General features: G+C 65.4%; 52 protein-coding genes and 1 tRNA gene (1 of these 53 running past the window's edge). 21 read left to right on the top strand and 32 right to left on the bottom strand.

Annotated elements, in window-relative coordinates; all coding sequences use genetic code 11:
• The 6 genes from HDC29_RS18860 to HDC29_RS18835 all read left to right on the top strand — a co-directional run.
• Positions 1–867: the 3' portion of a Mur ligase family protein gene (locus HDC29_RS18860; protein ID WP_179499842.1), read on the top strand. 513 nt of this gene lie to the left of the window's left edge; only the last 867 of its 1,380 coding nucleotides appear in the window; the start codon falls outside the window, past its left edge; its stop codon occupies positions 865–867.
• 199 nt (positions 868–1,066) lie between these two features.
• Positions 1,067–1,435 carry a 30S ribosomal protein S6 gene (rpsF, locus tag HDC29_RS18855; RefSeq protein ID WP_179499841.1) on the top strand — a complete coding sequence of 123 codons (369 nt, stop codon included), beginning with the start codon at positions 1,067–1,069 and terminating at the stop codon, positions 1,433–1,435.
• 11 nt (positions 1,436–1,446) lie between these two features.
• A complete protein-coding gene (rpsR, locus tag HDC29_RS18850) occupies positions 1,447–1,671 on the top strand; it encodes a 30S ribosomal protein S18 (RefSeq protein ID WP_037517582.1) in 225 nt (74 codons plus the stop codon).
• A 13-nt stretch (positions 1,672–1,684) separates the two neighbouring features.
• Positions 1,685–2,314 (top strand): 50S ribosomal protein L9, encoded by a 630-nt coding sequence (rplI, locus tag HDC29_RS18845; protein ID WP_179499840.1) that lies wholly within the window; start codon positions 1,685–1,687, stop codon positions 2,312–2,314.
• 157 nt (positions 2,315–2,471) lie between these two features.
• Positions 2,472–3,542 (top strand): hypothetical protein, encoded by a 1,071-nt coding sequence (locus HDC29_RS18840; protein WP_179499839.1) that lies wholly within the window; start codon positions 2,472–2,474, stop codon positions 3,540–3,542.
• Positions 3,530–4,186, top strand: coding sequence for a Fe2+-dependent dioxygenase (locus tag HDC29_RS18835; RefSeq protein WP_179499838.1), 657 nt, complete (start codon positions 3,530–3,532; stop codon positions 4,184–4,186). The genes HDC29_RS18840 and HDC29_RS18835 overlap by 13 nt, the downstream gene beginning before the upstream one ends.
• Before the next feature lies 1 nt (position 4,187).
• Here HDC29_RS18835 and folE read toward each other — a convergent pair whose 3' ends face one another.
• The gene (gene folE / locus HDC29_RS18830; RefSeq protein ID WP_179499837.1) at positions 4,188–4,790 is read right to left on the bottom strand and encodes a GTP cyclohydrolase I FolE; all 603 of its coding nucleotides are present in this window, start codon (positions 4,788–4,790) and stop codon (positions 4,188–4,190) included.
• A gap of 435 nt (positions 4,791–5,225) precedes the next feature.
• Between folE and HDC29_RS18825 the strand changes: the two genes are divergently transcribed.
• Complete coding sequence (locus HDC29_RS18825) at positions 5,226–8,261, top strand: TonB-dependent receptor (protein WP_179499836.1); 3,036 nt, start codon at positions 5,226–5,228, stop codon at positions 8,259–8,261.
• Positions 8,262–8,373: 112 nt separating this feature from the next.
• Here the strand turns inward: HDC29_RS18825 and HDC29_RS18820 are convergent, their stop codons facing one another.
• From HDC29_RS18820 to HDC29_RS18725, 20 genes are all read right to left on the bottom strand, one after another.
• Positions 8,374–10,992 (bottom strand): TonB-dependent receptor, encoded by a 2,619-nt coding sequence (locus HDC29_RS18820; RefSeq protein ID WP_257018403.1) that lies wholly within the window; start codon positions 10,990–10,992, stop codon positions 8,374–8,376.
• A 217-nt stretch (positions 10,993–11,209) separates the two neighbouring features.
• Positions 11,210–11,285: transfer RNA gene (locus HDC29_RS18815), tRNA-Phe, on the bottom strand.
• An 85-nt stretch (positions 11,286–11,370) separates the two neighbouring features.
• A complete protein-coding gene (locus HDC29_RS18810) occupies positions 11,371–11,553 on the bottom strand; it encodes a DNA gyrase inhibitor YacG (RefSeq protein WP_179499835.1) in 183 nt (60 codons plus the stop codon).
• Positions 11,543–12,535 carry a ribonuclease gene (locus tag HDC29_RS18805; protein ID WP_179499834.1) on the bottom strand — a complete coding sequence of 331 codons (993 nt, stop codon included), beginning with the start codon at positions 12,533–12,535 and terminating at the stop codon, positions 11,543–11,545. The genes HDC29_RS18810 and HDC29_RS18805 overlap by 11 nt, the downstream gene beginning before the upstream one ends.
• Positions 12,528–13,118: a Maf family protein gene (locus HDC29_RS18800; RefSeq protein WP_326914443.1), complete on the bottom strand. Its 591-nt coding sequence runs from the start codon at positions 13,116–13,118 to the stop codon at positions 12,528–12,530. Before HDC29_RS18800 ends, HDC29_RS18805 begins: the two co-directional genes overlap by 8 nt.
• Positions 13,115–13,333 carry a translation initiation factor IF-1 gene (gene infA / locus HDC29_RS18795; RefSeq protein ID WP_010162480.1) on the bottom strand — a complete coding sequence of 73 codons (219 nt, stop codon included), beginning with the start codon at positions 13,331–13,333 and terminating at the stop codon, positions 13,115–13,117. The genes HDC29_RS18800 and infA overlap by 4 nt, the downstream gene beginning before the upstream one ends.
• 81 nt (positions 13,334–13,414) lie before the next feature.
• Entirely contained in the window at positions 13,415–14,281 is an 867-nt protein-coding gene (locus HDC29_RS18790) for a cupin-like domain-containing protein (RefSeq protein ID WP_179499833.1), read from the bottom strand.
• The gene (locus tag HDC29_RS18785) at positions 14,278–15,462 is read right to left on the bottom strand and encodes a GNAT family N-acetyltransferase (protein WP_179499832.1); all 1,185 of its coding nucleotides are present in this window, start codon (positions 15,460–15,462) and stop codon (positions 14,278–14,280) included. Before HDC29_RS18785 ends, HDC29_RS18790 begins: the two co-directional genes overlap by 4 nt.
• A gap of 519 nt (positions 15,463–15,981) precedes the next feature.
• Positions 15,982–17,877 (bottom strand): XrtA/PEP-CTERM system amidotransferase, encoded by a 1,896-nt coding sequence (locus tag HDC29_RS18780; RefSeq protein WP_179499831.1) that lies wholly within the window; start codon positions 17,875–17,877, stop codon positions 15,982–15,984.
• 11 nt (positions 17,878–17,888) lie between these two features.
• Positions 17,889–19,367, bottom strand: coding sequence for an exosortase A (xrtA, locus tag HDC29_RS18775; protein WP_179499830.1), 1,479 nt, complete (start codon positions 19,365–19,367; stop codon positions 17,889–17,891).
• A complete protein-coding gene (locus HDC29_RS18770) occupies positions 19,364–20,569 on the bottom strand; it encodes a TIGR03087 family PEP-CTERM/XrtA system glycosyltransferase (protein WP_179499829.1) in 1,206 nt (401 codons plus the stop codon). The genes xrtA and HDC29_RS18770 overlap by 4 nt, the downstream gene beginning before the upstream one ends.
• Positions 20,569–21,636, bottom strand: coding sequence for a FemAB family XrtA/PEP-CTERM system-associated protein (locus HDC29_RS18765; RefSeq protein WP_373562842.1), 1,068 nt, complete (start codon positions 21,634–21,636; stop codon positions 20,569–20,571). The genes HDC29_RS18770 and HDC29_RS18765 overlap by 1 nt, the downstream gene beginning before the upstream one ends.
• Positions 21,633–22,493 (bottom strand): XrtA system polysaccharide deacetylase, encoded by an 861-nt coding sequence (locus HDC29_RS18760; RefSeq protein WP_179499827.1) that lies wholly within the window; start codon positions 22,491–22,493, stop codon positions 21,633–21,635. The genes HDC29_RS18765 and HDC29_RS18760 overlap by 4 nt, the downstream gene beginning before the upstream one ends.
• A gap of 45 nt (positions 22,494–22,538) precedes the next feature.
• Positions 22,539–23,810, bottom strand: coding sequence for an XrtA/PEP-CTERM system-associated ATPase (locus tag HDC29_RS18755; RefSeq protein WP_179499826.1), 1,272 nt, complete (start codon positions 23,808–23,810; stop codon positions 22,539–22,541).
• Between the two features lie 22 nt (positions 23,811–23,832).
• The gene (locus tag HDC29_RS18750) at positions 23,833–25,545 is read right to left on the bottom strand and encodes a hypothetical protein (RefSeq protein ID WP_179499825.1); all 1,713 of its coding nucleotides are present in this window, start codon (positions 25,543–25,545) and stop codon (positions 23,833–23,835) included.
• Positions 25,545–26,567, bottom strand: coding sequence for a P-loop NTPase (locus tag HDC29_RS18745; RefSeq protein WP_179499824.1), 1,023 nt, complete (start codon positions 26,565–26,567; stop codon positions 25,545–25,547). Before HDC29_RS18745 ends, HDC29_RS18750 begins: the two co-directional genes overlap by 1 nt.
• A gap of 14 nt (positions 26,568–26,581) precedes the next feature.
• Entirely contained in the window at positions 26,582–28,111 is a 1,530-nt protein-coding gene (locus HDC29_RS18740; protein WP_179499823.1) for an XrtA system polysaccharide chain length determinant, read from the bottom strand.
• Between the two features lie 48 nt (positions 28,112–28,159).
• Positions 28,160–28,813, bottom strand: a complete 654-nt coding sequence (locus tag HDC29_RS18735) for an XrtA/PEP-CTERM system exopolysaccharide export protein (RefSeq protein ID WP_179499822.1) — start codon at positions 28,811–28,813, stop codon at positions 28,160–28,162.
• Positions 28,814–28,985: 172 nt separating this feature from the next.
• Complete coding sequence (locus tag HDC29_RS18730) at positions 28,986–30,215, bottom strand: pyridoxal-dependent decarboxylase, exosortase A system-associated (protein WP_179499821.1); 1,230 nt, start codon at positions 30,213–30,215, stop codon at positions 28,986–28,988.
• Complete coding sequence (locus tag HDC29_RS18725) at positions 30,212–31,744, bottom strand: acyl-CoA ligase (AMP-forming), exosortase A system-associated (protein ID WP_179499820.1); 1,533 nt, start codon at positions 31,742–31,744, stop codon at positions 30,212–30,214. Before HDC29_RS18725 ends, HDC29_RS18730 begins: the two co-directional genes overlap by 4 nt.
• A gap of 35 nt (positions 31,745–31,779) precedes the next feature.
• Here HDC29_RS18725 and HDC29_RS18720 point away from each other — a divergent pair, with 35 nt between their 5' ends.
• Genes HDC29_RS18720 through HDC29_RS18705 form a run of 4 tightly spaced genes read left to right on the top strand, consistent with a single transcriptional unit; the run spans position 31,780 to position 34,499 of the window.
• On the top strand, positions 31,780–32,769 hold the full coding sequence (locus HDC29_RS18720; protein WP_179499819.1) for a GNAT family N-acetyltransferase: 990 nt from the start codon (positions 31,780–31,782) through the stop codon (positions 32,767–32,769).
• The gene (locus HDC29_RS18715) at positions 32,766–33,032 is read left to right on the top strand and encodes an acyl carrier protein (protein ID WP_257018401.1); all 267 of its coding nucleotides are present in this window, start codon (positions 32,766–32,768) and stop codon (positions 33,030–33,032) included. Before HDC29_RS18720 ends, HDC29_RS18715 begins: the two co-directional genes overlap by 4 nt.
• A gap of 16 nt (positions 33,033–33,048) precedes the next feature.
• Positions 33,049–33,717, top strand: a complete 669-nt coding sequence (locus tag HDC29_RS18710) for a hypothetical protein (RefSeq protein ID WP_179499817.1) — start codon at positions 33,049–33,051, stop codon at positions 33,715–33,717.
• Complete coding sequence (locus HDC29_RS18705; RefSeq protein WP_179499816.1) at positions 33,702–34,499, top strand: hydrolase 1, exosortase A system-associated; 798 nt, start codon at positions 33,702–33,704, stop codon at positions 34,497–34,499. Before HDC29_RS18710 ends, HDC29_RS18705 begins: the two co-directional genes overlap by 16 nt.
• Positions 34,500–34,687: 188 nt before the next feature.
• Here HDC29_RS18705 and trxB read toward each other — a convergent pair whose 3' ends face one another.
• Complete coding sequence (gene trxB, locus HDC29_RS18700) at positions 34,688–35,653, bottom strand: thioredoxin-disulfide reductase (RefSeq protein WP_179499815.1); 966 nt, start codon at positions 35,651–35,653, stop codon at positions 34,688–34,690.
• Between the two features lie 92 nt (positions 35,654–35,745).
• Here trxB and HDC29_RS18695 point away from each other — a divergent pair, with 92 nt between their 5' ends.
• Complete coding sequence (locus tag HDC29_RS18695) at positions 35,746–36,372, top strand: class I SAM-dependent methyltransferase (protein ID WP_179499814.1); 627 nt, start codon at positions 35,746–35,748, stop codon at positions 36,370–36,372.
• 185 nt (positions 36,373–36,557) lie between these two features.
• Here HDC29_RS18695 and HDC29_RS18690 read toward each other — a convergent pair whose 3' ends face one another.
• The 7 genes from HDC29_RS18690 to HDC29_RS18660 all read right to left on the bottom strand — a co-directional run bounded on the left by HDC29_RS18690 (position 36,558) and on the right by HDC29_RS18660 (position 42,908).
• Positions 36,558–37,286 (bottom strand): rhodanese-related sulfurtransferase, encoded by a 729-nt coding sequence (locus tag HDC29_RS18690; protein ID WP_179499813.1) that lies wholly within the window; start codon positions 37,284–37,286, stop codon positions 36,558–36,560.
• A 119-nt stretch (positions 37,287–37,405) separates the two neighbouring features.
• On the bottom strand, positions 37,406–39,421 hold the full coding sequence (locus HDC29_RS18685; RefSeq protein ID WP_179499812.1) for a GMC family oxidoreductase N-terminal domain-containing protein: 2,016 nt from the start codon (positions 39,419–39,421) through the stop codon (positions 37,406–37,408).
• 80 nt (positions 39,422–39,501) lie between these two features.
• On the bottom strand, positions 39,502–40,125 hold the full coding sequence (locus HDC29_RS18680; RefSeq protein WP_179499811.1) for a DJ-1/PfpI family protein: 624 nt from the start codon (positions 40,123–40,125) through the stop codon (positions 39,502–39,504).
• A gap of 134 nt (positions 40,126–40,259) precedes the next feature.
• Positions 40,260–41,171, bottom strand: coding sequence for a CDF family Co(II)/Ni(II) efflux transporter DmeF (gene dmeF / locus HDC29_RS18675; protein WP_179499810.1), 912 nt, complete (start codon positions 41,169–41,171; stop codon positions 40,260–40,262).
• A 203-nt stretch (positions 41,172–41,374) separates the two neighbouring features.
• Complete coding sequence (locus HDC29_RS18670) at positions 41,375–42,259, bottom strand: pirin family protein (RefSeq protein WP_179499809.1); 885 nt, start codon at positions 42,257–42,259, stop codon at positions 41,375–41,377.
• Positions 42,259–42,627 (bottom strand): cupin domain-containing protein, encoded by a 369-nt coding sequence (locus tag HDC29_RS18665; protein WP_257018400.1) that lies wholly within the window; start codon positions 42,625–42,627, stop codon positions 42,259–42,261. Before HDC29_RS18665 ends, HDC29_RS18670 begins: the two co-directional genes overlap by 1 nt.
• Positions 42,628–42,629: 2 nt before the next feature.
• The gene (locus HDC29_RS18660) at positions 42,630–42,908 is read right to left on the bottom strand and encodes a BolA family transcriptional regulator (RefSeq protein ID WP_257018398.1); all 279 of its coding nucleotides are present in this window, start codon (positions 42,906–42,908) and stop codon (positions 42,630–42,632) included.
• Between the two features lie 81 nt (positions 42,909–42,989).
• Between HDC29_RS18660 and HDC29_RS18655 the strand changes: the two genes are divergently transcribed.
• From HDC29_RS18655 to HDC29_RS18640, 4 genes are all read left to right on the top strand, one after another.
• Positions 42,990–43,583 (top strand): J domain-containing protein, encoded by a 594-nt coding sequence (locus tag HDC29_RS18655; RefSeq protein WP_179499806.1) that lies wholly within the window; start codon positions 42,990–42,992, stop codon positions 43,581–43,583.
• A gap of 10 nt (positions 43,584–43,593) precedes the next feature.
• Complete coding sequence (locus tag HDC29_RS18650) at positions 43,594–44,031, top strand: ester cyclase (protein WP_179499805.1); 438 nt, start codon at positions 43,594–43,596, stop codon at positions 44,029–44,031.
• Between the two features lie 91 nt (positions 44,032–44,122).
• A complete protein-coding gene (gene cobS / locus HDC29_RS18645; protein WP_179499804.1) occupies positions 44,123–45,112 on the top strand; it encodes a cobaltochelatase subunit CobS in 990 nt (329 codons plus the stop codon).
• The gene (locus tag HDC29_RS18640; protein WP_179499803.1) at positions 45,109–46,308 is read left to right on the top strand and encodes an alpha/beta hydrolase; all 1,200 of its coding nucleotides are present in this window, start codon (positions 45,109–45,111) and stop codon (positions 46,306–46,308) included. The genes cobS and HDC29_RS18640 overlap by 4 nt, the downstream gene beginning before the upstream one ends.
• Positions 46,309–46,312: 4 nt before the next feature.
• Here the strand turns inward: HDC29_RS18640 and HDC29_RS19360 are convergent, their stop codons facing one another.
• Positions 46,313–46,444: a hypothetical protein gene (locus HDC29_RS19360; protein ID WP_257018396.1), complete on the bottom strand. Its 132-nt coding sequence runs from the start codon at positions 46,442–46,444 to the stop codon at positions 46,313–46,315.
• Positions 46,441–47,637: an MFS transporter gene (locus HDC29_RS18635; RefSeq protein WP_218844789.1), complete on the bottom strand. Its 1,197-nt coding sequence runs from the start codon at positions 47,635–47,637 to the stop codon at positions 46,441–46,443. Before HDC29_RS18635 ends, HDC29_RS19360 begins: the two co-directional genes overlap by 4 nt.
• 218 nt (positions 47,638–47,855) lie before the next feature.
• Here HDC29_RS18635 and cobT point away from each other — a divergent pair, with 218 nt between their 5' ends.
• On the top strand, positions 47,856–49,679 hold the full coding sequence (gene cobT / locus HDC29_RS18630) for a cobaltochelatase subunit CobT (protein ID WP_179499801.1): 1,824 nt from the start codon (positions 47,856–47,858) through the stop codon (positions 49,677–49,679).
• A 49-nt stretch (positions 49,680–49,728) separates the two neighbouring features.
• Here the strand turns inward: cobT and HDC29_RS18625 are convergent, their stop codons facing one another.
• Entirely contained in the window at positions 49,729–50,301 is a 573-nt protein-coding gene (locus HDC29_RS18625; RefSeq protein ID WP_179499800.1) for a hypothetical protein, read from the bottom strand.
• Positions 50,302–50,576: 275 nt separating this feature from the next.
• On the opposite strand from HDC29_RS18625, the gene HDC29_RS18620 reads away from it, so the two are divergent.
• From HDC29_RS18620 to HDC29_RS18605, 4 genes are all read left to right on the top strand, one after another.
• On the top strand, positions 50,577–52,223 hold the full coding sequence (locus tag HDC29_RS18620) for an acetolactate synthase large subunit (RefSeq protein ID WP_179499799.1): 1,647 nt from the start codon (positions 50,577–50,579) through the stop codon (positions 52,221–52,223).
• Positions 52,224–52,348: 125 nt separating this feature from the next.
• Positions 52,349–53,788: an aldehyde dehydrogenase family protein gene (locus HDC29_RS18615; RefSeq protein WP_179499798.1), complete on the top strand. Its 1,440-nt coding sequence runs from the start codon at positions 52,349–52,351 to the stop codon at positions 53,786–53,788.
• Positions 53,789–54,017: 229 nt separating this feature from the next.
• Positions 54,018–54,890, top strand: a complete 873-nt coding sequence (locus HDC29_RS18610; RefSeq protein WP_179499797.1) for a UDP-2,3-diacylglucosamine diphosphatase — start codon at positions 54,018–54,020, stop codon at positions 54,888–54,890.
• A complete protein-coding gene (locus HDC29_RS18605; protein ID WP_179499796.1) occupies positions 54,887–55,936 on the top strand; it encodes a glycosyltransferase family 1 protein in 1,050 nt (349 codons plus the stop codon). The genes HDC29_RS18610 and HDC29_RS18605 overlap by 4 nt, the downstream gene beginning before the upstream one ends.
• Positions 55,937–56,054 lie beyond the last annotated feature (118 nt).

The raw sequence follows: 56,054 nt of genomic DNA, 5'->3' as shown, positions 1-56,054 counted from the left end.
GACGAAAGCGACGGGTCGATCGCGCTATATGCGCCCGATGTCGCGGTGGTCACCAACATCAGCCTCGACCACAAGAGCCTCGCCGAACTTCACCAGCTGTTCGGCGATTTCGTCGAGAAAGCGCGCGTTGCGGTGATCAATGCCGACGACAGCGAGTCCGCGCCGCTCTTGTCGGGGCACAATGTCGTCACCTTCGGCTTCGCCGACACGGCGACGGTGCGCGGCAGCGATTTCGAGGCGCTGCCCGATGGGTGCCGCTTCGCGGTCCATTCGGGCGGCACCGCCTATCGGGTGAAGCTGCGGATGCCCGGCCGCCACAATGCCGCCAACGCGCTCGCCGCGATCGCGGCGGCAGAGGCGGCGGGCGTGACCATCGCGCAGGCGGTCGAGGCGCTGGCGGATTTCGCGGGCCTTGCGCGCCGCTACGAAGTGCTCGGCCAGGCTGGCGACGTCACCGTGATCGACGATTTCGCGCACAATCCCGACAAGGTCGCCGCGACGCTCGGCGCCGTGGCCGAACTGCCGGGACGCGCCCTGCTCTTCTTCCAGCCCCACGGCTATGGCCCGCTGCGCCAGATGGGCAAGGAGCTCGCGGCCAGCTTTGCCGCGGGCATGCGGCCCGAAGATAAACTCTTCGTATGCGACCCCGTCTATTTCGGCGGCACCGTCGACCGTAGTATCGGCAGCGAAGCGCTGGTCGCCGACATCGTCGCGGGGGGGGCCGACGCCGTCCATCTGACGACGCGCGCCAACTGCGGCGCAGCGATCCTCGATGAAGCGAAGCCCGGCGATCGCATCCTGATCCTCGGCGCGCGCGACGACACGCTCACCGAATTCGGGCGCGAATTGCTGGAGAAGCTACCCTGATCCCTTCTCCCCTTGCGGGAGAAGGACGAAGAAACCTTGCGTTCTCGCCGCGAATCTGTATAGGCGCGCTCATTCGGGGCGAGGCCTTGTGCCGTTCGCCCCGTTTGCTTTGCACCAATTTCGCAAAGCCGGACGACAGCCGGAGGGGTTTCGCGATTGGCGCGAAACCAGCGATCGGCCAAATCGAAGGAAGCGCACCATGCCGTTTTACGAGCATGTCTTTATCGCGCGTCAGGACCTGAGCCAGGCTCAGGTCGACGCGCTGGCGGAAACCGTCACCAACGTCATCGGCGAATTCAAGGGCACGGTCCACAAGACCGAGACCTGGGGCCTGAAGCAGCTCGCCTACAAGATCCAGAAGAACCGCAAGGGTCATTATGTGATGCTGTCGGCCGAAGTGTCGGGCGAAGCGATTGCAGAGATCGAGCGTCAGGCTGCGATCAACGAAGATATCATCCGCTGGCTCACCATCAAGGTCGACGAACTCGAAAAGGGTCCGTCGGTGATGATGCGCAAGCAGGAACGTCGTGGTGGCCGTGGTGGCCGTGACCGCGACGGCGAAGAATAAGGATAACGACCATGGCACGACCCTTTTTCCGCCGCCGCAAGACCTGCCCCTTCAGCCAGAAGGACGCACCGGTCATCGATTACAAGGACGTCCGCCTGCTCCAGGGTTACCTGTCGGAGCGTGGCAAGATCGTCCCGTCGCGGATCACCGCGGTGTCCACCAAGAAGCAGCGCGAGCTGGCGAAAGCGATCAAGCGCTCGCGCCACATCGGCCTGCTCCCCTACATTGTGAAGTAAGGAGGGCGGACCGATGGAAATCATCCTGCTCGAACGTATCGAGAAACTGGGCGGTATCGGCGACGTCGTCACCGTCAAGAACGGCTTTGCCCGTAACTATCTGCTCCCGAACAACAAGGCGCTCCGTGCGAACGACGCCAACCGCAAGCTGTTCGAAGCCAACCGCGCGAAGATCGAGGCCGACAACGCCGAGCGTCGCACCGACGCCGAAGGCCGCGCCAAGGACATCGACGGCAAACAGATCGTCCTGATCCGCCAGGCGTCGAACACCGGCCAGCTTTACGGCTCGGTCGCGGTTCGCGACATCGTCGAAGCGCTTGTCGAAGACGGCGTCCAGGGCGTCACCAAGGCGATGGTCGAGCTCGAGCGCCCGATCAAGTCGCTCGGTCTCGTCGACGTCAAGGTCAAGCTGCACCCCGAGGTCGTGGTGACCGTCGGCGTCAACGTCGCGCGTTCGCCCGACGAAGCCGAAATGCAGAAGCAGGGCATCGACGTCATCGCCGCGATGTTCGAGGAAGAACAGGCCGAAGCCGCCGCCGCGGCGCTGGAACCCGACAGCGAAGACGAGTTCGAAGACGCGACGCCGCCTTCGGAAGTCGCTGCCGAGGATGCTCCGGCCGCGGACGAGGCCGAAGAAGCCTGAGCTTTTTCAGCGAAAGCCTATTGAAAGGGCCGCGTTTCCGGGAGGAAGCGCGGCCCTTTTCATTTGCGCGATCCGCGAAGGGCGGCGATCGGCCAGCAGCCCGTCGCCGGCTCTTCCATCTGGCCAACCCGCGCCGCCCCTCCTATGGCGGCAGGCGATGGCCGACGATCCTTTCCAGTCCCGTTTCGCCGCTGATGCGAGCCTGTTGCCGCATATGGCGGACCTGGCGAACGACCGGGTGCTGGTCGCGCTGCTGGCAGAGGCCGATTATCGCGCCGCGAGTTTTCTCGACCAGCGCCTGCTGACCGATCGCGTCGGGCGTGAGTGGATGGCGTGGGACGCCTTGCCCGACCTCGGCGCTGCGGCGGCGGGTCCGCATTTCATCTTTCATATCGGCCACGTCGGATCGACGCTCGTATCGCGCCTGCTCGCCGAGGTTGGCGATGTGCTGCCGCTGCGCGAGCCGATGCTGCTGCGCACGCTCGCGCAGGTCGCTGAGCGGATCGAGCGGCCCGAGTCGGTCTGGTCACCCGAGCTTTACCGCACGCGCCTCGCGCAAACCCTCGGCTGGCTCGGCCGCGGCTTCGCCCCCGGTCAGCGCGCGATGGTGAAGGCGTCGAGCGTGATCACCGCCGTCGCCGACGATCTGACGGGCTCCGACGGCCGTGCGCTGTTCCTCCATGTCCCGCTTCCCCGCTATCTCGAGACGATCCTGGCCGGCGAAGCGTCGATGGCCGAGACGCTGGCGCAGGCGCCCGCGCGCATGGCGCGGCTCGCGGCCCTGCTTCCCGATTTTCCCCATGCGCTGTGGCAGTTGCCGCCCGTCACGCGCGTCGCGATGAGCTGGCTTTGCGAAATGGCGACCGCGCAGCGCAGGCTGCCGCCCGACGATCCGCGCCGCCTGTGGGTCGATTTCGAGGCGATGCTGGCCGATCCCGCCGCCGCGCTGATGGCGCAAGCAACGCATTTCGGACTGCCGATCGATCCGGCGCGCATCGAAGCAGCGCTCGCTGGCCCCATCATGCGGCAATATTCGAAGGCGCCCGAGCATGGCTATACTCCCGACCTGCGCCGCGAATTGCAGGCGCAGGCGGCGGCGGACCATGCCCCGGCCATCGCCGAAGCGATCGCATGGGTTGAAGCACTCGCCGCGCGCTATACAAACCTTGCCGACCTGCCGATCCTCGGCGATCAGAGCGTGATCCAGGAAGTCCGATGTTCAAGCTAGTCCAGTTGCTCGATGACAATGCGGTGCGCGCGCTGCGCGAAATTGCCGCGAGCGGCAAGTTCGTCGACGGCAAGATCAGCAACCCTCATTCGACGGTAAAGAACAACCTGCAGTTGCACGACGCGGGCGCCTATGAACGCTCGTCGAAGATTTTGCTCGATGCGATGGTGCAGAATCCCGACTTCATGGAATTCTCCTTTCCGGCGCGCATCGCCCCGCCGCTGCTGACGCGTTACACGCCGGGCATGAATTACGGACTGCATCCCGACGCGGCCTATATCCCGCTGCCCGACGGCCAGCTGCGCACCGACGTCAGCTGCACGGTGTTCCTGAACGACCCCGCCGATTATGACGGCGGCGCGCTGCATGTGCAGTTGGGGAATGCCGATTTGCGCTTCAAGGAGGCGCCTGGGGTCGCTGTCGTCTATCCCTCGCACACGCTGCACGAAGTCGAACCGGTGACGCGCGGCGAGCGCCTTGTCGCGATCACCTTCATCCAGAGCCTGATCCCCGACGTCCAGCACCGGAACCTGATGTACGAACTCAACGAGGTGGCCGCGCTGGAGGGTGGCAAGATGGAGCCCGCGAACTTCACGCGGCTGCAGGCGGTCCAGTACCAGCTCTTGCGGATGTGGCGCCGCTGATTCAGTAGCCCATCAGGCTCAGCACTTCCTTGCGGCTGCGCTCGTCGTCGAGGAAGCAGCCGAGCAGACGGCTCGTCACCATGCCGACGCCGGGGGTGCGCACGCCGCGCCCCGTCATGCAGCCGTGCTGCGCGTCGATCACCACCGCGACGCCATGCGGGTGGAGATTGTCCCAGATGCAACGCGCGACTTCGGCGGTCAGCCGTTCCTGAACCTGCAGCCGCCGCGCATAGCCGTTGAGCACGCGCGCGAGTTTGGAGATGCCGACGACGCGGTCGCGCGGCAGATAAGCGATCGACGCCTTGCCAGTGATCGGCGCCATATGATGTTCGCAATGCGACTGGAACGGGATGTCGCGCAGGAGGACGATTTCGTCATAGCCGCCGACCTCCTCGAAGGTGCGCGAGAGATGGACCGACGGGTCGTCGGCATAGCCCGAGCAATATTCCTTCCAGGCGCGCGCGACGCGGCGCGGCGTATCGAGCAGGCCCTCGCGCGCCGGATCGTCGCCCGCCCACTCGATCAGCGTGCGGACGGCGTCGGCGACGTGGTCGGGCACGATCACCTTGCCATCGGGTCCCAATTCACTCTTGTCGTCGCTCATCGCCCCGCCTTCACTGTTGCCATCATGTCGCACATTTCGACGTGCCTGAGCCGATAAGCAAGGCCCGGACAACAAGAATTTATGCCAGCCCGCCAAGTTTACGTTGCGGAATCTTCGCTTTTTATGCGTTCGAAGAGGCGCGGTTTCGCGTCCTTTTTTGGGCTCAACAAGTTACTTGACGCTTTCGTCAACTCGGCGCACCTTCCTTGCCATACAGAACTCGCTCAAGCGGGTCGTATTCCGGAGAGGCCGGCGTTTTCCCCGACGCCGGTGGGAGAGGACGATGACCAGCGCAGCTGGCAGGTGGGATTCACGAGGGCACATGGCCGTTTCGGCCGGGTGCCCTTTGCCATGTCTGGTCGTTTCCCCTCCCCTTACCACAATTTGATGTTGGGCGGCCCCGCACCTTGCGGGATCGAAAAAGGGAGGCTGTAGATGAAGTTCAAGGCACTGATCGGAACGTCGATCCTTGCGATGACGGTGGCGACACCGGCCTATGCGCAGGATGCGGCGGATGAAGTGGAACGCGATGCTTTCGGCGGCGAAATCGTCGTCACGGCGCAGCGCCAGTCGGAACGCCTGCAGGACGTGCCGATCGCGGTCAGCGCCTTCTCGACCGAGGCGCTCGAAGCGCAACAGATCAAGACGCCGTCCGATCTTCAGCTGACCCTGCCCAACGTCACCTTCACCAAGACCAATTTCACGGGCGCCAGCTTCACGATCCGCGGCATCGGCGACCTTTGCGTCGGCACGACCTGCGACAGCGCGACCGCGATCCACCTGAATGGCGACCCGCTGTTTTCGACGCGCCTGTTCGAAACCGAATTCTTCGACCTCGAACGCATCGAAGTGCTGCGCGGGCCGCAGGGCACCTTGTTTGGCCGCAACGCGACCTCGGGCGTGGTCAACGTGATCACCGCCAAGCCCAAGCTCGGCGTCTTCGAAGCCGCCGCCGAAGCCGAATATGGCAATTATGATTCGATGAAGGCCAAGGCGATGGTCAACATCCCCCTTGGCGATACGGCGGGCATCCGCGTCGCCGGCATCTACCTCAACCGCGACGGCTATACGAAGAACGAGTTCCTCGACACGCGCATCGACGACCGCGACCTCTATTCGGTCCGCGGCTCGTTCCGTTGGGAACCGACCCCCGACACGACGGTCGACCTGCTCGCTTCCTATTTTCGCGAAAAGGACCAGCGCACGCGCATCCAGAAACAGCTGTGCCAGCGCGACCCGACCGGCATTCTCGGTTGTCTGAACAGCCGCCTCGACAATTCGCCGTTCAACGGCAACGCGACCTTCACCGCGGCGCTGACCTCGCGCGAGTTCCTCGCCATTCGCGGTATCCCGGAATCATTCGCGCTCGGCAGCCTTTATGGCCCCGACGTCTATGCCAATACGACGATCCCGTCGGATCCGCGAACGGTGAACACCGCTTATACGCCGAGCTATTTCACCAGCGAACTGACGCTGCAGGGCCAGATCGAGCATAATTTCGGGCCAGTGTCGTTGCAGGTTTCGGGCCAGTATCAGAAGGTCAAGCTCGACGCATCGCAGGACTATAACAGCAATGTCGGAGACCGCTCCCTCTATGCGACCGCTCTCAACACGCTTGCCTTCTTCGCCGCGAATCCCATCCCGCTGGGGGTGGACGCCGGCGGCAATCCGATCCTGTCGAACGCCTATTTCGGCCCTGTGGCCGCCGCGATCATTCCGGACGGGCCGAACGGCCAGCTCTGCACATCGCTGGCCGAGGAAAGTGGCTATGGCAGCTTCGGCGGCAACAAGATCTGTAGCGATCAGTCGCTCCAGTTCGACCGGTCGAACCAGTATAACAGCAGCTGGTCGGTCGAGGGCATTTTGTCGAGCGACCTCGACGGGCCGTTCAACTTCCTGGTCGGCGGTATCTATGCCGATTACCATCTGACCGAGAACAGCTATTATGTGAACGCCTTTCCCATCGACTATCTGACCGGCGTTCTGGGGGCCTTTACCGCGGCGACCAACCGCGTGCCCGACCCGGACAATCCGGGGCAGACGATCGCCGCGCCCTTGCCGCCATCGTTCCTCGCGACGCCTTTCTTCCGCAACAACACCGACGATTTGAAGATCACGTCGTACGGCTTGTTCGGCGAAGCCTATTTCGAGTTCAGCGACCGCCTCAAACTGACCGCCGGGCTTCGCTACAACAATGACAAGAAGAGCGTCAGGGCGCGTTCCACTCTGGCGAGCTTCCTTGCTCCGCACGGAGGGACGGGCAGCGTGTTCGACTCGCCGTTCGTCGGCTCGTTCGACGCCGACCCCGGGACGCCAGGCAACCAGATTATTCAAGAACGCACGGTAAAGTTCAACAAACTGACCGGCCGCGCGGTGCTGGACTTCAAGGTCACCGACGACAACCTGCTCTATGCTTCCTATTCGCGCGGTTATAAATCGGGCGGCATCAATCCGCCGCTGCAGCCGATCTTCGAAGTGCCCGAAAGCTTCCGGCCCGAACAGGTCGATGCGTTCGAAATCGGGTCGAAAAACACCTTCGGCAACGGGGCGCTCCAGCTGAACCTCACCGCCTTCTATTATAAGTACAAGGATTTGCAGCTCAGCAAGATCGTCGCCCGCACCGCGGTCAACGACAATGTCAGCGCCGACATCTATGGTTTCGAGGCCGAAGCGATCGTCCGGCCCGACCCCGATGTCGTCGTCAACCTGGGCTTCAGCTACCTGCACAGCAAAGTCACCGACGACAAGTTCACGAGCAACCCCCGCGACTTCGGCGGCGGCCGGAGCGACGCGGTGATCATCAAGGACATCACCAATGCCGCGAACTGCGCGATCGCGTCGACCTCGGGCAACGCCGCAGGGGTCAACGCCTTCGTGAACGGCGTCCAGCAGGTGATCAACGGAGGCTTCGTCCCCGGTGTAGCCGCTGGCGCCAATCTGCAACCGACTACGACGTTTCCGGCGGACGGCGGCATCGCTTCGACGGGCGCCTTCAGCATCTGTTCGGTCATGGATGCCGCAGCGGCCGGCGCTTTCGCAGCGGCGGGGCTAGATCCGGCAGCCTTCGGCGGGATCGAATATTTCTCCGCCGGCATCCCCGTCAACATCAAGGGCAACCAGTTGCCGCAGGCGCCGAACTACAAGTTCAGCGCGGGCGTGCAATATACCGCGCGACTGGGCGACGGCGACATGACGCTCGTCCCGCGTGTCGACCTCGCCTATACCGGCGAAAGCTATGGCAGCATCTTCAACGGTAACGTCAACCGGATCAAGGGCTATGCCCAGGTCAATGCCCAGCTGCAGCTGAACGGCCCCGACGACAAATGGTATGTGAAGGGGTTCATCCAGAACGTCTTCGACGCCAACAGCGTCACCGGCCTGTACATCACCGACCAGTCGTCGGGGAATTACACCAATATCTTCACGCTCGAACCGCGCCGCTATGGCATCGCGGCGGGTGTGCGATTCTGATAGCCTAGGCGGCAACGCCAAAAAAGAAACCCCGGCCTCTCCATCGAGAGGCCGGGGTTTCTTTTGTCCGTCGCCGGGAGGGCCGGGCGCATTGCCGCCCGGCCGCCCTCGATCAGAATTTGAAGCGGACGGTGCCGCCATAGGTGCGCGGCTGGCTGGGATAGCCCGAGACGCTGCCCGCCTGCGCGACGGCGTTGAAGATCGTCGTCAGATATTGCGCGTTGGTCAGGTTGCGGCCCCACACACCGACTTCGAGCCCGTTGGTCAGCGCCAGCGTGAACGACGCGTTGAGCTGGTTCACCTCGCGCTTCAGATTCTGCGCGACGCTTTCAGGAAAGCCGTTCAGGCCGTCGACGATCTGCGTCGGGCTTTCATACTGATAATCGACATGCGCGATCGCGCGCGTGCCGCCGGCGAATTCGTGGGTATAGGTGCCGCCCATCGAAACCGACAGGTCGGGAATGCCCGCGGGCTTGCGCCCCGAAAGGTCGCCGAACGCCGAGCCGACGAAGCTGTCGTATTTGGCGTCGAGATAAGTGACCGCGAGGTTGAGGTTGAGCCCGGCGACCGGACGCACCGACCCGTCGAATTCGACGCCGAAGGTCGACTGCTTGCCGGCGTTGGCAAGCGCGAAGCCCGTGCCGGTGAAGACGTTCGACTGGAAGCCCTTGATCGACTGTTTGAACACCGCGAGGTTCAGCGCCGCGACCGACCAGTTCGCCTTGAGGCCGAATTCATAGACTTCGGATTCTTCGGGCGCCGCAAAGCGAGAGCCCGAGGCGAGGTTCGGCGTCGTCAGCCCCGCCGCTTCGATCGCCGCAAGGTCGCTGGCGAGCGGGCGGCTGTCGCGCGACAGGTTGACCGAGCTGGCCTTGAACCCCGTCGCATAGGTCGCATAGACGTTGACCGTGTCGGTTAGCTCATAGGCGGCGCGGACGCTCCACGCGAGATCGCTGTCGTTGGTCTTGCCCGATTCGACCGCGTTCGGCAGGTTCAGGAATGGCGGCAGGAACTGGAACGCCTTCAGCCCGTTGAGCGGGTTCGCCGCCGGGTTGTTGTCGTTGGCATCGGCGAAGGCGACAAACTGCTGGAAGATCGGCGCCGTCGCGGGATTCGTCGCGAAAGCGGCCACGGCGGCCGGGTCGTTCGGATTGACGCCCGCCTGTTGCAGCGCGCCGCCGAGCAGCAGCTGGTTGCGGAACGGCGCATAGGCACCGGCGTCGAGGTCGATCGCCGAGAAGGTGTCGGTGCTGACCACGTCGGTCGAGAAACGCTTCTTGTCCTTGGTATAGTTGGCGCCGGCGGTCAGCGTCAGCCGGTCGGTGACGTCGAAATCGACGGTGCCGAAGATCGAGAACGCCTCGTTCTTCAGGCGATAGGCTTCGTCGAAACCGTCGCCGGCGCGGAAGAAAGTGCCGAGATATTTCGTCGGATCGCCTTCATAGGCGCCGAGCGCACCCTCGAGCGTCCCGACGCTGAGCGCGCCGCCGCTCGCCTGCTGGATCAACGCATCGCCGTAGGGGCGGAAATCGTCGCCGAACAGCAGGCCATTCTTCTGGTCGATCTTTTCGTTGAAATAATAGCCGCCGAGCAGGAAGTTGACCGGCCCGTCGAAGTCGGAGGTCAAGCGGACTTCCTGGGTGAAGGTGTCGATGCCAAGATCCTGGCTGTTCTCACCGATCAGGTCGGCGGCGGTGAAGTCCGAATCCTGGTTCGTCAGCGCGCGCACCTGACGATAGGCGGTGATCGAGGTCAGCGCCATCGTGCCGAGGTCATAGTCGATCTGCGCCGAGCCGCCGTAATTCTCGATCTCGTTCGACGACAGGAAATTATTGTAGACGTCATAGGAGAAGGGATTTTCGCGATCGACGCTGGTGCCGCCGGCGAGCGCATCGGTGATCGCGATGGTCGGACCGGCGATGACATTGCCCGCGATGCAGCAATTTTCGTCGATCTTGTCGTAATCGCCGATCAGGCGGATGCTGAGCGCGTCGGTCGGTTCAAACAGGAGCTGGCCGCGCACGCCCCAGCGGTTGCGGTCGTTGACGTCGGTGTCGAGCGCGAGATCCTGCGCATAGCCGTCGCGACGGTTGAAATTGCCGCCGATCGAGAATGCGACGGTGTCGCTGATCGGGCCGGTGATGTCGCCCTTGACGGTGATTGCGTCGAAATTACCGTAGGTCGCCTCGATCGAGCCGCCGAATTCATATTGCGGCTTGCGCGTGACGATGCTGATGACGCCCGCCGACGCATTCTTGCCGAACAGCGTCGACTGCGGCCCGCGCAACACCTCGACGCGCTCGACATTGGGAAGGTCGCCGATCTGCGCGGCCGAACGCGAGCGATAGACGCCGTCGATGAAGACGCCGACCGACGGTTCGATACCGGCATTGTTCGCGCCGTTGCCGAAGCCGCGGATGATGAAGTTCGTATTGGCGCTCGACTGGAGCTGCGACACGCGGAGGCTGGGAACCGCCGACTGGAGGTCGATGAGGTCGCGGATCTGCGCATTTTCAAGGTCGGCGCCGGAGGTCACCGAAACGGCGACGGGCGTGTCTTGCAACGTCTGCGACCGCTTCGTCGCGGTGACGATGATCTCGTTGCCATAGTCGGTGGTATCGGCGGGCGCCGCCGTGTCCTCGGCCGGCGCGGCATCCTGGGCGAAGGCGTGGGCCGGGATAGTGGCGGCGCACAGCATAGTGCCGCCCAACAAAATGTTGCGCAAAATCATGACAGGTCCTCTCTCCAAAACCGCCGTGGCGCAGCCAAAGGCTTATCGGGAGATGCCCGGCAGTGAAGCGCCGGTCTAACGCCCCGCCGGGCCGCGTCAACGCGCGCGCGCGAGAACACAGGGCTTTTCTGTCGATTAGTGGCACAAAAGCAACAGTTTACGCTACGGAAGGCGCAACCTGACTGTCACAAAAAGGGTAGAATAATATATGAGGTGGTGGTGCCTGGGGACGGGATCGAACCGCCGACACTGCGATTTTCAGTCGCATGCTCTACCAACTGAGCTACCCAGGCGAAGCGCTTGCGGCTGGTCGGCCGCGCTGGCGAGCGGCGGCTATAGGCAGGGCTTTGCATCCTGTCCAGCACCTTTCTTGGCTATTTATTCCTCGTCGAAACGATCGTCGTCAGCGGTGCCGTCGGGTGCCTGGACGGCGGGCACGCGATAGTCCTCGCCGAACCAGTTCAACAGGTCGCGGTCGCGGCAACCGCGGCTGCAAAAGGGCTTATATTCGGGATCGCGCGGCTTGCCGCAGAGCGGGCAGCGCGGGGATTTACTGGGCATGGCCCGCTCCTTTGACAGCCGGATCCGTGACGAGGCGGACGGCGCGGCCGGTACGATTCTGCAATGTTTCGGTCCAATGCGCGTGCGCGGCGATATGGTCGATCACCCGTGCGCGCGCCGTCAACGTCAACACCCCCGTCCCGACCGCCCGTTCCGCCCGGCGCAGCAGCAATGCGGCGTCGGTCGCGACGGGATCGAGCCCGACCTGTTCGATCAGCGAAGGGCGGTCCCGGCGTCGGACGATCTGCATGAAGCCGAAGCCGTTGACCGCGGTTCGCTCGAACGGCTGCGGCAGCGCGTCGTCCACCGCGGCGTCGATCGCCTGCCGTCCCGCACGATCGGGCACGGAGGGAAAGTCGATCCCGATCGACCCGCCGACGTCGCAGCGACGGATGACGGCTGCCGCCTGCCGCGCGCCCTCCGTCGCCAGCGCCAGCGCATCGCCCTCGCCGTCGATGTCGATCAGCAGCATCGCGGGGGTCGCATCGACCCACAGCGCGCCGCGCGCAAAGGGCCAATGGCCGGTGCGGACATGGTCGATCAGTTCGGACCAGCCCGCCTGTTCGAGACGGTCGGGACCGGCCGGATGCAGATCGATGACGGCGATGCCCGTTGCGGTGATGCGCGCGCGCAGGTCGGGACCTTCGCCGATCGCAGCGTCAACCTCCGCCATTCGCGCGCGCGCGGGTTTGTCGCGGCCGCGTTCGCGCAGCGCCATGCGGGTGATTTCGACGATCAGCCGCGCCCCGGTCGAGGTCGACGGCGGCAGGTCGGCGAGCGTCGCCTGCGGCGCGCCCGGCCAGTCGAGCGCGACGAGCGCGCCCTTGCCGCCTTTGCCCGCCTCAACCAGCTTCGCTTCGAGGATCGCGCCGACGCGCGGGCCGTCCCCGTCGCGTTCGATCCGCGCTTCGACGATTTCGCCATTCTCGACGAGCGCCGCGCGCGCTTCGCCGATCCCGGCTTCGTAGAGCCACTCAGCCAAGCGGGATTCCCGCGCTGCTCAAAAGTGCGCGCGCTTCGAAAAGCGGCAGGCCGACGACGTTCGAATGGCTGCCCGACAGGAAGCGGACGAAGGTTTCGGCGCGGCCCTGGATCGCGTATCCGCCCGCTTTGCCCATCCCTTCGCCGCATTCGACATAGGCGTCGATCTCCGCGGCGCTCAGCGCCTTGAAGGCTACGATCGTATCGACGACGCGGACGCGTGGCCGGTCACCGGTACCAACGACGCAGATGCCCGACCAGACATGATGGCGGCGGCCGGACAGCAGGCCGAGCATCCGGCGGAGGTCAGCCTCGTCGGCCGGCTTTTCGAGGATGCGGCGCCCTACGGCCACCGTCGTGTCGCCGGCGAGGACGACCTCGGCCGGGGCGCGCTCGACCGCGAGCGCCTTGGCCCGCGCGAGGCGGGCGACATAGTCGCGCGGCAGCTCGCCCTTCAGCGGCGTCTCGTCGATTTCGGGCGCGGCGATGCGCGTCGGCTCAAGACCGATCCGCGCCAGCAATTCGCGCCGACGCGGCGAGCTCGAAGCAAGCACCAGCGCGGGAATGGTCGCCGCGCCGCTCACTTGAAGCGATAGGTGATCCGACCCTTGGTCAGGTCATAGGGGGTGAGTTCGACGAGCACCTCGTCGCCCACGAGAACGCGGATGCGGTTCTTGCGCATCTTGCCGGCCGTGTGACCCAGAATCTCGTGATCATTTTCCAGTTTGACGCGAAACATCGCGTTGGGCAGCAGTTCGACCACCTGGCCGCGCATTTCCAGAAGTTCTTCTTTCGCCATCTATCCTCTATGGGCTCGAAATATCAGGATGCGGGCCCATAACCGCAATTCGCAGCAATTGGAAGCAATCTGTCACAGTCGTCATTCGACGAGGCGCAGCTTGCGCGCGGCACGCCAGCCGACGGTCTTCATCCACGCATAGCTCGGCCAGCGCGGGGGCATGACGGGGTCGAGCCCCATGCGGCGCAGCGCGGCGTTGGCAGCGTGCGCCTCGGATTCGCGATAGCTCCATTCGCTGCGCCATGTGATCGACAGCGAGATCGACGGCGCATCGCCATTGGCGACAAAATGCGGCGCCATCACGGGCATCAGCACCGCGTCGCCGGGGCCGAGCGGCACCTGCTGCGCCTCTTCCCGATACCCTTCCGCCCATGGCAGGTTGCGGTGGCCGCCGGTGTGATAGCGTTCATGCTCGCGGCGATGCGCGAAGCGCTCGTCGCCCGCAGGCCAGACGTTCATCACCTTGCGCCCCTTGAGCTGGAGCAGAATGTTGTGCTCGGGGTCGAAATGGAACGGGGTGATCGACCTCGGCGACGAGATGAAGATGAAGCCTTGCGGCGTCAGCATCGCCCCCGTGCGTGGGCTCACGACGGGTTCGAGCTCGCCGAGCAGGTCCATCAGCAGCGCGCGATAGGCATCCACATTCTCGATATTCTTGAGCACCGCCCAGCTGCCATTCGTATCGATCGTGCGGATCGTCTCGCCGATCGACAGGCCGTTCGACGGGACATCCTCCGGCCGGATGCCGATCGGCACATTGCCGGGATTATATTCTACCTCACTCGCGGGCAGGCCTTCGCCCAGTCTGGCGAGCGCTTCAAGCGACAGGAGCGGATGGTCGGGAAGATGATGCTGCAGCAATCCCGCCCGCTGCGGATAAAGCTCCGCCATCCGCTCTAGCGTTTCGGCGGGGAATACGGCACGGTCGATCGGCTGGTGCGCGGTCATGTCGGGCTTTCTAGCTCATTTGCGGGCATGGCGGCACCCTTCCAGCGCCGCCACAGGCGCTCGGCCTTGCCCAGCATCGCAAAACGCAGCCGGTCGGCGGGCGCCGACAGCGGCACATTGACCCAGACCAGCGAACGGCGTTCGCGCCAGACGCTGTCGATCATCGGGTGGCCGGGCGCGGCGCAACTGTCGACCCACGCGATCTTCGGGTCTTCGAGCAGGTCGAGGTTCGCCTGTTGCAGCAACACCCCCGGCGAGAAGCGGGCATAATCCTCGTCGAACGCGGTCTTGAACGAAAAGCCGCCGGGCGGGCAGAGGAAATTGACCAGCATCGCGAGCGGGCGGCCGCCGAGGTCGAGCGCGCGCATGTCGAGCTTGCCCGCGTCCGCCGCGCCGGTCACGATCGCGCGGAACCACGCCTCGGTATCGCCGTGGCTGGCGAGCGCCGATCCGGCGCGCCCCTTCCAGCCGCGCGCTTCGAGATCGAGGAAGGCGTCGATCCACGGACTGGGCGCGTCGCCCGCCTGCCAGCGGCGAAAGCCTACCGCGCCCTCTTCGGCGAGCCGGTTCGCCTGACGGCGCAATTCCTTGCGTTTCTTGGCGCGTACCGCGGCATCCCAATAGTCGCCGGGCGACAGCGGGCTTTCGAGAAGCGCGCGTTCTTCGCGATGCACCACCATCGCCTCGCCGCCGCGCGCCCGCGCGACCTCGACCAGCGCGCGCTGAAGCGGGCCGTCCTCGGTCAGGCGCGGCACATGCAACAGCGTCTGCGCCCAGGGCGACGCATCGCACCAACCGAGCAGGATCGACCAGAAGAGACTTTCGAAACCGGCGCGCACCAGCGGAGCCCCGTGAAAATGATTGGGGTGCGCCCAGCCGGTGACGTGTCGCATCGGCAGGCGGCCATAGTGAAGCGCGGGCGCGACCGGCATGACCCCGATTACCGGCCCGTCGCGGCCGCCCTGTACGAGCACGAGCCGCGCTTGGCGTTCGGGATCGAGCAGATGGAGCGCCGATTGCAGGCACCAGCGTTCGGCGAAAGGATTGGGTTCGCTCGCCTCATCGCCGAGCCGGTCCCATGCGGTCGCGAGGTCGTCCGAGAGCGACAGCGGATCGACGATACGCACGGCCAGCGGCGCGGCTTCATCGGCGCTCGTCGGAAAGGCGGGATGGACCGTCATCGGCGAGAGATTAGCAGCGAAGCGTTAAGATGGCGTGGCGATTCGTTCGGGGTTTTCGTCAAGCGACACCGGGTCGGGATAGCGGGTTTCGACCGCTTGCCGGCATCGATTGTTCGCTGAACTAGTACAGGATATAGACCTGCCATGGTCCCGCTTATCGCAATCCCACCTGTGCTAATCATTCTATCCAGCTTGTTGCTCGGCAGAGCATTCCAGGCGCGTTTTCCAACGCGCTGGTGGCTTCTCCGCCTAGGCCTCGCCCCCCCGATTTTTCTCAGTTTTGCGTGCTACGTCATGGCCACTCCGACGCCAATGCCTTATGATTATGACCCCGACGTACATGGAGACCCGGGGCGGATGGATTTTCTCGCCATCATGGCGTGGGGGCTTGTTCTGCCGATCATATACATCGCCGTCGCATTTCCCGTTTCGATTGCATATGCGCTTTGGAAGCGGCGAATTGAATTGCGGCCAGACTAGCCCGGCGTCCGCTTCCCAGCCCAAACCGGACGCCATAGTTCAAATCCCGAACAGCTTCGCCAGCGATTTTTCGAGCATGAAGAATTGCCAGATCAACCGGCCGTGATCACGGCGTCCCGACTGGTGCGCGGCGACGATCCGTTCGATTTCGGCCATGTCGAACCAGCCCGAACGCGCGAGCGTCGACGAGGTGGCAAGCCCCTTCGCCTGTTCGACCAGCGGGCCGCGAAACCACGCCGAAACCGGCGTCACGAACCCCATCTTGGGGCGGTAAAGGACATCATGCGGCAAATAGCGTTCCATCGCCTGCTTCATGATCGCCTTGCCCGTTCCGCGCTTGACGCGCATCGATGCGGGGAGGCTCGCGGCAAATTCGATCAAGCGGTAATCGAGCAGGGGCTCGCGCGCCTCAAGGCTGACCGCCATGCTCATCCGGTCGGTCTTGGTCAGGATATCGCCCGGAAGCCATATCTGCATATCGGCATATTGTGCGCGGTCGAGCGGCTCGCGCGCGGGGGCGTCCTTCATCGCCTTCCAGTAGCGCGCCTCGGCGACATGGTCGCCGAGCGCGCGGTGCGCGGCATCGTTGAACAGACGCGCGCGCTGCGCCTGCCCCGTTACGCCGACCGCCTCGGCATAACCCTCCGCCCCGTTTTTGGAGAGACTGGCGAGCGTCGCGCGGGCCCGCAGCGGGCGTGGCGCCCAATCCATCTGCGGCCAGACATGCGACAGCGGCCCGAGCACGCCGCGGCGCAGGACGCCGGGAATGAGGCTCCGGAGCTTTTCCTCCTGATGCTGGAACACCAGACGGCGGTATCCCGCGAAGGCCTCGTCGGCGCCGTCGCCCGAGAGGGCGACCGTCACCTCTTCGCGCGCGAGTTCGCAAACGCGGTAGGTGGGGAGCGCGCTGGCGTCGGCGAAAGGTTCGTCGAACATGTCTGCGATCCGGTCGACGAGCGCGAAATCGCCCGAAGAGACGGTGCGCGTGCGGTGGTCGGTGGCAAAGCGTTCGGCGATCTGCTGAGCGTAGGCCGTTTCGTCGAGCGCGGCCTGATCGAAGCCGATGGTGCAGGTCTTGACCGCCTTCGTGCTCGCCTCCGCCATCAGCGCGACGACCGCGCTGCTGTCGACCCCGCCCGACAGGAACGCGCCGAGCGGCACATCGGCGACCATGCGGTCGGTCACCGCGGCGCGCATCAGGTGAACCAGATGCTCGGCCGCCTCGCCTTCCGACGCGCGGATGCGTTTCGAGAAATCGGGCGCCCACCAGCGCGTTGGCGCCGGTACCCGCTTGCCGCGTTCGAGCATCAGATAATGGCCGGCGTGCAGCTTCTCCACGCCTGCGACAATGCAATTATCATCGGGGACATAGCCGAAGGCGAGGAAATCCTCGATCGCGGTCAGGTTCGCTTCCTGCCGGAGCAGCGGATTGCGGAGCAGCCCCTTCAGTTCCGATGCGAAGGCCACCGACCCGTCGGACAGGCGAACATAATGGAGCGGCTTTACCCCCAGCCGGTCGCGCGCGAGGAACAGGCAGCCGCGCTGGTGATCGTGGATCGCAAAGGCGAACATGCCGTTGAGCCGCGACAGGCAGTCGGGGCCCCATTGGCGCCACGCGGCGATGATGACCTCGGTATCGCCGCTGGTGCGGAAACGGTGGCCACGATCCTCGAGTTCGGCGCGCAGTTCGCGGAAATTGTAGATTTCGCCATTGTAGGTGAGCGTGACGGTCTCGTCGTCGCTCGCCATCGGCTGCGGGCTGCCCGCGATGTCGATGATCGAGAGGCGGAGATGGCCGAGGCCGACACCCGGCGCCGTCCACTCGCCCGATCCATCGGGGCCGCGATGCTGCATCGGCTGAAGCATCGCGCGCAGGCGGGCCGGGTCGACCGGTTTCGCCGTTTCGAGATGATAGATGCCCGCGATCCCACACATATGTGGCTGGCCTAGCGGGTTTTGAGCGCGCGGTCAGCCATCGCTTTGGCTCCACCCGACGCGGAAACGAAATCGGTGATCGCATCCAGACCGCCCTGGCGCTCCTCGCTCGATATGATCAGCGAAAGCGCGCGCGGGTCGCCGCCGAGCAGCCGCGCCTGAAGGCCGGCGAGCTTGGCGCGGCGTGGATTGCCTGTCACCGTGCCGCCGACGACGTACCAGGTGGCGGCGTCGCGCAGCACCGGGCCGGGATGGAGCAGCCGCTCGGTCCTTGCCCCGTCGACCGCTGGCAAGGCGGCGCTCCACGCCCATTTGCTTTCAAGGTCGACCGCCCCCTGTCCGAAGGCGACGACTTCGCGCCCTTCGGCCTGGCGTTCGTAACCGCCGATCGCCACGGTCACCACCTGCCCCTTCTCGTTCGCGAACTGGCGGCGCAGCCGCTGGTCGGCGCCGTCGAAGCGCGGTGCCCAGGCAATGCCGCCCGCGCGCGTATCGCGCCAGCCCGGCGGCGCTTCGATGGCCATGGTCGCGGGGAGCGGCGCGCTGCGCCCGCCGATGAACAGCCCCCATGCGGCAAAGAGCAGCGGAACCGCAAGCGTCGCCGGCAGCACCATTTTCGCCGCGCCCGTAAAGCGCGGCACGCCGCCGAGCCGGCGCACATCGACCGCGGTATCGTTCGCGGGCCGGTCGAACCAGCGGAGTGCGACGAGCATGACGAGCAGGATGACGAGGCCGAAGAATATCCAGCCGTAGAAAATATGGTCGATCCCGCCCGCGGCTTCGATGCCCCAGATTTCGGCGGCGACCATCGTGCCGTAGGCGCGCAACGCGTTGGCGAGGATCGTCGTGGCGAGCGCCGCCGCGACAAAGACGAACCGCCGCGTCCAGCTCTTGAAACAGAGATGCGCCGCGAACACCGAATAAGCGAGCATCGCGATCAGGAAATTGACCCCCGAACATTCTTCGGCGACCTCGAAAAATCCCGCTTTCGTGGTGACGAACACGCCCTGCATCTCGGCCGCGATGCCCGAGAGATGGAGCAGGACGACGCTGATATGCGCGGTGAAGGTCTGGAGCAGCGGGACCAGTTCCTCGCCGAATGGCACGAGCAACAGCGCGTATCCGAGCGGGAAAAGCAGCCCGCGCACCAGCTTTTCGCCAAGCGTCGCGCCGACCGCGCCCTGCAGCATCAGCACAAGCCCGAGTTGCCGGAACAGGCCGACGCCCGCCGCCTCGCCGACGAGCCATGTCAGCCCCGCCCCCCCCATCCACAAGAGCGCGGGCCACCAGAATACCGGCGTCAACGGGCGCAGCAGCGCCACGCGCTGCGCCACGAGCCAACCGATCATCGGCACCATCAGCAGGCAATGGGTAAAGGTCGAACTGTGCCACCAGATGCCCGCCATATCGGCGGCATCGCGCCAGAAAAGCGCAAGGATGACCGCCGAAAGCAGACCCAGCGCGGCGAGATGGCGCTGCCAGAGCGTCATCCGGGCAATCCCAGCAGCTCGCCGAGCGGCGCCATGCGCGCGTCCCAGCCGTAACGCGCGATCATTCGCGCCCGGGCGGCACGCCCCATGGCCGCTGCGGCGGCGCGGTCGTCGAAAAGCTGGCAGACGGCTTCGGCCATTGCGTCCGTTCCATCGGCGACGAGCAGATGTTCGCCCGGCACCGCGTCGATCCCCGTCGCGGCGGCGGCGCTCGCGGCGACCGGTCGCGCCATTGCCATCGCCTCGAGCAACTTGTTCTGCACCCCGCGCGCGAGGAGCAGCGGCGCAACCACCGCGTCGGCGGCGCCGAGCCAGGGGCGTACGTCGGGGACCTCGCCGGTCACCGTGACACCGGGCAACGCCGCCAGCGCATCGACCTCGGCCGTCGGCGCGCGCCCGACGATCGCGAAGCGGGCCGACGGATGACGCGTGCGGATCAGCGGCAGGATATCGGCCGCAAACCAGCGCACGGCGTCGATATTGGGGCGATAATCCATCTGCCCGGTGAAGACCGCGAGCGGCCCGTCGCCTGTACCGACCACTTCCAGCGCGGTGGCCGGATCGAACCGGTCGGTGTCGATCCCGTTTTCGACCGCGCGCACCCGATCGGCGCCCAGCCCGCTGCGGCTGCGAAACAAGGCGGCCTCGGCTTCGCTGACGAACAGGCTGGCGTCGACGCGGCGCGCGACTTCGGCTTCATAGGCGCCGAGCGTCCGGGCTTCGCGCCTATGCACCCAGTTCAGCGGCTGGCGCTTGTCCTGTTCGGCATAGGTCCCGAATTTGGCCGAATCGACATCGACAAAATCCATGAGCACCGGCCCGTCGAAACGGGCGGGCATATACTGGGCCATCTGACCCGAAAATGCTACGATATGGGTGATGCCGCCTTGACCGATCAGCGCATCGACATGGCGCTTCAGAGCGGCGTTCCGGAACAGGCGGTTCGATACGGGTTCGCCGTTCAGCACCGCCTGTGCCAGCGCCAGCGGGCGCGATTCCTTGCGCACTTCGATCGCCAAACTCTTGCAAAGCGGCGTCATCTTCGCACGGGCAAGCGCGGCGTCTGCCTCGCCGTCGGCGAGCGCCGCGACATGCACCGGGGCCAGCTTCGCCAGCGCCTCGAACATGTGCCAGCTGCGGATCCGGTCGCCGCGGTCGGGGGGCCAGGGCGCGCGGTGAACGAGGAACAATATCTCGGCCATTAGCCAAGCCCGCGCGCGATCAGCGGCCCGATCCTGTTCGCCGCCCAGAGCGGCAGCTTTTTCCAGAGATCGACTTGCAGGCGATAGCGCGCGCTGTTGGGATTGGTGTCGCGCGGCGCCTCCCCCGGCGCGAGCCAGCGGGCGTAGCGGAGCGGCTGCGGTTCGAAGCCCCAATTCTTCTTATAGGCAAAGGGGCCGGTGCCGAGTTTCGAGCGGCCGAAATCGAAGCGCGTACAGCCCTTTATGCGCGCGTGGCGCATCAGCGCGAAATACATGAGCTCGTTGGCGCGCAGCCGCCGCGCTTCGGCGGTGCCGCCGCCCCAATAAGGCATGACGGTGCCGCGCCAATAGAGGCTGAGCACGCTCGCGACCGGACGCCCCTCGTGGCGCACGGTCAGGATGTCGGCCGCGTCGCAGAAGGCGTCGAGCACGGCGTCGAAAAGCGCCTTAGGAAAAACCGGTGTGCCGAGGTTGCGGACGCTGGTGGCATAGATGCGATAATGGTCGCGGCGCTCGGCGGCGCCGTGCCCCGTCGTCACCGTCAGCCCGCTTTCGAGCGCCTTGCGAACCTCGGCGCGCTGTTTGCGCGGGATGGCGAGAAGTTCGGCATCGTCATCGGCGGCGAGGTTACGCGCAAAGCCGGCATAAACGCCTTCCTCGCAAGACCACCCCTCGCCTTCGGGCAAGGAGCCACCGCGCAGTTCGACCGATGGCACGCCGAGCGATTTCGCCATCGCCGCCGCCCCCTCGGCAAGCGTCGCGGCGACCGCGGGGCCGTCTGCGATTATGCCGCCACCGACAGCAAAGCCGCTGCTGACGAGCGCCTGCCCGAACAGCGGCGAACGAATATGGTGGAGCGGCAATATGCCGGTCAGCCCGCCGTTCGGATCGCGCCCGGTGACGAGGTGGCAGCGATGGCCGGTCGCCTTCGTAATCGCCTCGCACCATGCGCGGCTGTGGAATGGCGTCGCGTCCGGATGCGCGGCGACATAAGCGTCCCATTCGCCCGCGTCGGAGAGCGGCGCACCGGAAAACCCGTCCTTCACGGCAAGCGTCGGCGCATTCACGCCGCGGCGCGCCACGGCTGGGCGCGCTGCTGCTGCGCGGGGAGCAACGCGTCGGCGCGCGTCCATTCGAAATCCGCGAGCAGTTTCTTCAGCTTGCCAGCCATCGCCGACAAGCCGCTGTAATGGCGGATCTTCGATTTGATCGGCGCGCCCGCGACGCGCGGTTGGCCTGGGTCGATTTCCCACGGATGGAAATAGAGGATCGCCGGATGTCCCTCTTCATTCATCCGCGCGATCGCCCAGCGCGTGAAGCCATAGGGAAGCAGGCGCATGAAACCGCCGCCGCCTGCCGCCAAGGTTCGTCCCGCAAAGCGCGCGGTCGTGACGGGCCATTCGACGAGGTCGCTGCCCGCGACCGGCCGCCACGCGTGGCGCGGGCTGGCGGGCCAGCCATAATGGTCGTGGACCACCGGCGCGACGCTGCTCGAATAGGCATAGCCTTGTTCGGCGAGCACCATATGCGCCCAGGGCGTGCGCGTATCGACCGAGAAGCTCGGCGCACGATAGCCGCGCACGGCCACGCCACCGAGGTCCTCCAGGATCGCGCGCGTCTTCCTGAGATCGGCGGCGAATTCGTCAGCGGTCATGGTGAAGACGCGCTTGTGATCATAACCGTGGCTGGCGAGTTCGTGCCCCGCCGCGACGATACGCTTGATCAGCGCGGGATAGCGTTCTGCTACCCAACCGAGGGTGAAGAAGGTGCCTGTCGCGCCCGCATCGGCGAAAATCCGCAGCACCGCGTCGCAATTCGCCTCGACGCGGCATTCGAGCGTCGGCCAGTCGGCGCGGTCGATCGTGCGCTCAAAGGCGCCGACCTGGAACCAGTCCTCGACATCGACCGACAGGCCGTTCTGCATTTTCCCTCACCTTCATCAGCGGGATAGCCGATTTCGGCCGGATTGTCAGGCCGCCCAGGTCCGCGACGTCGCCGGGTTGGGAGCGTTTTCGGGATCGCGTTCGACCCATTCGATCAGCAGGTCGAGCACGCGGCGCAGCGCCGCGTCCTGTTCGACAAGCCGTTCCTCGAGCGATGCGACGTGCGCTTCGAGCGCCGCGAGATGTTCGGGGTCGATCGCCGGCGCGGCGGGCGGCGGCGCCTCGGTCGCGGCGGGCGTCGGGTCGGGCGCATCCGCTGCGGCGGCAGGCGGGGTCAGGGTGATGACCTGCGCCGGTTCGACCGGGGCCGCGAAAGGAGCCGGACCATTGTTGTCGGGTTCCGCAGCGCGTGCCGGCCATTCGGACGGCGTCTCGTTCGCAGCGGCCGGCGCGGCGAAGGGCGCGGGGGTCGGCGCGACAGCCGTCGCTGCGGCCGCGACGACGTCTTCGACCGGCAGCGGCGCCAGCGTCGAAGCGTCGATGCCGCGATCAGCCTCGATCTCGGCGACGACCGAGCGCACATTCTGCGCGGTGATGCGGTTCATCTGCTCGACCGCGCCGTACAGCAGCAGGCGGCTGACCAGCACGTTCAATTTGCGCGGCACGCCTTCGCTGTAGTCGAAGATTTCCTCGAACGCGTCGGGGCTGAAGCTGGGGTTGCCCGTCCACCCGACCTTGCCGAGGCGGTGGAGGATGTAAGGTTCGACTTCCTCGGGCTCCATCGGGTCGAGGTGGTGCGTCGCGATCACGCGCTGGCGCAGCTGTTCGAGCGTCGGCGAGTGAAAAAGCGTCTGGCGGAATTCGGGCTGGCCGAGCAGGAAGATCTGGAGCAGCGAGTGGCCGCCGAGCTGGAAGTTCGACAGCATCCGCAGCTCTTCGAGCGCCGAGATCGCAAGATTCTGCCCCTCGTCGACGATCAGCAACGTGCGTTTCCCCGCGCGTGCCTGTTCGCGCAGATATTGTTCCATCGAACGCAGGAGTTCGGCCTTGCTCTGCCCTTCCCACTCGATGCCGAACTGTTCGGCGACGAGGCGGAGGAGGTCGTCGCCCTCGACCTGCGTCGACACCAGCTTGACCGCCGTCAGGCGATTGGGGTCGATCGTGTTCATGAGGTGACCAACGAGCGTCGTCTTGCCGGCGCCGACATCGCCGGTGATCACGATGAAGCCTTCACCCTGCGCGAGGCCATAGCCGAGGTAGGACATCGCCTTGCGGTGCGTGCCGCTTTCGAAATAGAAATGCGGGTCTGGCGTCAGCTGGAACGGACGTCCGGTGAAACCGTAGAATTGATCGTACATCGCAAAAATTCCCGTTGCCTGGTCAGAAGTTGTAACGCAGTCCCACCAAAGCTGAACCGATTAGCTGGCTGTTGAAGCCTTCCTGATCGAAGGCGTTGAGGCTTGCCGCCGCCGTCCCGGTCAGGCCGCGCCAGAAGCGCCGCGAATAGGCGGCCGAGAGCCCGGCCGACTGGACGTCGCTCGCACCCGGCGCGCCATTGTCGAAATAATTGACATAGCCCGACAGGCTGAGGTCGGAGTCGGCGTCAAGCTGGCGCCCCGCCGAGACGAACAGATACCAGCTTTCGTCCTTGATCCCGTCGAGGCTGGCGATCGGCGACAGCTGCGGCGCGAGCAGCTTGCGCTGGTCGTAACCGACGCCGACGCCATAGGCCCAGCCCGAGAAGCGCGACGACAGCGTCGCCTGGACGCCGCGGCTGCGATATTGCGCCGATGTCGCGTTGCCGAGCTGGTTGTTGAGGCAACCGCCGCCCTGCCCGCCGAACACGCACGGGTTGATATTGCCGCCGATCGGGTTGCGCGTCGGGTCGAACTGCGTCGGCAGCGCGGCAAGCCCGCCCGACAGGCCGCGGCCGAGGCTGGACAGCCCGTCATAGACGCCGACCTGGATCGTCGTCGCATGGTCGGCGCGATAGGCGAAACTGCCGGTATAGATGGTATCGCCATAGCGGCGGCCGACGCGGGCGGTCAGTGAGGTGCGGCGGCTCGGCCGCCACATCACGCCCGCATCCCAGATCAGCCCGTCGGTGTCGAACGACAGGCGGTGCGGGGTCGATTTGTCGGTGACGAAGCGGCCGCTCTCATCGCGCACCGGCACGCCATTCGCGTCGAGCACGGGGTCGCGCTGACCGATCTCGATATCCTCGTAACCGACGCCGCCGAGTAGCGCGACGGTCGGCCCGACGGGCACCGTGATGTCGGCGCGGGCATATTTGCCCTCGTAGCGCTGGTCGAGCTGGCTCGCATCCTCGCGCTCATAGCCGCCCGACACCTGCCATCCGAACGGCAGGTCGCCGGGACGCGCGCCGAGGCTGGCCCAGGCGACATGGTTGGTCGAGCTGTCGAAAACATCCTGCGGCTGGGTATCGGGCGAGAGGATCGCGGGCTCGTCGATATCGACCTTGGTATAGCCGAAGCGATAGCCGGCGCCGAAGTCGAGCCCGCCGATCCGCCGGGCCAGGGTTGGGCCGGCGTAAACCGAATAGAGGTTGGCGACATTGCTGGCGTCGCCGATGAACAGCCCGCTGTCGGCACCCTGCCCGTCGGCCCGCGTGCGCGTGGCGAGCGCGCCACCCTCGAGGTTGAGGCCGCGCGCGACCTCGATCCGGCCGCGTGCGAGGCCGCTGATCGTATCCGAATCACCAAGATCGCCGTTCCAGCCGAAGCGATGCTCGTAACGCAACGTCGCGGCGAGTTCGGCGCGGCGCGTCACGATCGCGGCATCGATGCCCGCGGCGACGGTCGTGTAAGTGAGGACATCGCCGCCATTTTTGAGATCGGCGGTCAAAACCTGCCCAACCTCGAGATAGGGGCTGACATCGACCTGGCGCTGGGCGCGGCGGCCTTCGGCCCGGCTCTCCGCACGGCCCGGCTCGGCCGCGGGCGCGCCGGTTGGCGCTTCACCGGCGCCCGAACCCGGGTCGCCCGAAAATTGGGCATGCGCACCCGTCGCGGTCCCGGCGAGCAGAAGCGCCGCCAGCGTCGCGACATGGCGCGTACCGGTCGCGGTGCGCATCACGCGCCTCCCTGACCATAATAGGTGCCGAAGCGGCGTCCGCCCGGCGAATATTTCACGCCGTTGAGCAGCAACTGGATATGCGGGCAGGCGCCCATCAGCCCGATCGCATCGCGCAACGAGGACTCGAGCGTTTCGTCGGCGCGCACGACCATGATCGTCTGGCCGACGTGTCCCGCGAGCACAGCGGCGGGCGACGCGGCAAGCACCGGCGGCGAATCGAGGATGAGAATGCGGCCGGGCGCGCCCTGTTCGAGCCGCGCCAGCAGGGCTTCGGTGCGCGCCGAGGCGAGCAGCTCGGTGTCGTGCATGTGTTGCGTGCCGGCGGGCATGACCTTCAACCCCGCGATGTCGGTCTGGATCAGGCAATCGCCCAGCGGCAGGTGCGGATCGGCAAGCGCGTCCATCAGGCCCGGACCATCTTCGAGCCCCAGCGCGTCGATCACGCTGGGCTTGGCGATGTCCGCGTCGATCAGCAGCACGTCGTGATCGGCCTCGACCGCGAGGCTCAGGGCGAGGTTCACCGCCGAGAAGGTCTTTCCCTCGCCGGGGTTCGCCGACGCGATCAGCACGCGGTGGCCGCGCGGCAGGATCGGGCGGTTGCCGACGCCACCGAAATTGCGGATCAACTCGCGCTTCACGATGCGATATTCTTCGGCGATGCCGGTGACCGGCGTGCCGGGCACGATCATGCCTCGCGACGCAAGCCGCTCGCGGTCGATTGTTCCCTGCCGCGTCGGGACGACGGCGGGCGCCGCCTTTGCGACATCCTTGCGCGGAGAGGGCTTCGACGCGGGCGCCGGGTCGACGGCCGGCGCGGCCTCGACGGACGGCTCCAGGATTTCGGGCTGCGGCGTCTCGGCGGCGGGTTCGGCCTTCGCCTTCTTTGCCTTTTTCTCGGGTTCGGGCGGCAGGTTCGACACATCGATCGTCGGCGCGTTGGCGGCGGGATCGAGTCCGAACATATCGGCGGCGCGTTCGAGCAGCGAGGGCGGGCGTTTGACTTTGCGTTGATCGTTCATGTCATCGTCCCCCGTCACGCAACCATGCCGCGCTGGATGAATTCGGCGACCAGCAGCAAGGCATAGAGCCCGACCAGCGCGGCGCCGCCGCTTGCCAGCCAGATCAGCTTCTTGCGCCGTTCGACATGACGTTCGGGCGTCACCACCTCGGTGATCGAACCGATCACCGGCAGTCCGCTCGCGCGTTCGAGCTTCGCCGCGGTCGCATAGCTTGTCCGCACCTGGCCGAGGCCGAAGGCGGCGCCGATGCCACCGCCGACACCCGCGAGCAGCACCAGCGTCAGGAAGAGCGGCCGGTTGGGCGCGGCGGGGCTCGTCGGCTTCGAGGGCGGGTCGAGCAGTTCGATCTTGATCGCGTCGGTTTCGGTCTGCACCTCGCCGCGCATCCGTACCTGCTCTCGCTGGCCGAGCAGCTTGTCATATTGCGCCTTGAATGCGGTATATTCGCCATTAATCCGGTCATATTCGGCGGCGATTCCCGGGTTCTGGATCTGCTGCGCCGTGATCTTCGCTATGTCGCCCATCAGCTGGCTCTTGCGTGCCGACAGCGCGCTGACGGTCGCCTGGCGCTCGGCGCGCATCGCGGCAAGCGAGGCATAGGCGGGGTTTTGTATCCCGCCGCCACCGCCACCCGTACCCTCGCGATCGGCGATGGCCTTGAGCGATGCGATCTGGCTCTTGATCGCCATCATATCGGGGTGCGCGTCGGTCAGGCCGCGCGCGCGCATCGCCGACAGTTCGTTCTGCGCGCCGGCAAGCTGCTGGCGCGCGACGCCGCCGCCGACACCGCCGCCGGCGCCGGGAATCGACTGCGGAGTCGATGCCAGCTGGCCGTTCGCGGCCGCGAGTTGCGCCTGCGCCGACACCAGTTGCGAGTCGATCTGGCTCAGTTCGGCGCGTGCCGCATCGACGCGCTGCGCCGGCGATCCCGCGCCGCCGGGGATCAGCCCGATATTCTGCGCCTCGAACGCCGCGCGCCGCGCTTCGACTTCGCGCAGCGCCTTTTCGCGGTCGGCGATCTGCGCGTCGAGGAATTTGAGTCCTTCGCGCGCGTTCATCCGGCCGCCGCGCAACTGATCATCGCGGAACACGGTAATCAGGCTGTCGAGCACGCCCGACGCCAGCTTTGCGTTGTCGGCATCGGACAGGCTGCCGACCGCGATGCTCGAGGTGATTTCGAAGATATTGTCCTGCTGCGGAACGACCTTGATATTCTTTTGCAGCATCGCAACCGTGCCGGCCTTTTCGCGGTCATTGGCCCCCGCGGGGAGCAGCCCCGTCGTCGCCGCGACCTTTTCCATGTTGCGCGCGCTGGTCAGCGTCTCGCGAATCTGGTCGATCTGCGGTCCCCTGCCGCCCGTTTCGTCGGGCAGGATCTGGTTGATGTCGACGAGCAGGCGCGCGCGGCTGTCGTAACGATTCGGAATCGACGCGATCGCGAGCCAACCGAGGATGCAAATGCCCCACGCGACCGCCAGCACCAGCCAGCGGCGCGTCCAGACGCTGTGCACTGCTACCCGGAATTCATCGTAGAGGCTGTTCATCGCTCGAAATCTATCCTTGGGACATGAGTGGGTGGCCGCCGGTCGATATCAGAACATGCTTTCGGGGATGATGATCACATCGCCGGGCTGCAGCCGCACGTTCGCCTTGATATCGCCGCGCTTGATCAGGTCATTAAGCCGCAGGGCAAATTCCTGCTGCTTCCCACTGCCCTTGTCGAAACGGACGAGTCGCGCCTTGTTCCCAGCGGCATATTCGCCCAGCCCGCCGACTGCAATCATTGCGTCGAGCACGGTCATGTTGGCACGAAAGGGGATCGACGCCGGTTTCTCGGTCGCGCCGACCACGCGCACCTGCTGCGAGAAGGTGCTGTTGAAGGTGGTGACGATCACGCTGACGATCGGATCGGTGATATATTGGCTGAGCTGGAGCTTGATGTCCTGTTGGAGCATCGTGGGAGTTTTCCCCACCGCGGGCATGTCGGTGATCAGCGGCGTCGTGATGCGACCGTCAGGACGCACCTGCACCTTGCCGCCGAGTTCGGGGTTGCGCCACACGAAGATCTGGAGTTCGTCGAGCGGGCCGATGATATATTCCTCGCCCGGCCCCTCCTGGTTCGCGACGAAGTTCGCGCTGGGGAGTTGCGGCGCGTTGCCCGCGCCCATGCAGCCGGTGAGCGCCGTCGCGGCGATGCCCGATACGAGCGCGGCGCGCGCGATGCGAAGCGAGGGGAACGAAGCCATAATCATCAACCTTTCGAGCCGCCGGGGGAACCGCGGTCCGGAACTTACGCGGCGACAGCCATATCGTCAGTGTCCGCCATTGCTCGAAAAGGGTGAACATAATGTTAGTATTGACATAAGTCTGGACCGCAACATCGCGGAACTGTCCCGATAGGGAACAGGTCGAGCCCGATCAGACGAGCATTTCGCGCGCTGGCCCCTGTCCCAGGAACGCCGCAGGGCTCGCGCTTGCACCGTAGGCGCCCGCCTGAAAGATCGCAACCAGGTCGCCGACGTCGGCGCGCGGCAGCGCGACCTGATCGCCGAGCCGGTCGAGCGGCGTGCAGAGGCAGCCGACGACCGAGACGGTTTCGGTCGGCTCGGCACCGAAGGCGCCGGCCAATGCTATGGGATAGTTACGACGGATCACCGTTCCGAAATTGCCACTCGCCGCGAGCTGATGGTGGAGACCGCCGTCGGTGACGAGGAACGTCTCGCCATGACTGACCTTGCGGTCGACGATGCGGGTCAGATAGACGCCGGCTTCGGCGACGAGCCAGCGACCGAGTTCCATCGCGAAACGGCTGTCCGCGAGGATCGCATCGCGCGTTGCCAGAGTTTCGCCGAGCGCGGCTCCGACCGCGACGGCATCGACCGGCTTGTCGCCGGGAAAATAGGGCACGCCCATGCCGCCGCCCAGATTGACGAGCGGCGGGGTCACGCCGATTTCATTCGCGAGCCGCGCCGCGAGCGCCACCGTCTGCGCCTGTGTTTCGGCGATCGCGGCGGCGTCAAGCGCCTGCGATCCCGCGAAAATATGGAAGCCCTGCCAATCGGCGCCAGCATCGATCAGGCGGCGGACGAGCGCCGGAACCTCGGCGGCATCGACGCCAAAGGGCTTGGCGCCGCCGCCCATCTTCATGCCCGACCCCTTGAGGTCGAAATCGGGATTGACGCGCACTGCAAGGCTGGGCGTCAGACCGAGATGCTCGGCGATCGATAGCGCGCGCGCCGCCTCACCCGCCGATTCCAGATTAAGCGTCGCGCCGGCGGTGATCGTCGCTTCGAGTTCACGATCGCGCTTGCCGGGCCCGGCGAAGCTGATGTCGCCCGCGGGCATGCCACTTGCCAGCGCGGCCTTGAACTCGCCGCCCGACGCGACGTCGAACCCGTCGACGAGCCGCGCCATGAAGGCGAGCAGGGGCGCATAGGGATTCGCTTTCATGGCGTAATGAAGCTGCACCCTGGCGGGCATCGCCGCGCGCCATTCGGCGACGCGCGCGGTCAGCATCGCGCTGTCATAGACGAACAGCGGGGTATCACCCGCGACATCCGCGAGCGCTTCGGCGCGGTCGCCGCCGATCAGCAGCATACCGCCCGCATCGGCCTTGAAGCCGGGCGGAATCGGGCCGTGGGGTTTCATGCCGCTACCTCCCTGCCCCAATCGGCCGAGATCGCCACCCGATCGAGCTTGCCATTGGGGTTCCGCGGCAGTTCGCTCCGCCATTCGATGATATGCGGCTGCATGAAATTGGGAAGATTCTGGCGGAGATAGGCTGCCAGTCCCTCTTCGTCTGCGGCGCCGTCCTTGCCGCGCACGATCAGGATGATCGCGGCGCCGAGCCGCGCGTCGGGCACGCCGAAGGCGACGGCTTCGTAGATCAACCCCGACGCGACCGCGACATCCTCGACCTCGGTGGGACTGACGCGGTTGCCCGCGGTCTTGATCATCGCATCGTCGCGACCGACGAAATAGAGGAGGCCGGCAGCGTCGCGGCGCACGGTATCGCCCGACCACACCGCGATGCCGCCGTAGCGCGACGTGCTTGGCGCGGGCTTGAAACGCTGCGCGGTGCGCTCGTCATCGCGCCAGTAGCCCTGCGCCACCAAAGGTCCGGTGTGGACAAGCTCGCCAGGCTCGTCGTCGTCTGCGAGGCTTCCGTCGGGGCGGCAGACGAGGATCTCGGCGTGCGGGATCGCACGGCCCATCGAGGTCGGATGGTCGGCGACGAGCGCCGGGTCGAGAAAGGTCGAACGGAACGCCTCGGTCAGCCCGTACATCGGATAGATGTCCGCCTTGGGGAAGGTCCGGCGCATCGCGTCGATCAGTGAGGGCGTCAGCGCGCCGCCGCTGTTGGTGAGCCGCTTCAACAGGCTTGCGGGGTCGGCAGGCCATTCAGCCTCGACGAGTTGCACCCAGAGCGGCGGCACCCCAGCAATCGTCGTTATCCGGTGCCGCGTCACCGCCTTCACGACGTCGCGCGCGGTCAGATAGTCGAGCGGCGCGACCGCTGCGCCTGCGTACCAGCTCGAAAACAGCTGGTTCTGGCCATAGTCGAAGCTCAGCGGCAGCACGCCGAGCGCGCGGTCGCCGGGCACGATACCAAGATAGGAGGCGACGCTTTCGGCACCTAGCCACAGGTTCGCGTGGCTCAGCATCACGCCCTTGGGCCGCCCGGTCGAGCCGCTGGTGTAGAGGATGGCGGCAAGGTCGCCCGCTTCGGCGATCGACGGCGGCAGCCCCTGCCCGCCCGAATCGATGACCGCCTCCGCAACCTTCAAATCCCGAACCGCGCAATTTTCGGGCCGTGCATCGCCCAGCATCTCCGCGCGCGAATGATTGGTGACGAGCAGTTTCGCGCCGCTGTCGGCAAGGATATGCGCGACCTGTTGGCCCTTCAGCAACGGATTGACCGGCACATGGATCAACCCCGCGCGCGCCGCGGCGAGCGGCATCAGGCAGGCCAGCCGCGTCTTCGCGCTCCAGCTCGCAACCCGCTCGCCCGGACCGCCCGCCTGTTCGAGCAGCCACGAAGCCAGCCGGCCGACTGCGGCGTCGAGGTCGGCAAAAGTCGTGATCCGGTCGCCGATCAGCAGCGCAGCCGCATCCGCCGCGCCGCGAAGGGCGAGATGGTCGATAGGAAACGAGGGCGGGTTTTCGACTTTGGTCATCGGCTGTTAGGAGAGGAGTGATAGAGGGCCGCATCATGCAAGGGAACGGTGAACATCAGGCTAATGATGATGCGGCGCGGGCCGCAGGTTTCGCTTCGCCTTTCGATCGGACGGAATGGTTCGACCTGCTCGCGGCGCACGGTTTCGCGGGCGAAGGCCGGATAGACGCGCGCGGCAGGGCGAACGGCACTGCGGCCTGGCTGCCGTTGCGTATCGAGGCCCCGGGAGATCTGGCGGGGCTGACGAACTGGTACAGCTTTGCGATCCGGCCCCTGTTTTCGGGCGGTCGCGATCGCCACAACGCGCTGTCGGCGCTGTTTCGCGGCCTGCGTACCGGGGGGGCACGGCTGTCGCTCTATCCGGTTCGCGACGAAGATCGGGAAGAGATCGTTTCCGCGCTTCGTGGCGCGGGCTGGTGGGTAAAAACCACACCGGCGGGTGACCGTCACTGGCTCGACCTCGGCGAGATGGATCATGACGTCTGGTGGGCGAGCCGCCCCGGCGCGCTGCGCAGCACCGTCCAGCGCAAAGCGAAAAAGGGCGTGGTCGACATCCAGTTGATCACCGCTTTCGATCCCGGCAGTTGGGCCGCCTATGAGCAAATCTACGCCGCGAGTTGGAAGCCCGAGGAAGGCGATCCCGCCTTGCTGCGCGCCTTTGCCGAACTCGAAAGCGTCCGCGGCACGTTCCGCATGGGAATCGCGCGGATCGAGGGCGTCCCGGTCGCGGCGCAATATTGGACGGTCGAGGATGGCACGGCCTTCATCCACAAGCTCGCGCATGTCGAGGACAGTCTGAAAGCCTCGCCCGGCACCTTGCTTTCGGCCGCGCTGTTCCGCCATGTCATCGAGGTCGACCGCGTGAAGCGCGTCGATTTCGGCACCGGCAACGACGGTTACAAGCGTGACTGGATGAACCGGCACGACCCGCTGTGGCGTATCGAGGCTTTCAATCCGTCGCGCCTCGCGGCATGGGGGCCGGCATTGAAGGCCTTTGCCCGTTCCATGCTAAGGAAAGAAAATTGACCGATAGCAGCTCCATCGACGCCACCCTTCGCGCCCTGCTCGCCGATGTGCTCGGCCTCGGCGAAGACCGCGCCGCCGCGCTGACCGACGACAGCGGGCTGTTCGGCGAACTGCCCGAATTCGATTCGATGGCGGTCGCGACGGTGCTGACCGAGATGGAAGACCGGCTCGGTATCATCATCGACGACGATGAAGTCGATGGCGAGATATTTGAAACCTACGGCAATTTGCTGGTCTTTTCGCTGCGCAAAGTGACCAGCTGAACCGGACGCGGAGCGCATGGCCGAACACCGATTGCGCATCGACCCCGCGGGTACACCCCGCGCCACCATCGTCATCGTCCCGCCGCTGTTCGAGGAAGCGAACCGCACGCGCCGTACCCTGGTGCTCGCGATGCGCGCGCTTGTAGCGAACGGTTTCGCAGCGCTGCTTCCCGACCTGCCGGGACAGAATGAGAGCCTCGTTCCGCTCGTCGAGGTCGATCTGGATCGCTGGCAGGATGCGCTGGCCGAGGTCATCGCGGGCAACGACGGGCCCGCCATCATCGCATCGGTGCGCGGCGGGACGCTGATCGATCATAAGGCGAAGGCCGCTGCATGGTGGCGGCTCGCGCCCGTCGGCGGCGCATCGCTACTCCGCACCTTGATGCGCGCGCGGGTGAGCGCCGACCGTGAAGCTGGCGTGACGTCATCGCTGGAAGATCTGCAGGCTGCCGCGCGATCCGAGGCCCTGCTGCTCGCCGGCAACGCGCTGTCGCCGGCGATGATCGCAGGGCTGGGCACCGCCGAGGCGCAACCGGTCGCCCCGCTGCGCAGCATCGGCATTGGCGCCGACGGCATCGCCGGCACGCCGCTCTGGCTGCGCGCCGAGCCGGGCGAGGATGCGGCGATGGCGCGCGCCATTGCCGCCGACATCGCCGCATGGAGCAAGTCATGCGGCATCAGCTGAACTTTTCCTGCGAAGGCGCGGCGCTGGCCGCCACGCTCGACGACGCGCCGGGCAGCACCGGCCTGCTGATCGTGTCGGGCGGCAACGAGATCCGCAGCGGCGCGCATCGCGGCATGGCGACACTGGCGCAGCGCGTCGCCGCGGCCGGGCATCCGGTGTTTCGGTTCGACCGGCGCGGGGTCGGCGACAGCGAAGGCGACAATGGCGGCTTCGAAAGCAGCGGGCCCGATATCGCCGCAGCGATTGCGGCGTTTCGCGAGGAATCGCCGCAGGTCTCGAGCATCGTTGCGTTCGGCAATTGCGATGCGGCAAGCGCGTTGTTGCTTCACCAGCCGCTGGCGATCGATGGACTGATCGTCGCCAATCCGTGGACGTATGAGAGCGACGCCGACGGCACGGACGAGGAACCCGCGCTGCCTCCGGCGGCGGCGATCCGGGCGCGCTATCTGTCGCGGCTCAAGGACCCGAAAAGCGTGATCAGGCTGGTCAGGGGCGAGGTCGATTTCCGGAAGCTGTTTCGCGGGCTGTCGGCGCTCAAGGCACCGACTGGCCCCGCTGCGCCCGACAGCCTCGCGGCACGGATCGACGACGCGATCGCCCGGCTGGAAGGCCCCGCGACAATCCTGCTCGCGACGGGCGACCGGACCGCGCAGGCTTTTATGGAAAGCTGCCCGGCGGCGCTTGATCGCGTTCCGGTCAGGCGCCTCGCCAGCCCGTCGCACAGCTTTGCTGGCGACGATGGGGAGTGGTTGGCGGCACGAATCCTTGAAATATTGAAGTAATCGCGCCGCCGTCCTCGATGCCGATCTCGGCTTAGAGGTTGGGAGCTGGCGGCAAACTACCTCCGCTTCGTCGTCCGGGACTTGGTCCGGGATCCGTAGCTGCGCCGTCGTCGTGGATCCAGGATCAAGTCCGGGACGACGATGAAAGGAAGGGCAGCTTCCGGTCGTCAACCACCGCTACAGGCCGCTCACGCCGTCGCCATCGCGTGATATTCGGCTTCGGCGAGGAAGCGTTCGGCGTCGAGCGCAGCCATGCAGCCCATGCCCGCGGCGGTCACCGCCTGACGATAGATTTTGTCGGTGACATCACCCGCGGCGAAGACGCCCGGGATCGAGGTCAGCGAGGTGCCCGGCGTGACCTGCAGATAGCCGTCGTCATCAAGCGGCAGCTTGCCCTTGAACAATTCGGTCGACGGACTGTGGCCGATCGCGACGAAGCCGCCATCGGTCGGCTCGTGGCTCGCCTCGCCGGTGACGGTGTCGATCAGGTCGACGCCGACCAGCCCCGACACGCCCTCGCCCGCGACGAAACGCTCGACGCGCTTGTTCCATAGCGTCCTGATCTTCGGATTGACCATCAGCCGGTCCTGCAGGATCTTTTCGGCGCGCAGGCTGTCACGGCGGTGAATCAAGGTCACATCGTCGCTATGGTTGGTCAAATAAAGCGCTTCCTCGACCGCGGTATTGCCGCCGCCGATCACCACGACCTTCTTGCCGCGATAGAAAAAGCCGTCGCAGGTTGCGCAAGCCGAGACGCCCTTGCCGCCCAGTTCCTGCTCGCCCGGAACGCCGAGCCATTTCGCCTGCGCGCCGGTCGCGATCACCAGCGTTTCAGCCATATAGACGTCGCCGCCGTCGCCGGTCAGCTTGAACGGGCGGCGCGACAGGTCGACATCGACGATCGTGTCCCAGATCATGCTGGTGCCGACGTGCGTCGCCTGCGCGGTCATCTGCTCCATCAGCCACGGGCCCTGGATCACCTCTGCGAAACCCGGGTAATTTTCGACGTCGGTCGTGATCGTCAGCTGGCCGCCGGGCTGGAGCCCCTGCACCACGATCGGCATCATGCCCGCGCGCGCGGCATAGATCGCCGCGGAAAGGCCGGCGGGGCCGGAACCGAGGATGAGCATCTTGGTGTGGTGAACGGCGGGCATGGCGATCTTTCTTGAACTGCGCGGCAGGCACAGATGGGTGTTGCCAAGTGCGCTAGCAAGGGTCACCTTCCGCGCCAAGGGGAGACTGGCGAATGGCAAGCTGGTGGGAACGTCATGGAGTACCACGCCTGATCAAATGCGCCTGTTCGCAGGGGCAGGTCATGAAGCTTCGAAGCAAGGTCGTGCCGCACGCGCGCGGGCATGTGCTCGAACTGGGCTGCGGCGGCGGGATCAATATGGAATTTTATCGCCCGGGACAGGTCGAGAGTTTTTCCGGGCTCGATCCCTCGCCCGAGCTGCTCGCGATGAGCAGGGCGGCGGCTGCGGCACGGGGTATCGACGCCGACATCCGGGGCGGCGTCGGCGAGGCGATGCCGTTCGAAAACGGGCAGTTCGACACGGTGGTCACCACCTTCACCCTCTGTTCGGTCGCCGATCAGGCGGCGGTGCTTGCCGAGATCCGCCGCGTGCTGAAGCCGGGCGGGACCGCGCTGTTCCTGGAGCATGGCGCCGCACCCGATGCGGGCGTCGCGAAATGGCAGCGGCGGATCGAGCCGATATGGAAGCGCATCGGCGGCAACTGCCACCTGACCCGCCCGATCAGCAACGCCTATGCAAAGGCGGGGTTTTCTGTCGATCGGCAGGCCGCTTCCTATATGCCGAAAACGCCGCGGCCGTTCGGCTGGGTCGAATATGGCGTGGCGCGAGTGCAGGCGTAGGTGCGGCTGAAAGTGGCAGGAAGTTGACGATAGAGATATGTGCCCCGGCGAAAGCCGGGGTCCAGAATGCTGACGCCAACCCGGCATATTTCCGCACTGGGCCCCGGCTTTCGCCGGGGTACACGACCGGCCGCTCCCCACCCCAATGCCGACGCTCCGCCCGCGCGAGGGGAAGGCTCCCGAACCTAGGCCTTCTCGCCCGCCTCGACCAATCCGTGCCCCACGCTCACCCGCTCGTCGAAGACGAAGCAGTTGCCGTGCCAGCGGCTGTCGGCCTCGGGCACCTGTTCGAGATAGGCGAGGATGCCGCCCTTCAGGTGGACGACGTCTTCGACCCCTTCATGGCGGAGGAAAGCGGTCGATTTTTCGCAGCGAATCCCGCCGGTGCAGAACATCGCGACGCGCTTGCCCGCGAAACGGCCGGCATTGGCGCGCCACCAGTCGGGGAAGTCGCCGAAGCTTTTCGTTCCGGGATCGATCGCGCCGGCGAAGCTGCCATAGCCGACCTCGAAGGCATTGCGCGTGTCGATCAGCACGGTGTCCGGATCGTCGACGAGGGCATTCCAGTCGGTGGGATCGACATAGGGCGCGGCCTCGCGCGCGGGGTCGAGCCCCGGCACCTTCATCGTCACAATCTCTTTCTTGAGCCGCACCTTCATCCGCTGGAACGGCATCTCGGCGGCGGTCGAATATTTGACGTCGAGCGCAGCACAGTCGGGGAGCGCGCGGATATGGTCGATGACGGCGGCGATCCCGGTTTCGCTGCCGGCGATCGTGCCGTTGACCCCTTCGCAAGCGAGGAGCAGCGTTCCCTTGATGCCGTGCCCGGCGCAGATGTCGAGAAGCGGCTGGCGCAGCATGGCGGGATCGGCGAACGAGGCGAAGCGATAGAGGGCGGCAACGGTGAAGGTCATGGCGGCTGCCCCCTTACCCGTTTGCCCTGAGCTTGTCGAAGGGCGGCTCTTGTCTTCATCGCCCGTGAGAAAGACCGTGTTTCGGCAAGCTTGGCACGAGCGGATTTGATGTGGGGCCCCTACCCGAAGGGATCGCTCCGCCCGGTCGCATATTGCGCCATCGCCATCGTGGTCCATTGCGCGTTGACGCGGATGCAGCTGGGAAAGACGCTGGCATCGGTGACGAGCACATTGGTCGTTTCGTGGACACGGCAATCGAGGTCGACGACCCCGTGCTGCGGATCCTCGTTGATGGCATTGCCGCCGTGGGGGTGGCTGCTCGACAGGGTGACATCATCCTGTTCGCGGATCGCATCGCGGAAGAAGGCGTCGATATCCATGTCGGGCGTGACCGTCTGCCCCTTTGCCAGCGCCGGATAGCATTCGAGCGCGCCGGCGGCGAAATGGACCTTGGTGAGCGTCGCCATCGCGTCGCGCAGCACCGGCAGATCTTCACTGGGGTCGAGCCGGAATTCGAGCTTGCCGTTCTTCACGCGCCCACGCCGGTCGGCCGGGAACAGGATTCCCGCCGAATGGACGCGGCCGAAATTCTTCATGCGGTCCGCATGGTCGCCGAACCAGCCGGGCATCAGCGACGCCATCGACATCGGGGGCTGGAAATGGCTTTCGAGCAGATAGTCGCCGCAATCGACATAGCTCGACATCTGATCCTCGTCCCACGCATCGCCCCCGACCCCTTCGGGCATCAGCGCGACGACGGGCGAGGCGACGTTGAGCGATATCTGATAGCCGGTGCGGTCGATATCGCTGCGATCGAGCAGCTTCGACGAGGCGATCGTTCCCGCCGCGACCACGACGCCGACGCGCGCGCGGACGAGCTTTTTCGACCCGTCGGGCAGGACCAGCTTCACCGCCTCCGCCTCGCGCCGGCCGTCATAGGCGGTCTGCCAGACGATCCGCTCGGCCTTGGTGTCGGGCAATATCCGCGCCCCGAAATCGCGGCACGCCTCGGGCAGATAGGTCTGCGCGATCCCCATGCGGCGGCCATAGGCGCAGCCCGAGTTGCAATAGCCGCAATAGGCACAGGCGTTGGCGGTGTTCGGAGGGCCGAAATTCTTGGCGAACCAGTCGGTTATGGCGCGCTGTTCGCGCGGGTTGCTGGATGCTGCGGCATAGTTGTTCCAGCCGTTGATCAGGTGCGGGCCGTTGTGGCGCCCGCTGCGCGGCTCGATCGGCGCGATGCCGAGCCTCGCCTGCACCGCGTCATAGCTGGCATGAAAGGCGGCGGCGTCGATCGGCGCGCCGATGCTCGCCCATTTGGCGAGCACGTCCGGCGCGTCGGGGTGCGTGCGTCCCGCTTCGTTGACGCGGAGGCATATCCCGTTGTTGATCGTCGACGATCCGCCGACGCAGCGCCCCTGGAACACGACGAAATCGCGATTGGTCGAGGTTTGCAGCGCGCCATGCTTGTAGAGCCGCGCGATCATGTCGAGTTCGTGATGGGTGATCTCGTGGCTGGGGCAAAAGGGGCCTGCCTCGACGATCAGCACCTTATAGCCCTGTGCCGCGACATTGCGGGCGGCGACCCCGCCTCCCGCGCCCGATCCGATGACGACAACGTCATATTCGTCCTCGATCGTGTCGGCGCCGAGAATATAGGCGGGATCGACCTCGCGCCCGACGACCGGCGTCAGCGGGACGTCGTAGTTGCCGCGCGCCCGGAACTTCGGGAGCGTGAAACCGATCTGCCGGTGCACCGGATTGGCGGCGTTGGCGCCCTGGTCGCCGGGTTCCAGTCCCGGCTGCCAATGGCCATAATAGCAGGCGTAGATGATACCGCGCAGCCGCGCCATATCCTGAAACAGGTCGATCTGGCTGTTCTTGAGGCGATCGGTCAGCCTCTCCACACGGTCCGCGACATCATTTTCGGTGAAAAAGGGCCCGCCTAGCACCAACTCGGTCGCGGTCAGCGACAGCCGGATCTCGTCGAGCTTGGTCCCGCCGACCTTTTCGAACAGCTCGCAGACATTGGTCACGACCTGATCGGCCGAAATCACCATCTCGGCTTCGTGGAACAGCGCCTCGGTCAACGCCTTCAGAAATTTGCGCTGCCCGAAATTGAACGGTGCCGTCATCGCCCTGCCCCCCTTGTCCTGCTCCGCAAAATGCCGCGTTATAGCGGCCAGGAGCAAGCTGTATTGTATGGGATCGCCAGCTATGCGGTGCGCGCCAATTTTTCGGGCGCAAGGAAGGGCTGCACGACCGCCATTGCCCGCCCGACATAATCGGCTTTCTCACCGACCGGCGCGACATAGTGAAGCGCCTCTTCGGCGGCCGCGGTCCCGGCGAGGCGCGCGATGATCCACGCCGAGAGATATTGCGACGCGAGGCAGCCGCCCGCCGTCGCGACATTGCCGTGCGCGACGAAGGGCGCGTCGAGCACCTCCACCCCCGCCTCGATCACCCACGGCTTGGTGGTGAGGTCGGTGCAGGCGGGAAGATCGCCGATCAGCCCGAGCCGGGCGAGCAGCAGCGTTCCCGAGCATTGCGCGGCGACGAGCTGACGCGCGGGGTCGAGCCGGATGCGGCCGAGCATCAGCGGATCGGCCGCGATCTCGCGCGTCCTGATGCCGCTGCCGATGATCACCGCATCGGCCTTTGCCGCGAAGTCGAGCGGTTGCTGCCGTTCGATCGTCACGCCGTTCATCGAAGTCACCTTCGGCGTCGGCGCGGTGATATGCGCCTCCCAGCCCTGGCCGCGCAGGCGGTTCAGGATCGCGGCGGCGACGAACGAATCGAGCTCGTTGAAGCCGTCGAAGGTCAGGACCGCGATCTGCACGTCAAAACTCCCGCAAAAGATGAAGGGACAAAGGGGCCGCGCCTATACCGCGCCTTCGATGACATCATCAACCTTCGGCGATCGAATGGTGGCGCGCCTCGACTATGGCCCCGCGATGCAATAGTATCGAGCGATCAGCGCAGCGCGATCGTCAGATGCGCGACCGCGACGATATCCGTCAGCCGGTCGCGCAATTCCTCGCACCGCACATCTCCCTTTACCTCGACGATCGCGGCGCGCGCCTCCGGCCCGACGCGCCAGACGTGGAGGTCGGTGACCACCGCCCCCGCCGCCTCGACGCGGCTCCGGATCGCCGCGGCGGCTTCGGCATCGTTCGTGTCGAGCAGGATCGCGGCGGTGTCGCGCATCAACCCCCACGACCAGTGCGCGATGACGAGCGCCCCGACGACGCCCATCGCCGGATCCATCCAGTAGAGCCCGAGATAGCGCCCCGCGAGCAGCGCGCCGATCGCGAGCAGCGAGGTCAACGCGTCGGCGAGGACATGGAAATAGGCCGAGCGGAGATTGTTGTCGTGGCCGTGGTGGTGATGCGCATGATCATGGTCGTGCCCATGATCGTGGCCGTGATGATGGTGCCCGCCCATCAACAGCAGCGCGCTGACGATATTGACCGCAAGCCCCAGCACGGCGACGAGCGTCGCACTGGCGAAATCGACGCGCACCGGATCGATCAGGCGCAGGAAGGATTCGACCGCGATCCCGATCGCGAAGATGCCGAGGATCAACGCCGAAGCGAAGCCGGTCAGGTCGCCGACCTTGCCGGTGCCGAAGCTGTAGCGCGGATCGTGACGATGCTTTTTCGCATAGCGATAGGCGAGCGCGGCAAGGCCGAGCGCCCCGGCGTGGGTCGCCATGTGGAAACCGTCGGCGAGGAGCGCCATCGATCCCGTCCAGTAACCCGCAGCGATCTCGGCGACCATCATCACCGCGGTCAGCGCGACGACCCACAGGGTGCGCTTCGCATTCTCGTCATGCGCGGCGCCGAGGAAATCATGCAAATGCTGGGTGGGGACGGATTCGGACATGCCGCCTATCTATTTCGCATCGTAGCCTGTTCGACAAGGGGCGCGGCGCGGGAGATGGAACGTGACGGCTTTTGGGTGGGAAGCTGACCCTTGTGCACCCCGGCGAAAGCCGTGCGGAAATATGCCAGGTTAGCGTCATCTTTCTGGACCCCGGCTTTCGCCGGGGCGCACATCGCTAACGACTGTCTCCGATCGAAACCCGACTAAGGATAGCTCACCGTCTTCGGCACCTCGGGGATCGGGATGAACTCCTCGCTGTCGCCGGGGACGAGCGGGAATTTGCGGTCCTTCCATTCCTGCTTGGCATCGTTGATGCGATCACGCGAGGAACTCACGAAATTCCACCACACATGGCGCGGCGTCGTGAACGCCTCGCCGCCGAGCAGCATCACGCGTGCGTCGGTTTCGGCGCGCAGCGTCATCGCCTGTCCGGGTTTCAATATGTAAAGGCTGTAGCGGTCGAGCAGCTCGCCATCGAGGCTCGCGTCGCCAAGCGCGACGAGCACCGCGCGCTCGTCGGCCTCGGCGTCGATCGGCAGGCTGGCGCCGACGTTCATCAATATGTCGGCATATATGGTCGCGCTGTGCTGCGTCGTCGGTGCGGTGACGCCCCACAGGCTGCCCATGATCACCCGGGCCGAAACGCTGCCATCTTCCACCAGCGGCAATTTGTCGACGGGCACATGCTCGAACGCCGGGTCGATCTCTTCCTTGCCGTCGGGCAGCGCGAGCCAGGTCTGCATGCCCGAGATGCCCGATCCGGTCGCGCGCTCGGCCGGCGGCGTGCGCTCCGAATGGACGATGCCGCGCCCCGCAGTCATCAAATTGCATGCGCCGGGGCGGATCGTCGCGAAGGTGCCCAGACTGTCGCGATGGTCGATCGCGCCTTCGAAGAGGTAGGTCAAAGTCGACAGGTTGATATGCGGGTGCGGACGCACGTCCATCCCCTGCCCGATGTCGAAATGCGCGGGGCCGAACTGATCGACGAAAATGAAGGGGCCCACCATCGTCCGTTCCTTGTTGGGAAGCGTGCGGCGCACGTCGAACGCGCCGATGTCGTGGGTCGAGGGGGTAATGACGGTGAACATCAGTCGAGCCTTTCCAGCGTCCTTCGGGTCTTTTCGGTTTCGACATTGCCGGTGTTGCGCGTCGAATTGGGTTCGAGCAGGACGACGTGGCATTCGCCGTCCAGCGCCTCGGGACAATGTTCGGTGCCGTGCGGCACGATGATGAATTCGCCGGGCTCGACGATCACGTCGCGATCCTGAAACGCCATCTTCATCCGGCCGGCGACGACGAGGAACAACTCGTCCTCGGTGTCATGATGATGCCAGTCGAACTTGCCGTCGAGCTTCACCAGCTTGACCTGGAAATTATTGATGTCGCCCGCGACGCGCGGGTTCCACGCGTCGGGTATTCTGGCGAAGGCTTCGGCCAGGTTGACCTTGTCCGCCATCGTCATTCTCCCGGCGCGGTCGCGCGGATCGCCAGCGCATGGACGCGCTGGCCCGGCAGGTCGCCGAGCGCCTTGTTCACCGTGCGCTGGCGCATCACGCGGTTCATTCCGGCAAAGCCGGCCCACTCGATACTCAGGCTGAAATGCGATTCGCCGCTGCCGTCGTCGCCCATATGGCCGTGATGGCTGGCGCTGTCGTTGCTCAGGATGAAATTCGCGTCGGGAAAGGCTGCGGCGAGCAGGCTTTCCATCTCTTGCTGTACGGGGCCTTTGTCGCTCATGGGGTTGACCATAAGCGCTCCGTCGCCAAATTATAAGGCCTCCCGAAGATCAGCTTACCGCTCCGATTCCGAAAGCCTGTCGTGCCGTCTTCCGCCCGCCCCTCCCGATTCCATGGCCGCGTCCCCCGCGAGGAACGCTGCGCCGCGCCCGGCTGCCGCGAAGCCGGCGAGTTTCGCGCACCCGTATCGTCGCACCGCTCGGCCGACGGCCCGCCGCCCTATCGCTGGCTGTGCCTCGACCATGTTCGCGAATTCAATGCCGGCTATAATTTCTTCGAAGGCATGAGCGCCGACCAGATCATGGCGGCGCAGTCGCCGACCGCCGGATGGGAGACCGAAAGTCGCGCCTTTCGCCCCGCAGGCAGCGCCGACCTGCCGCCGCGCTGGGCCGATTTCAAGGACCCGATGGACGCGCTCGGCGCGCGGTTCCGGCAACGCATGGACGCGGCGCGGCGCGAGGCCGCCAATCCCGGCCTGTCGCGCGAGGAGCAGGACGCGATGCAGTTGATGGCGCTTCCCGCCGACGCCGACCGCGCGGCGCTGCGACGCCGCTACAGCGAGCTCGTCCGCAAATATCATCCCGACCGGAATGGCGGCGATCGCAGTTTCGAAACCCGTCTGGGTCAGGTAGTGGGGGCCTATCAACTGCTGAGGAAGAGCAAGGCGTTCGCATAGGAGAGGCGCGATGACCGACCTGGATGAAGCACGGATCGCGGTGGTGCGCCGCCACATGGCGCTCGAGATCACGCACGACTGGGACGGTGTCCTCGCGACCTTCGACCATCCGCGTTACGAACTGATGGGCCCCGGGACGATCTTCGACGGCGAGGCGGCGGTGCGATCCTATTTCGCGTCCTCGCGCGAGCCCTTTCCCGACCAGGCGAACGAGGTCATCGCGATCGCCGCCGACGCCGCAACGAACACGGTGCTCGTCGAATTCTGGCTGACCGGCACGCATCTTGGGCCGCTCAAGCTTGGCCTGCGCACCATCGAGCCGACGGGCAAGGCATTCCGCATCCGCATGGCGGCGAGCTTCGAGTTCGCCCCCGGCAGCGACAAGATCGTCTGCGAACGTCCCTATTACGACCAGTCGGCGGTGATGAAGGCGCTGGGTCTGCTCTGAAAGGCGTTGCAAGCCGCAACCCATGACGATACCGCGACAGCCGAAGCGCCGCCCGGCGGCGACTCTCCCCGTTTGCTTGCTGGACTTTGCCATGACCGATATCCCGAACAGCCTTCCCGACCATCACGGCTCGACGCTCCTTTCGGCGCCCGATGTCGAGATCGACGCGCGCGAGGTGTTCGGGATCGATATCGACATGAAGGTGCCCGCGTTCAGCGAGGCCGACGAGCGCGTCCCCGACCTGGACCCCGCCTATGTCTTCGACGGCGACACGACGCTCGCGATCCTCGCGGGCTTCAAATACAACCGCCGCGTGATGGTGCAGGGCTATCACGGCACCGGCAAGTCGACGCATATCGAACAGGTCGCGGCGCGGCTGAAATGGCCGTGCATCCGCGTCAACCTCGACGCGCATATCAGCCGTATCGACCTGGTCGGCCGCGACGCAATCGTGCTCCGCGACGGCCAGCAGGTCACCGAATTTCGCGAAGGCCTGCTCCCCTGGGCGCTGCAGACCCCGACCGCGCTCGTCTTCGACGAATATGACGCCGGGCGTCCCGATGTGATGTTCGTGATCCAGCGCGTGCTCGAGACCGAGGGCAAGCTGACGCTGCTCGACCAGAACCGGGTCATCCGCCCGAATCCCTATTTCCGCCTCTTCTCGACCGCGAACACCGTCGGGCTCGGCGACACGAGTGGGCTGTATCACGGGACGCAGCAGATCAACCAGGGCCAGATGGACCGCTGGAACATCGTCGTCACGCTGAACTACCTCCCCGCCGCGACCGAAAGCGCGATCGTCCTCGCCAAGGTACCGAACACCGACGACACGACCGTCGCCAATATGGTCAAGGTCGCGGACCTGACGCGCCAGGGTTTCATCAATGGCGATATATCGACCGTGATGTCGCCCCGCACCGTGATCAGCTGGGCGCAGAACACCGCGATCTTCAACAATATCGGTTTCGCGTTCCGCCTCTCCTTCCTCAACAAGTGCGACGAGGCCGAGCGAATGATCGTCGCCGAATATTATCAACGCGTGTTCGGCGAAGACCTGCCCGAGAGCGTGATCGGCAAATGATGCGGCTGCGCCACCTGACGGTGGCGTTCGGCGCCGCGCTGACGCTGTCGGGGTGCAGCATCGCGGCGGTCGATTATGGCAAGATCCGCCACGCCGACTATGTCGCCGACTCGCGCTGCACCGCGCAGCCCGGCGCGGCGGTCGATGACGCCGCGCTGCCCTATTTCTTCGCCACGAGCCGCCTGCCCGACTGCCGCACGAGCGAGATCGAGCTGCTTCGTCACCGCGGCGACCAGATGCGTTACGGGCGCTTCGATGCGCCGCGCGACGTCATGGTGGGCAAGAAGAAGCGCTTTCTGCCCCCGCTCGCCTTCCAGACCTCGGCCGACTGGTGGCGCGCGCTGCAGGCCGAAACCGACCGCAGGCAGGGGCGCGTATTGCTCTATGTCCACGGTTACCGCGAGAATTTTTCGACGACGTCGAAGGACGCCGCGCAGATCGCGCGGATGACGGGCTTCGACGGCCCGATCATCGAATATAGCTGGCCGTCGCAGGGCAAATTTCTGAGCTATGTCGTCGACGAGACGAACATGTATCACGACGTCCGCAATTTCCGCGATTTCCTGAAGTCGCTTGCCGAACAAAGCTGGGTCAAGGAGATCGTCGTCGTCTCGCACTCGCTCGGCGCGCGGCTGGTCATCCCGGCGGTCGCCTATGTCGACCGCACGTCGAGCAGCGCCGACAGCAGCAATATCTCGAACATCATCCTCGCCTCGCCCGATATCGACCGCGAGACGTTCGAGCGCGATATCGAGGAAGAAGTGTTGTCGGCGCGACGCGTGGCGGTGGGCCGCCGGATCACCGCCTATGTCTCGCGCGCCGACAAGGCGCTCGCCGCATCGCGCGCGATCCACGGCTATCCGCGGCTCGGCTCGCCCTATTGCTTCAACCCGTTCGAGGCCGCCGAGCTGAAAGCCAAGGGGCTCCCCGAACGCTGCTATCCCGTCGCGCGCCCGGGGCTGACCGTGATCGACACGACCGACGTGTCGCGCGGATCGACCGGACACAGCAATTTCCTGCGCAGCGCCGTCGTGTGCCGCGATTTCATCGATGTGGTCGCGAACAAGCGCACGCGGCCCGAGCGCGTCGCGACGGAGTGGTCGCATGTCTTCCGCCTGATGCCCGATCCGACGGTGCCGAAGGATGGCGACGATGCGATCTGCCAGCGGACGCCCGAAGCCGAAGAGCCGCAGTAAGACCCTAAAAGCCGCACATGATCGCGAAATTGGTGAGCCAGACGACCGGCCCCTCACCGGTCCAGAGCCAAAGCCCGCCAAGCGCGATCAGAGTGAAGAGCGCGAGCGCGACCCAGTCCTGCCGCGCCAGCTTCATGCTGGCTTCAGCCGCGTGACGGGCGCGTCGGCGATCGGCAAGTGGACGAGCCCCGCGAACAGCCCGAGCGCGATCGAGAAGCCCCAGGCGATATTATAGCTGCCGGTAGCGTCGAAGATCAGCCCCGCCATCCACGCGCCGAAGAAGCTGCCGAGCTGGTGGCTGAGGAAGACGATGCCGTAAAGCATCGAAAGGTAGCGGATGCCGAAGATCCGCCCGACGATCCCGCTGGTGAGCGGCACCGTGCCCAGCCAGAGGAAGCCCATCGCGCCCGCGAAGACGAGCGCGCTCGCATGGCTCAAGGGCAGGAAGAGAAAGAGCGCGATCACCGCCGAGCGCGCGGTGTAGAGCGCCGACAGCACATATTTCTGTCGCAGCAAATCGCCCGCGCGGCCGAACACGTACGAACCGAGGATGTTGAAAAGCCCGACGAGCGCGAGCACCTGCGCGCCGATTTCGATGCCCAGCCCCTTGTCGTCGAGATAGGCCGGCAGGTGCGTCGCGATAAAGGCGATATGGAAACCGCAGACGAAGAAGCCCGCGTTGAGCAGCCAGTAGCCGCGGTGTCCCGCCGCCTCGCGCAGCGCCTCGCGCGCGCTTTGCTCGACTTCCAGGGTCAGCCCCCCTGCGCCGTCAGTGCGACCCGCGACACCGATCGCGAGTAGCCCGCACAGCGCGACGAGCCCGGCCATGATCCACAGCGTCTGATGATAACCGATGTCGCCGAGCAGCATCGACGCCAGCGGGACGACGAGGAACTGGCCGAGCGAGCCGCCCGCGGTGACGATGCCGAACGCACCGCTGCGCTTCTCTGGGCTGACGACGCGTCCGACGGCGCCGAGCACGACGACGAAGGTCGTCGCCGACTGCGCCATGCCGATGAGCAGGCCGAAGCTGATATGGAGTCCGATCGCGTCGGTCGCGAAGGCCGCACCGATCAGCCCGAGCGCATAGAGTAGCGCGCCCGCGAGCACGACGCGCCCCGCGCCATGCTTGTCGGCAAGCGCGCCGACGAAGGGCTGAACAAGGCCGAAGAGCAGGTTCTGGAGCGCCATCGCGAGGCCGAAGTCAGAGCGGCTGATGCCGATATCGACGCTCATTTGCGGCAGGAACAGGCCGAACGACTGGCGCACGCCCATTGCCAAGGTGACGATGAAGGCCGCGCAGGCGATGACGACCCAGGGGCGTTTCATGGGGAAAAGTGCGAGGGAGCTCATATTGCGCCGGATGCTCCCGCCTTCGCTTGGCGTCAAGCGAGCTTAGCTATGCCCCGGCCTACACCCACTTTCGTCACCGCGGACTTGATCCGGGGCCCATTTCCGCCGGTGAAGCCATGGAACCCCAATCAAGCCCGGGGTGACGATGAAAGGGATTTCCTTCGGCACCCAAAGCCGGTTAGAGCCGATTCGAAATGTCTGCCTCCACTCCCCTCGACGATTTCAAGGCCGCGCTGTCGAGCGTCGCGCGCGCGGTGACGCGCGATGCCGAGGTCGAGGTCGGCTTCACCGCCGACGCGCCGGCGCAGGTCGGCAAGGCGATCAAGGTGCCGACGCCGTCGCGCACATTGCCCGCCGACCAGGTCGCCGAGGCGCGAGGTTTCGCGGACGCTTATGCGCTGCGGATGAAGCATCACAGCGACAAGATCCATAATGCCGCCCGCCCCGCCGAACCCGTCGCCGCCGCGGCCTTCGACGCGATGGAGCGCGCGCGCGTCGAGGCGCTGGGCGCGCGGCATATGAACGGGATGCGCGGCAATCTGGCGGCCAGCCTCGCGATGCGGATGCGTAGCGATCCGATCAGCCGGGCCCAGAATCGTGAAGACGTACCCATTTCGAGCGCGCTCGAACTGATGCTGCGCGAGGCGCTGACCGGCGAGCAGGCGCCGCAGGGGACCGAAACCGGCCTTTCGCTTGTGCGCGAATGGATCACCAACGAGGCGGGCGGCGACCTCACCGCGCTGTCGATGCTGCTCGACGATCAGGCGGCCTTTGCCGAAACCGCGAAACTGGCGCTGCGCCACCTCGACCTCATTCAGAGCGACGAGCCGCTCGAGGAGGGCAGCGAGGACGGCGGCGAGCAGGATGAGAGCGAGGCCGAAGAGAGCCAGGAAGAGCAGGAAAGCGAAGACGGCGGCGCCGGCGAAAGCCAGGTCGATGCGCGCGCCGAAATGGCGGGCGATCAGGCCGACGACGGCGACAGCGACCCCGACGCACAGGAAATGGAGGCCGACGGCGAACCCGAAATGGGCGGCGAAGGCGACGAGGGGATGCTGCCGGTGCGTCCCAACCGCCTGCCGAGCGACATTCCCGATTTCAACTATCTGCGCTTCACCGAAAAGCATGACGAGATCGTCGCCGCGACCGAGCTGTGCGATGCCGATGAACTCACCCGCCTGCGCGCCTATCTCGACCAGCAGATGACGCATCTGCAGGGCGCGGTGACCAAACTCGCGAACCGCCTCCAGCGCCGGTTGATGGCGCAGCAGAACCGCGCGTGGGATTTCGACCAGGAGGAAGGCCAGCTCGACGCCGCACGGCTTGCGCGCGTCATCGTCTCGCCGGGCCAGTCGCTCTCCTACAAGATCGAGCGCGATACCGATTTCCGCGATACCGTCGTCACCCTACTCATCGATAATTCGGGGTCGATGCGCGGGCGGCCGATCAGCATCGCCGCGATCAGCGCCGACATCCTCGCGCGCACGCTCGAACGCTGCGGCGTGAAGACCGAAATCCTCGGCTTTACCACGCGGACGTGGAAGGGCGGGCAGAGCCGCGAGGACTGGCTAGCCGCGGGGCGCCCTGCGCACCCCGGCCGCCTCAATGACCTCAGGCACATCATCTACAAGCCGGCGGACGAGCCCTATCGCCGCGCGCGCAAGTCTCTGGGGTTGATGATGCGCGAGGGGCTGCTGAAAGAGAATATCGACGGCGAGGCGCTGATGTGGGCGCACCATCGCATCATCAATCGCCCCGAGGAACGCCGCATCCTGATGGTGATCAGCGACGGCGCGCCGGTCGACGACAGCACGCTGTCGGTGAACCACGGCGCCTATCTGGATCAGCACCTTCGCCAGGTGATCGAATGGATCGAAAACCGCTCGCCGGTCGAGCTGTGCGCGATCGGCATCGGGCACGACGTGACGCGTTATTACAGCCGCGCGGTGACGATCATGGACGCCGAACAATTGGGCGGGACGATGGTCGAGCAATTGGCAGGGCTGTTCGATATCGATTGAGGGGCGACCGGGCACGCGATGCGGCGCGCCCGGACAAGATCACGAATTCTCAGTTTGCCGGCTCGACCGGGATCGCGGCGGCGGTGGCGACCGGTTCCGCCGCGGGCGCGATCGGAGCTACCGGCGTCGTCTCGGCCATCCGCACAGCCAGCGCCTTGTCGAACTCGGCATGGAAGGCATTATAGGGCTCGGCAAACGCCACGGGCTTTCCGTCCGAATAGGAGGATCCCATGCGCGCCTTGGCTTCGACCGTCTGCAGTTTGATCGACATACGGGTCAGCGCGGGCGAGATTGGCTCGACGAATATGGACGCGACCTGGGTCAGTTTCTTCTTACCAAACCCCCAGAATATATTATAGACCAGCTTTGATTTCGCATCGGTCTCTGCCGTTATTGTTCCCGCATCCTTGCTTGCGTTGATGTTGACGTAACCCATCTCCTGCAGCGCAGATATGGATGAACGGAAAACGATGTCGACACCCCCCTGGATTTCGCGTTTTTGCAGCGCGTCCAGCTGCACCTCGCTCAGTTCTACCGGCTTCGGTTCTTTTTCCTTTGCCGATACTGCAGCAGACGTCATCATCATCGTCGCGCCCAGCACGACCAATGCCACTTTACGCATTCAAACCCCCCTTTGAAATTGGCTTTCCCCTGCGTTGACTGGATAGGATCGAATTCATGCTTTGCAACCATTTTACGAAAGGCGGCGATGCCGCCCGAAACCCGAGGGTGCATCGCCGGATGACAACCCCTTTCCCCCTCGTTACAAACCCTTCCCGGTGCAACAGGGACTCGCGGCCCAAGACGAGAGCCAATGCGCCGAAATATATGCTGAAGGTCGCCGGCATGACGTGAGGCCGCACCGATGGGGTGCGCGGCTGAGGGGGCGATTTTAGCATGAAAAAAGCATCCGACCTGTTCATCGAGTGCCTGGAAGAAGAAGGCGTCGAATATATTTTCGGCGTTCCGGGCGAGGAAAATCTCGATTTCCTCGACAGCCTTTCGCGCTCGACCAAGATCAAGCTGATCCTGACCCGGCACGAGCAGGGCGCGGGCTTCATGGCCGCCACATACGGACGCCATACCGGCAAGACCGGCGTATGCCTTGCGACGCTCGGGCCGGGCGCGACGAACTTCGTTACCGCGGCGGCCTATGCGCAATTGGGCGGCATGCCGATGATGATGATCACCGGGCAAAAGCCGATCAAGAAATCGAAGCAAGGCCGCTTCCAGATTCTCGACGTCGTCGCGATGATGGGGCCGATCACCAAATATACGCACCAGATGGCGTCGTCGGACAATATCCCGAGCCGCGTGCGCGAAGCCTTCCGCCTCGCCGAAGAGGAAAAGCCCGGCGCGGTGCATATCGAGCTGCCCGAGGATATCGCCGACGAGCATACCGACTCGACCCCGTTGAAGCGCAGCCATTCACGCCGCCCCAACGCCGATTCCAAATCGATCCGCGAGGCGGTGAAGGCGCTCGAAAATGCGAAGTCGCCGGTGCTGGTGATCGGCGCGGGCGCGAACCGCACGATGACGAGCCGGATGCTGCTGCAATTCATCGAAAAGACCGGCATACCCTTCCTGACGACGCAGCTCGGCAAGGGCGTGATCGATGAGCGGCACCCGAAATTCCTCGGCTGCGCAGCATTGAGCGCGGGCGATTTCGTCCACCGCGCGGTCGAGGCGTCCGACTGCATCGTCAATCTTGGTCACGATGTGATCGAAAAGCCGCCCTTCTTCATGCAGCGCGGCGGCCCGACGGTGATCCATGTGTCGACCAAGACCGCCGAGGTCGATCCCGTCTATTTCCCCGACATCGAGGTGATCGGCGACATCGCCAACGCGGTCTGGCAGATGAAGGAGGACATCGTCCCCAACGGCGGGTGGAAGTTCGATCACCTGCTCGCCTATCGCAAGGCCGAGGTCGAGCATACCGCGTCGCTGGCGAAGGACGAGCGTTTCCCCATCTTTCCGCCGCACCTGGTGCAGTCGGTTCGCGATGCGATGCCCGACGACGGGATCATCTGCCTCGACAATGGCGTCTACAAGATCTGGTTCGCGCGCGGCTATACCGCGTGCAAGCCGAACACGGTGCTGCTCGACAATGCGCTCGCGACGATGGGCGCGGGGCTGCCGTCCGCGATGATGTCGGCGATGGTCTATCCGGGGCGCAAGGTCATGGCGATCTGCGGCGACGGCGGCTTCATGATGAACAGTCAGGAGATGGAGACCGCGGTGCGCCTCGGCCTCAACATCACCGTGCTGATCCTCAACGACAACAGCTATGGCATGATCCGCTGGAAACAGGCGAACATGGGCTTCAAGGATTGGGGGCTGACCTATGGCAACCCCGACTTCGTCAAATATGCCGAGGCTTATGGAGCCAGCGGCCACCGCGTCGAAAGCGCGGCGCATCTGAAGGAACTTCTCACGCATACGCGCGATACTCCGGGGGTGCACCTGATCGACTGCCCGGTCGATTATTCGGAGAATGACCAGATTTTGAACAATGATATCAAGCGATTGTCGAAGGAGCTGTAAAGGCTTCCACCGCTGATTGAACGCGACAATCCACAATGGGTCGATTTGTATGATCGGCTGAACGGTTAATGCCGCCCCTGGGTCCCCGCTTTCGCGGGGATGACAATGTTTCAGAGTGTCGGAGAATGATTGTGAAGTTGAAAGACGTCTATCCGCTCTATCTCAACAACAAGGCGGTGCAGCCGAACACCGACCTCGAGGTGATCGACAAATTCACGGGCGAGGTTGCATTCCGCACCGCGCTCGCGACCCCCGACGTCATCGACGAAGCGATCGCGGGCGCCGTGCGCGCCGCCGAGCCGATGGCGCGGCTGGCGAGTTTCGAGAAGCGCGATGTGCTCAGCCATTGCGTCGGGCGATTTCAGGAGCGGTTCGACGAACTCGCCCATGCTTTGTGCGTCGAGGCGGGGAAGCCGATCGCCGACAGCGAGGGTGAGGTCACCCGCCTGATCGATACCTTCCGCATCGCCGCCGAGGAAGCGACGCGCAATTATGGCGAGGTCCAGCCGCTCGACGTTTCGGCGCGCGCAAAGGGCTATATGGGGATGTGGAAGCGCGTGCCGATCGGTCCGTGCAGCTTCATCTCGCCGTTCAACTTCCCGCTCAACCTCGCCGCGCACAAGATCGCGCCCGCGATCGCGATGGGCTGCCCCTTTGTGATGAAGCCCGCGTCGCTGACGCCGCTCGGCGCGATCATCATGGGCGAGGTGCTCGCCGAATGCGATATATTGCCCGAGGGTGCGTTTAGCATCCTGCCCGCGACCCGCGCGGGCGCCGACCTGTTCACCACCGACGAGCGCCTGAAACTCCTGTCCTTCACCGGATCGCCGGGCGTGGGCTGGGATTTGAAGGCGAAGGCGGGAAAGAAGAAGGTCGTGCTCGAACTCGGTGGCAACGCCGCGGTGATCGTCGACAAGGATGCCGACCTCGACCATGCGCTCGCGCGGGTCATCTTCGGCGGCTATTACCAGTCGGGGCAAAGCTGCATCCATGTGCAGCGCGTGATCATCCACGAGGAGATCTACGAGACCTTCCGCGACATGCTGACCGCGAAGGTCAAGACGTTGAAATCGGGCGATCCGAAGCTGCGCGATACTTTCATCGGGCCGATGATTTCGGAGAAGGAAGCGCAGCGGCTCAAGGGTTGGATCGACGAGGCGGTGGCCGCGGGCGCGACCCTGCTCGCGGGCGGCGGCTGTGAGGGCAATATGCTCGAAGCCGCGCTGCTTGAGAACGTGCCGTCCGACACCGACGTCGTGCGCGAGGAGGCGTTCGGCCCCGTCGTCATCCTGTCGAAATTTACCGATTGGGAAGCCGCCCTCGCCGAGGTCAACGACAGCAAGTTCGGGCTGCAAGCCGGACTGTTCACGCGCGACATCCACAAGGTCCTCGACGCATGGGATCATCTCGACGTCGGCGGCATCGTCGTCAACGATGTCTCGTCCTACCGCGTCGACAATATGCCCTATGGCGGGGTGAAGGACTCGGGCCTCGGCCGCGAAGGCGTGCGCTTCGCGATGGAAGATATGAGCGAAATCAGGAATCTGGTGATCCGGCGAACCTAGGCTCCCTCCATCTCGTCATTGCGAGCGTAGCGAAGCAATCCAGGGCGGTTTACGCACGCTCTGGATTGCCGCGTCGCCTTCGGCTCCTCGCAATGACGAGGATAAAATCCTTCGCCCGTCACCAAACCGCCTTCAAACCGTCCCCGAACCGACGCGGTTTTGAATCGCACAGTGTCACAAAACTCCTGTCTAGGCCGTGGGCAGCCAGAGGCTGCTTACGGAGTGTGACATGGCCACGATTTCGACCCTGCCCATCCCCGCGCGTTTTCCCGACCCCTTTACGACCGACCCGCATATCCCCGAGCGCGTGATCGGCGAACGCCGCAGCTATCGTACCGTGTGGGTCAGCGACATCCACCTCGGCACGCGCGGGTGCAACGCGCCGCTGCTGATCGACTTCTTCGACCATGTCGATTGCGAGACACTGTATCTCGTCGGCGACATCATCGACGGCTGGCGGCTCAAGAAGCGCCATTTCTGGCCGCCCGAGCATAATGACGTCGTCTGGCGCGTGCTCAAGCGCGCCAAGCGCGGCACGCGCGTCGTCTATGTTCCCGGCAACCATGACGAAATGTGCAAGCCGTTCGACGGCTTCGATTTCGGCGGCGTCGAAATCCGCCGCGAGGCGGTGCACGAGACCGCCGACGGCCGCAAATTGCTCGTCGTCCATGGCGACGAGTTCGACGCGGTGATGCTCGCACACCGCTGGCTCGCCTTCGTCGGCGATGCCGCCTACACCGCGCTGATGAAATGCAATGTGGTGGTGAACCGTATCCGCAGCGCTTTCGGCCTGCCCTATTGGTCGCTGTCGATGGTCGCCAAGCACAAGGTCAAGAACGCAGTCCAGTTCATCGGCCGCTATGAAGAGGTCGTCGCCCACGCCGCACGCTCGCGCGGGGTCAATGGGGTGGTGTGCGGGCACATCCACAGCGCCGAGATGCGCGAGATCGAGGGCACCGAATATTATAACGACGGCGACTGGGTCGAAGGCTGCACCGCGCTGGTCGAACATCACGACGGAACGATGGAAATCCTTCACTGGGCCGAAGAGGTCGCGGCGCGCAACGCCCCGACGAAGCTCGCGCTGCCCGCCGCCGCATGAGGATATTGATCGTCACCGACGCGTGGGAGCCGCAGGTCAACGGCGTCGTCCGCACGCTGCAGGCGACGATCGGCGAATTGCGCGCCGCGGGGCACGAGGTCGGGGTGATCTCGCCCGACCTGTTCCGCTCGATACCCTGCCCCTCCTATGCCGAAATCCGCCTCGCCTTTGCGGGCCGGCGCGCGGTCGGGCGCCGTATCCGCGCTTTCGCACCGCAGGCGATCCATATTTCGACCGAAGGGCCGCTCGGCCTCGCCGCGCGGCGCTGGTGCCTTGACAACGGCTTTCCCTTCACCACCGCTTATCACACGCGCTTTCCCGAATATGTCGCGGCGCGACTGCCCGTGTCGCCCGATTTCGTCTGGCGCTTCATCCGCTGGTTTCACCGCCCGGCGCGGCACATCATGGTCGCGACGCGTAGCCTGGCGCGCGAACTCGCCGAACAGGGCCTCGATCAGACGATGATGTGGGAACGCGGCGTCGATCACGACCTGTTCCGCCCCGACCGCGCCCCGCACCCCGCATTTGAGGGGCTGGCACGGCCGATCCAGCTTTATGTCGGGCGCGTCGCGGTCGAGAAGAATATCGGCGCCTTCCTCGATTGCGACCGGCCGGGCACGAAAGTCATCGTCGGCGACGGCCCCGCGCTCACCGAATTGAAGGCGCGGCATCCGGGTGCGTTGTTCCTCGGCAAGCTGGGCGGCGAAACGCTTGCGGCCGCCTATGCCGGCGCCGACGTCTTCGTCTTCCCCAGCCGCACCGACACCTTCGGCTTGGTCATCATCGAGGCGCTGAGTTGCGGCACGCCTGTTGCCGCCTACCCGGTGCCCGGCCCCGGCGATATCGTGCGCGATGGCGCCGGCGCGCTCGACGAGGATCTCGGCCGCGCCATCGACACAGCGCTGCTATGCGATCGGGGCGACGCGGCGGCGCTCGGCACGCGCTACAGCTGGTCGTCGTGCACGGCGCAATTCGTGAAGGCGCTGACGTTCCTGCCGGCCGGTCCGGGGGCGGGCGCCCCGGCCGCGATGCCACGGCTCGCGTAGATTACGGGGACGGCAGGAAGCGACCGATGCACGAACCGCTGCGCGGATTGGTGCTAGCCTCGATGTAAAGCGGCCCAGCGATCGCCGCACCTGATTGAACGCGGGCTGCCGCAGGCAG

This window comes from Sphingopyxis sp. JAI108, from assembly GCF_013410105.1.
In the GTDB taxonomy this organism is placed as follows: Bacteria; Pseudomonadota; Alphaproteobacteria; order Sphingomonadales; family Sphingomonadaceae; genus Sphingopyxis; species Sphingopyxis chilensis.
This window is presented reverse-complemented; position numbering and strand designations above follow the sequence as displayed.

What these genes read in the sequence shown, in the direction of transcription:
- rpsF (WP_179499841.1), top strand. Translation starts at nt 1,067, where the DNA reads ATGCCGTTTTACGAGCATGTCTTTATCGCGCGTCAGGACCTGAGCCAG.
- rpsR (WP_037517582.1), top strand. Translation starts at nt 1,447, where the DNA reads ATGGCACGACCCTTTTTCCGCCGCCGCAAGACCTGCCCCTTCAGCCAG.
- rplI (WP_179499840.1), top strand. Translation starts at nt 1,685, where the DNA reads ATGGAAATCATCCTGCTCGAACGTATCGAGAAACTGGGCGGTATCGGC.
- HDC29_RS18840 (WP_179499839.1), top strand. Translation starts at nt 2,472, where the DNA reads ATGGCCGACGATCCTTTCCAGTCCCGTTTCGCCGCTGATGCGAGCCTG.
- HDC29_RS18835 (WP_179499838.1), top strand. Translation starts at nt 3,530, where the DNA reads ATGTTCAAGCTAGTCCAGTTGCTCGATGACAATGCGGTGCGCGCGCTG.
- folE (WP_179499837.1), bottom strand. Translation starts at nt 4,790, where the DNA reads ATGAGCGACGACAAGAGTGAATTGGGACCCGATGGCAAGGTGATCGTG.
- HDC29_RS18825 (WP_179499836.1), top strand. Translation starts at nt 5,226, where the DNA reads ATGAAGTTCAAGGCACTGATCGGAACGTCGATCCTTGCGATGACGGTG.
- HDC29_RS18820 (WP_257018403.1), bottom strand. Translation starts at nt 10,992, where the DNA reads ATGATTTTGCGCAACATTTTGTTGGGCGGCACTATGCTGTGCGCCGCC.
- HDC29_RS18810 (WP_179499835.1), bottom strand. Translation starts at nt 11,553, where the DNA reads ATGCCCAGTAAATCCCCGCGCTGCCCGCTCTGCGGCAAGCCGCGCGAT.
- infA (WP_010162480.1), bottom strand. Translation starts at nt 13,333, where the DNA reads ATGGCGAAAGAAGAACTTCTGGAAATGCGCGGCCAGGTGGTCGAACTG.
- HDC29_RS18790 (WP_179499833.1), bottom strand. Translation starts at nt 14,281, where the DNA reads ATGACCGCGCACCAGCCGATCGACCGTGCCGTATTCCCCGCCGAAACG.
- HDC29_RS18785 (WP_179499832.1), bottom strand. Translation starts at nt 15,462, where the DNA reads ATGACGGTCCATCCCGCCTTTCCGACGAGCGCCGATGAAGCCGCGCCG.
- HDC29_RS18780 (WP_179499831.1), bottom strand. Translation starts at nt 17,877, where the DNA reads ATGTGTGGGATCGCGGGCATCTATCATCTCGAAACGGCGAAACCGGTC.
- xrtA (WP_179499830.1), bottom strand. Translation starts at nt 19,367, where the DNA reads ATGACGCTCTGGCAGCGCCATCTCGCCGCGCTGGGTCTGCTTTCGGCG.
- HDC29_RS18770 (WP_179499829.1), bottom strand. Translation starts at nt 20,569, where the DNA reads ATGGCCGAGATATTGTTCCTCGTTCACCGCGCGCCCTGGCCCCCCGAC.
- HDC29_RS18760 (WP_179499827.1), bottom strand. Translation starts at nt 22,493, where the DNA reads ATGCAGAACGGCCTGTCGGTCGATGTCGAGGACTGGTTCCAGGTCGGC.
- HDC29_RS18755 (WP_179499826.1), bottom strand. Translation starts at nt 23,810, where the DNA reads ATGTACGATCAATTCTACGGTTTCACCGGACGTCCGTTCCAGCTGACG.
- HDC29_RS18750 (WP_179499825.1), bottom strand. Translation starts at nt 25,545, where the DNA reads ATGCGCACCGCGACCGGTACGCGCCATGTCGCGACGCTGGCGGCGCTT.
- HDC29_RS18745 (WP_179499824.1), bottom strand. Translation starts at nt 26,567, where the DNA reads ATGAACGATCAACGCAAAGTCAAACGCCCGCCCTCGCTGCTCGAACGC.
- HDC29_RS18740 (WP_179499823.1), bottom strand. Translation starts at nt 28,111, where the DNA reads ATGAACAGCCTCTACGATGAATTCCGGGTAGCAGTGCACAGCGTCTGG.
- HDC29_RS18735 (WP_179499822.1), bottom strand. Translation starts at nt 28,813, where the DNA reads ATGGCTTCGTTCCCCTCGCTTCGCATCGCGCGCGCCGCGCTCGTATCG.
- HDC29_RS18730 (WP_179499821.1), bottom strand. Translation starts at nt 30,215, where the DNA reads ATGAAACCCCACGGCCCGATTCCGCCCGGCTTCAAGGCCGATGCGGGC.
- HDC29_RS18725 (WP_179499820.1), bottom strand. Translation starts at nt 31,744, where the DNA reads ATGACCAAAGTCGAAAACCCGCCCTCGTTTCCTATCGACCATCTCGCC.
- HDC29_RS18720 (WP_179499819.1), top strand. Translation starts at nt 31,780, where the DNA reads ATGCAAGGGAACGGTGAACATCAGGCTAATGATGATGCGGCGCGGGCC.
- HDC29_RS18710 (WP_179499817.1), top strand. Translation starts at nt 33,049, where the DNA reads ATGGCCGAACACCGATTGCGCATCGACCCCGCGGGTACACCCCGCGCC.
- HDC29_RS18705 (WP_179499816.1), top strand. Translation starts at nt 33,702, where the DNA reads ATGCGGCATCAGCTGAACTTTTCCTGCGAAGGCGCGGCGCTGGCCGCC.
- trxB (WP_179499815.1), bottom strand. Translation starts at nt 35,653, where the DNA reads ATGCCCGCCGTTCACCACACCAAGATGCTCATCCTCGGTTCCGGCCCC.
- HDC29_RS18695 (WP_179499814.1), top strand. Translation starts at nt 35,746, where the DNA reads ATGGCAAGCTGGTGGGAACGTCATGGAGTACCACGCCTGATCAAATGC.
- HDC29_RS18690 (WP_179499813.1), bottom strand. Translation starts at nt 37,286, where the DNA reads ATGACCTTCACCGTTGCCGCCCTCTATCGCTTCGCCTCGTTCGCCGAT.
- HDC29_RS18685 (WP_179499812.1), bottom strand. Translation starts at nt 39,421, where the DNA reads ATGACGGCACCGTTCAATTTCGGGCAGCGCAAATTTCTGAAGGCGTTG.
- dmeF (WP_179499810.1), bottom strand. Translation starts at nt 41,171, where the DNA reads ATGTCCGAATCCGTCCCCACCCAGCATTTGCATGATTTCCTCGGCGCC.
- HDC29_RS18670 (WP_179499809.1), bottom strand. Translation starts at nt 42,259, where the DNA reads ATGTTCACCGTCATTACCCCCTCGACCCACGACATCGGCGCGTTCGAC.
- HDC29_RS18665 (WP_257018400.1), bottom strand. Translation starts at nt 42,627, where the DNA reads ATGGCGGACAAGGTCAACCTGGCCGAAGCCTTCGCCAGAATACCCGAC.
- HDC29_RS18660 (WP_257018398.1), bottom strand. Translation starts at nt 42,908, where the DNA reads ATGAGCGACAAAGGCCCCGTACAGCAAGAGATGGAAAGCCTGCTCGCC.
- HDC29_RS18650 (WP_179499805.1), top strand. Translation starts at nt 43,594, where the DNA reads ATGACCGACCTGGATGAAGCACGGATCGCGGTGGTGCGCCGCCACATG.
- cobS (WP_179499804.1), top strand. Translation starts at nt 44,123, where the DNA reads ATGACCGATATCCCGAACAGCCTTCCCGACCATCACGGCTCGACGCTC.
- HDC29_RS18640 (WP_179499803.1), top strand. Translation starts at nt 45,109, where the DNA reads ATGATGCGGCTGCGCCACCTGACGGTGGCGTTCGGCGCCGCGCTGACG.
- HDC29_RS19360 (WP_257018396.1), bottom strand. Translation starts at nt 46,444, where the DNA reads ATGAAGCTGGCGCGGCAGGACTGGGTCGCGCTCGCGCTCTTCACTCTG.
- HDC29_RS18635 (WP_218844789.1), bottom strand. Translation starts at nt 47,637, where the DNA reads ATGAAACGCCCCTGGGTCGTCATCGCCTGCGCGGCCTTCATCGTCACC.
- cobT (WP_179499801.1), top strand. Translation starts at nt 47,856, where the DNA reads ATGTCTGCCTCCACTCCCCTCGACGATTTCAAGGCCGCGCTGTCGAGC.
- HDC29_RS18625 (WP_179499800.1), bottom strand. Translation starts at nt 50,301, where the DNA reads ATGCGTAAAGTGGCATTGGTCGTGCTGGGCGCGACGATGATGATGACG.
- HDC29_RS18620 (WP_179499799.1), top strand. Translation starts at nt 50,577, where the DNA reads ATGAAAAAAGCATCCGACCTGTTCATCGAGTGCCTGGAAGAAGAAGGC.
- HDC29_RS18615 (WP_179499798.1), top strand. Translation starts at nt 52,349, where the DNA reads ATGATTGTGAAGTTGAAAGACGTCTATCCGCTCTATCTCAACAACAAG.
- HDC29_RS18610 (WP_179499797.1), top strand. Translation starts at nt 54,018, where the DNA reads ATGGCCACGATTTCGACCCTGCCCATCCCCGCGCGTTTTCCCGACCCC.
- HDC29_RS18605 (WP_179499796.1), top strand. Translation starts at nt 54,887, where the DNA reads ATGAGGATATTGATCGTCACCGACGCGTGGGAGCCGCAGGTCAACGGC.